Here is a 56,973-nt window from a genome sequence, read left to right as displayed (position 1 = left end):
GCCCGTTCGTCGGCCGTCATGGACGCGAGGCGCGGGACCCAGTCCTCCAGCGAGCGGCGCTTGAGTTCGCGCTGGACGTACAGGCCGTCGGTGGAGCGGGCGGCACCGGCGATGCGGGCGAGCTGCTTGAACGTCTTGGAGGTGGCGACCACGTGGTCCGGGGCGCCGAAGCGGCTGAACTCCCCGACCGTCCGGGCGATCTGGGCCCTCACGTGCCGGCGCAGCGCCCGCACGGCCGCCGGATCCGCCGGGTCGGTGGGCAGCCAGCCCGCGGTCAGCCGGCCGGCACCGAGCGGCAGCGACACCGCCGCGTCCGGCTCCTCGTCCATGCCGTACGCGATCTCCAGGGAGCCGCCGCCGATGTCGAGGCCGAGCAGCTTGCCCGCGGACCAGCCGAACCAGCGGCGGGCCGCCAGGAAGGTGAGCCGCGCCTCCTCGGCGCCGGTGAGGACCTGGAGCTCGACACCGGTCTCGGCCTGCACCCGGGCGAGAACCTCGTCGGCGTTGCCGGCCTCGCGCACGGCCGATGTCGCGAAGGGCAGCAGAGCCTCGACGCCCTTGTCCTCGGCGGCCTCCAGGGCGTCCTGGACCGTCTCGATCAGCTTGTCGACGCCTTCGGGGCCGATCGCCCCGCTCTCGTCGAGCAGTTGGGCAAGCCGCAAATCCGCCTTGTGCGAGTGGGCGGGCAGCGGCCGGGCGCCGGGGTGCGCGTCCACCACCAGCAGATGCACCGTGTTCGATCCCACGTCGAGGACACCGAGTCTCATGTGCGGAACGCTACTGCCCACACGGCGAAACACGAGGGGTGGGGCGTAAGCCCACGTCGAACGGTGATCTCCGGGCGGCCGCCGGGGCGTCCCCGGAGCGGGCGGAAGCGACTTACCCTGGACCCGTGCCAAAGACGAAAAAGGCGAAGTCCGACAAATCGGCCACGGGCTCCGCGCAAGCGAAGGCCACCAAGTCCGGGAAGTCCGTGAAGTCTGTGAAGCCCGTGAAGAAGGGCGACGAGAAGGGGCTCGACTTCGCTCGCGCGTGGGTGGAGTTCCCTGACCCCGCCGATGACGAACAGGTCTTCCGGTGCGATCTGACCTGGCTGACCTCGCGGTGGAACTGCATCTTCGGGAGCGGCTGCCAGGGCATCCAGGCGGGCCGCGCCGACGACGGCTGCTGCACGCTGGGAGCCCACTTCTCCGACGAGGACGACGAGAAGCGGGTGGCCGGGCACGTGGCCCGGCTCACGCCGGACATCTGGCAGAACCATGACGTGGGCACGGAGACGGGCTGGGTGTCCAAGGACGAGGACGGCGACCGCCAGACCCGCCCGTACGAGGGCTCCTGCATCTTCCAGAACCGTCCCGGCTTCGCCGGCGGCGCGGGCTGCTCGCTGCACATCCTGGCCGTCAAGGAGGGGCGCGAGCCGCTGGAGACCAAGCCGGACGTCTGCTGGCAGCTCCCGGTGCGTCGCACGTACGAGTGGATCGACCGGCCCGACGACACCCGGGTGCTCCAGGTGTCCATCGGCGAGTACGACCGCCGCGGCTGGGGGCCGGGCGGCCACGACCTGCACTGGTGGTGCACGTCGGCGACCTCGGCACACGGCGCCGGCGACCCGGTGTACGTCTCGTACCGTCCGGAGCTGATCGAGCTGATGGGCGAGGCGGGGTACGACCGCCTGGTCCAGCTCTGCGAGGAGCGGCTGGCCTCACAGCTTCCGCTGCTGGCACCGCATCCCGCGGATCCGGTGGACTGACCAACCTGCGGATCCGGTGGATTCCGGCCGCTTCGGGCCGCACGACCGGCGGGTCCGGGCCGCACGACCGGCGGGTCCGGGCCGTACGACCGGCGGGTCCGGCGCTACGGCGTGCCCGTTCCCGGGTCGCCGCCGCCCTCCCCCGGCGGCGCCGAAGAGGTTCCCGGGTTTGGGGAGGACGTCTCGGTGGCGGTGGCCGTCGGCGTCGGGTCCGCCGGAGTCGGGGACGGGTCCTGGCTGGGGGTCGCGGCCGGGGTGGAGCCCGGCCCCGAGGGGGCCGGGGTGCTCGCGGTGGGGTCCGGTTTCCCGCCGGGGTGGGAGGACGAGCCCGCCTTCCCGTACCCGGTGATCGTGACCACCGCGCCCGCCGGGGCGATCGCCACTCGCGCGGTCCACTGGCCCGCCGGCTCACGGAGGTGGTCGACGTACACCTTGACCGTCATCGACTCGCCCGGTTCGAGCGTTCCCGAGGACCGGCTGAGGTAGAGCCAGGCCGCGCCGGTGCGCGCGGACCAGCGGACCGGGGAGCTGCCGGACGCGGTCAGCGTGACCAGCGTCGTGTCCCCGCTGGTTCCGGCGGTCACCGCCAGGTGTCCCGGGGTCGTTCCGCGGGCGCTGACGACCTCGACGGAGACGTCCGAGGAGCCGCCCTTGGTGACGCGGGAGCCGGGTCCCGCGCTGGCGTTCCCGGCGTTCTCGTAGCCGCCCGCCTGCCCGCCGTCCGGACCCTCGGGATCCTGGGCCTCGCTCGTGCTGGCCGGACGGCCGTCCACGCCCTCACCGGTCAGGGGCGCGCCCCGGTAGGCGGCCCAGAGGGCGAGAACGGGCGCGGCGACGACGGTGGCGACGATCGTCGTCGTGACGGCCCGCGCGCGGAGGCGGTCTCTTCGGGCGGCGTGGTCCTTGGGGTCCATCGGAAAGCCGCGCCGGTCGAAGCGCGGGGCGCCGCTCCGCGCGCGGGGGGCGTGCGCCATCGCGGTGCGCAGGGCCGCGTGCGGGGCCTGGAGCACGGGAAGCGCCGCGGGCGTGACGCTCGTGCCGGGCCAGGCACCGGGGGCGGCGCGTTCGGCGGTGCGGCGGCAGCGCGGGCAGTCGTCGACGTGCCGGACCAGCTCGCCGCGCAGGGTGGTGCTCAGCACCAGCCGGCTGTCTCCGGTGAGCCGGGCGACGCTCGGGCAGGCGCCGGTCTCCACGACGGCGAGGGCCGCCCGGGTGCGTTCGACCTCGCAGGCGGCGGAGGCGAGCAGTTCGCGCGCCACGACGAGGTCCATGCCGAGGACGGCGGCGACCTCGCGGGCGGCGAGCTGGTGGCGCACCGCGAGTTCGAGCGCCTCGCGCTGTTCGGGGGTGGTTCCGGCGGCCTCCGGCCAGGCCAGCAGGGAGAGTTCGCGACGGCGGTGGTCCTGGACCTCCTCGGACACGGGAACGGCGCTCACCGCCTCGGCCGCGCGCCGGTCGGCGGCGGCCTTGTGCGCCGCGTCGAGGGCGGCCCCTTCACGGGGTCCGCCCGCAGGTCCTTGAAGGCCGCCCCTGCGAGACGCCTGCCGCCCGGAGGCGTGCGCGGCCTGGCGCTTGCGCCGGGCTTCGGTGAGCTTGCGCAGACAGGACCAGCGGGCGAGCGCGTAGAGCCAGGCCCTGCGGTCGTCGGCCGCCTCCGGCCCGCGCGGGCCGCGCCGCTCGGCGAGCGCCAGGGCGTCCCCCAGGGCGGCGGTGGCCGCGTCGTGGTCGCACAGTACGGACAGGCAATAGGTGAACAGGCCGTCCAGGTAGGGCTCGTACCGCGCGGGGGGACGCTGGACCAGGGTGTGGGGGGTCGCGCCACGGGGCACGGCCGCCCGCTTGCGCGCGGCTCCGTGCGCCCGGTGTGCGCCGGTGGTGTGCGTGGAGGTCTCCGGACTGCTGCTCATCACCCGTGCGACCGTAGGTGCCCGGGCCCGGCCCCTTCCTCCCCCTTGAGCACATTTAATCCGTACGGGTGAAACGATCCCTCATAAGGGGACAGGAACCCTCGACCCCTGGCCTGGGCCGTCACCGGTGGCGATGGCAGTCCATGGCAGATGGGACGGCCAGGGCCCGCGCGGGACCCGGTCTCTCGGGGGTGGGAACGGGGCACGGGGGCTCGCGCCGCGCTTTCCGCGAAGGGCCGGGGGCCCCGGTCGCGGAGGCCCGGGGGCGGGGCCCGGATCCGCGGGCCCGGGTGGGGTCGTACCGTCGCGTGCCGCGTTGTCAGTGGCTACGGCTACGGTTCGGTCATGGCTGCCCGTACGAAATCCGCGAAGGACCGGCCGTCCTACCGCTGCACCGAGTGCGGCTGGCAGACGGCCAAATGGCTCGGCCGCTGCGCCGAATGCCAGGCATGGGGGACGGTCGAGGAGTACGGCGCGCCCGGTGTCCGCACGACGGCACCGGGCCGGGTCACCACGTCCGCGGTGCCCATCGGACAGGTCGACGGCCGTCAGGCCACCGCCCGCAGCACGGGCGTGCCCGAGCTGGACCGTGTCCTCGGCGGCGGTCTCGTGCCCGGAGCCGTCGTCCTCGTCGCGGGCGAGCCCGGCGTCGGCAAGTCCACCCTCCTGCTGGACGTGGCGGCCAAGTCGGCGAGTGACGAACACCGCACCTTGTATGTGACGGGCGAGGAGTCGGCCAGCCAGGTGCGGCTGCGCGCGGACCGCATCAAGGCCATCGACGACCACCTCTATCTCGCCGCGGAGACGGATCTGTCCGCGGTCCTCGGTCATCTGGACGCGGTGAAGCCGTCGCTGCTCATCCTGGACTCCGTCCAGACCATCGCCTCCCCGGAGATCGACGGCGCGCCCGGCGGCATGGCCCAGGTCCGGGAGGTGGCGGGCGCGCTCATCCGGGCCTCCAAGGAGCGTGGCATGTCCACCCTGCTCGTGGGCCATGTCACCAAGGACGGCGCGATCGCCGGACCCCGGCTGCTCGAACACCTCGTGGACGTCGTCCTGTCCTTCGAGGGCGACCGGCACGCGCGCCTGAGACTCGTCCGAGGGGTCAAGAACCGCTACGGCACGACGGACGAGGTCGGCTGTTTCGAGCTGCACGACGAGGGCATCACCGGGCTCACCGACCCGTCGGGGCTCTTCCTGACGCGCCGTGCCGAGCCCGTCCCGGGCACCTGTCTGACCGTCACTCTCGAAGGCCGTCGTCCCCTGGTCGCCGAGGTCCAGGCGCTCACCGTGGACTCCCAGATCCCCTCTCCGCGCCGTACGACATCCGGTCTGGAGACCTCCCGCGTCTCGATGATGCTCGCCGTCCTGGAGCAGCGCGGCCGGATCAGCGCTCTCGGAAAGCGGGACATCTACTCGGCGACGGTCGGCGGTGTGAAGCTCACCGAGCCCGCCGCGGACCTCGCCGTCGCGCTCGCCCTGGCGTCCGCCGCCAGTGACGTCCCGCTGCCCAAGAACCTCGTGGCGATCGGCGAGGTGGGGCTCGCGGGCGAGGTCAGACGGGTCACGGGCGTCCAGCGCCGGCTGGCCGAGGCCCACCGCCTGGGCTTCACCCACGCCCTCGTACCGACCGATCCGGGCAAGGTTCCCGCCGGCATGAAGGTCCTGGAAGTGGCCGACATCGGCGCGGCTCTGAGTGTCCTTCCGCGCTCGCGTCGCAGAGAGGCCCCACGGGACGAGGAGCAGCGCCGGTAGACTTTGCCCTGGTCTCGCCCGTCCGTACGAACCGAGCGCGACCGGAAACCCGCGACCGGAGGAGTGCAGTGGCAGCCAACGACCGGGCAGCAGCTCCCGGAAAGTCCGGCGGGAGCTCCGGCGCCGATGGCCTGATGCGCGCCGCACTCAGCGCCGTGGCACCCGGTACGGCCCTGCGCGACGGGCTGGAACGGATCCTCCGCGGCAACACGGGCGGACTCATCGTGCTCGGCTCCGACAAGACCGTCGAAGCCATGTGCACGGGTGGATTCGTCCTGGATGTCGAGTTCACCGCGACCCGTCTGCGTGAACTGTGCAAGCTCGACGGCGGCATCGTGCTCGACAAGGACATCACCAAAATCCTTCGGGCGGGCGTGCAGCTGGTGCCCGACCCGACGATCCCCACGGAGGAGACGGGCACGCGACACCGCACCGCGGACCGGGTGAGCAAGCAGGTCGGCTACCCCATCGTGTCGGTCTCCCAGTCGATGCGTCTGATCGCCCTGTACGTCGGCGGTCAGCGCCGCGTCCTGGAGGACTCCGCCGCGATCCTCTCCCGCGCCAACCAGGCCCTCGCCACCCTGGAGCGCTACAAGCTCCGTCTGGACGAGGTCGCGGGCACGCTGTCGGCGCTGGAGATCGAGGACCTCGTCACGGTCCGGGACGTCTCCGCGGTCGCCCAGCGTCTGGAGATGGTGCGCCGTATCGCCACCGAGATCGCCGAGTACGTGGTGGAACTGGGCACGGACGGGCGGCTGCTGACCCTCCAGCTCGACGAGCTGATCGCCGGCGTCGAGCCCGACCGTGAGCTGGTCGTCCGGGACTACGTGCCCGAGCCGACCGCCAAGCGTTCCCGCACGGTCGACGAGGCGCTGTCCGAGCTGGACGCGCTCAGTCACGCCGAGCTCCTCGAACTGTCCACGGTGGCCAAGGCGTTGGGCTACACCGGCTCCCCCGAGGCGCTCGACTCCGCGGTCTCTCCGCGCGGGTTCCGTCTCCTCGCCAAGGTGCCGCGGCTGCCCGGCGCGATCATCGACCGGCTCGTGGAGCACTTCGGCGGTCTGCAGAAGCTGCTCGCCGCGAGCGTGGACGACCTCCAGACGGTCGACGGCGTGGGCGAGGCCCGGGCCCGCAGCGTCCGCGAGGGCCTGTCCCGTCTCGCGGAGTCGTCGATCCTGGAGCGCTACGTCTAGGGCCTGCCGTTTGGATCACGCGGCGGGACGCGGCGCCCCGTACAACGGGGCGAACTCTGCCTGTCGGGGCACCAGGAGTCCTCGTCGGGGATCCGGGACCCCGGGGCCGCCGGGGTTGCACTCCCGTCCGGACCGAGGGTGCTCAGTCCTTGGACAGGACGAACGATGTCTGCGCCTTCGCCAGTCCCGGTGCCTTCGCCTCGACCAGGTAGGTGCCCGCGGGAGCCGAACCCGAAGGGGGCGTGGCGCACTCGGGGGCGCCGGGCCTGCGGTCCCACTTCACCGTGTGGACGGTCTGGCCGCCGGCCGGCACGCGGAAGAGGATGCCCGCGGCGTCCTTCGGGCAGTCGTCCGAGGCCCAGATGTCCTCGTCGCCGCCCGCCTGAGTGATCGTCAGAACCGCGCTCTTCGGGCCGAGATCGACCTTGCAGTCGCTGCCCGAGGTGTTTTTGGCGATGAGCTCGATCTCGGGCTGCTCTCCGGGCGCATAGGTGTTGCGCACGCTCTTGAGTGTCAACTTGACGTTGGCGGGGGTGCAGTTGGGGACCGTGGAACCGGCCGGGAGCCGGTCGGCCGCCCCGCCGCCGTTCTTGGCCCCGTCGTCGGAGCCGCCGCCGGTGCCGGTGCCGGATCCCGTGGAGCCGTCGCCCGAACCGCCGCCCGAGCCGTCCCCGGAACCGCCGTCCGACGCGCCGCCGTCGCCGCTTCCGCTCCCGCCGCTGTCACCGCCGCCGCTCGACTCGTCGCGGCCGCCCGGGTGTTGGCTGATCGCGGGGCCCGAACCGGAGGGTCCCGGCGTGATCGAGGAAGCGGGATTCTTGCCGTTCGACCCGCCGGCGCCGTTGTGGCCGCCCCCGCCTCCGGTGCCGACCACCCAGACCGTCAGAAGTGCCAACAGCCCTAGTACGGACAGCAGAACGGCCCTCCGACGCCAGTAGATGGTGGAGGGTAGCGGCCCGACCGGATTGCGCAGAGATCCCACGGCGCAAACTCTACGAGAGATCGGCCGTGCCACAGGCCCCACCCGCCGCCCCGGTACCAACTTTTCCGGATCATCATCCCGGCAGGCATCCGTCCCGGCGCCGTGACGGCCACCGGGTGCGGTCTTTCACCACCGCCCGCCCCCGGCGTCGTCCCCGCATCCGCACCGCCGCATGGCAGGATCGACATCGCCATGACTGCATCCACCAAGCCCACCGGGCCCACCCGGAACACCACCGGCGAGGACCTCCACACCCCCGTCATCGCCTGGTTCGACGAGCACGCCCGCGATCTGCCCTGGCGGCATCCCGATGCCGGCCCCTGGGCGGTGATGGTCAGCGAGTTCATGCTCCAGCAGACCCCCGTCAACCGCGTCCTGCCCGTCTACGAGCAGTGGCTGGCCCGCTGGCCGCGCCCCGCCGATCTGGCGAAGGACGCGCCCGGAGAGGCGGTCCGGGCCTGGGGACGGCTCGGCTATCCACGCCGCGCCCTGCGTCTGCACGGCGCCGCGGTGGCCATAGCGGAACGGCACGGCGGCGACGTACCGACCGATCACACGCAGCTGCTGGCGCTGCCCGGCATCGGGGAGTACACGGCGGCGGCGGTCGCGTCGTTCGCGTACGGCCAGCGTCATCCCGTCCTGGACACGAACGTCCGCAGGGTCTTCGCCCGAGCCGTCACCGGCGTGCAGTACCCGCCGAACGCCACCACGGCCGCCGAACGCAAGCTCGCCCGCGCCCTGCTGCCCGAGAGCGAGAGCACGGCGGCGCGCTGGGCCGCCGCCTCCATGGAACTCGGCGCGCTGGTCTGCACGGCGAGGAACGAGACGTGCCACCGCTGCCCGATCGCCGCGCAGTGCGCCTGGCGGCTGGCCGGCAAGCCGGAGCACGACGGACCGCCGCGCAAGGGGCAGACGTACGCGGGCACGGACCGCCAGGTGCGCGGCAAGCTGCTGGCCGTCCTGCGGGAGACGCATGTGCCGGTTCCGGGGACCGCGCTGGACCGGGTGTGGGACGAGCCGGTGCAGCGGGGCCGCGCGCTCGACGGACTCGTCGCCGACGGACTGGTCGAGCCGCTCCCCGGCGGTCTGTATCGGTTGCCCCTCACCTAGAGCAGACGTCATAACCGAATCAACCGGGTCATAGAGCCACGTTCTCCTACCCCGTTTCCATAGCCGTTACACAACCGACGGACAGCCGAGTGCTGGCCGCAGGCTGTCTCGGACAACCCCGTGACAACGGCTCCGTAGCTTCAGTGCCGTACCGCAGCGAGTGCCGCCCGACCGGCGGCACGGGAGCGGTGGTTCGCAGGCAACGGGAGAACCGGCAGCAGGCAGGCCGGAAACGGGGACGGAGGCGGTTGATCATGGCGCAGGGCGAGGTGCTCGAATTCGAGGAGTACGTCCGGACCCGGCAGGACGCGCTGCTGCGCAGTGCGCGCCGTCTGGTCCCCGACCCGGTCGACGCCCAGGACCTGCTCCAGACCGCGCTCGTGCGGACATACGGCCGCTGGGACGGCATCGCGGACAAGCGTCTCGCCGACGCCTATCTGCGCCGCGTGATGATCAATACGCGTACCGAGTGGTGGCGGGCCCGCAAGCTCGAGGAGGTGCCCACCGAGCAACTGCCGGACGCGTGTGTGGAGGACGCCACCGAACAGCACGCGGACCGTGCGCTGCTGATGGACATCATGAAGGTGCTGGCACCCAAGCAGCGCAGTGTCGTGGTGCTGCGACACTGGGAGCAGATGTCCACGGAGGAGACGGCCGCCGCGCTCGGCATGTCGGCCGGAACGGTCAAGAGCACGCTGCACCGGGCGCTGGCCCGGCTCCGCGAGGAGCTGGAGAGCCGCGACCTGGACGCCCGCGCGCTCGAACGTGAGGAGCGGGAGCGTTGCGCGGCCTAGGAGTCCGGGGCAGAACGGCCCTGAAGGCGGGGAGTTCGGCGGCGGCCGGGCTCGCCGCCCTCGGCCTTTTCGTGACCGCGTGCGCCACCGGCGGCACCGGTGCGCGCGACGAGGGTCCGGCGGGCAGCGACGCGGTCGCCAAGGGCAGCATCAAGCCGGTCGTCTCCGGCTCGCCGGCCAAGACCCCCAAGCGCGTGGACGCGGTCAAGCTCGTCAAGGACGATCCCGCGGTCAGCGCGGCGGTCAAGCGCGACCTGAAGCCGTGCGTCGCCGACGAGTACCCGGTCGACGTGTCATACGGGGAACTGACCGGCGGCTCCGCGAACGACATCGTGATCAACGTGATGACCTGCGCCGACGCCGTGGGTGTCGGCAGCTACGTCTATCGCCAGCAGAACGGCCGGTACCAGAATGTCTTCAAGGCCGAGGAGCCTCCGGTCTACGCCGAGATCGACCGGGGCGATCTGGTGGTCACCCAGCAGCTGTACGAGAAGGGCGACCCGGTGTCGTACCCGTCCAGCGAAGAAGTGATCACCTACGGCTGGTCCTCGACACGCTTCGTCGAACAGTCCAGGATCCACAACGACTACAGCAACGCGGTGGGCGGCTCCGTTTCGCCCGCCCCGGACGCGAACTGAGAACGGGCGGAGCAGCCGGATGGCAGAGCAGACCCACGTCCTGTTCGTCGAGGACGACAACGTCATCCGCGAGGCCACACAACTCGCCCTGGAGCGCGTCGGCTTCGCGGTCACGGCCATGCCCGACGGGCTCTCGGGCCTGGAGGCGTTCCGCGCCGACCGTCCCGACATCGCCCTGCTGGACGTGATGGTCCCCGGGCTCGACGGTGTGTCGCTGTGCCGCCGTATCCGCGACGAGTCGACCGTGCCGGTCATCATGCTGTCGGCGCGCGCCGACTCGATCGACGTCGTGCTCGGCCTGGAGGCCGGCGCCGACGACTACGTGACCAAGCCCTTCGACGGCGCCGTGCTGGTCGCCCGTATCCGCGCGGTGCTGCGCCGCTTCGGGCACGCGAGCGGCGGCGCGGGCGCGGGCGAGGGGGCCGCTCCGGTGGAGGGCGGGGTGCTCGTCTTCGGTGAGCTGGAGGTCGACACCGAGGGCATGGAGGTGACCCGGGGCGGTACGCCGGTGGCGCTGACGCCCACCGAGATGCGGCTGCTCCTGGAGTTCTCGTCCGCGCCCGGGACGGTGCTGAGCCGCGACAAGCTGCTGGAACGGGTGTGGGACTACGGCTGGGGCGGGGACACCCGGGTGGTCGACGTCCATGTGCAGCGGCTGCGTACGAAGATCGGCCAGGACCGTATCGAGACGGTCCGCGGCTTCGGCTACAAGTTGAAGGCCTGAGCACACCATGCGGGGGAAATTTCAGCGTTCCGCTGCTGCGGGGAACCCTTCGGCCGCGGGGCGGGGACCGGTTCCGGGCGGCCGTGCGGAACCGGGGGTCGGCATGAGCACGGGGTCGCGCGAGGGGGTCGGTGCCGGGTCGGATGCCGGCCGGGGCGAGGTTCTCGGCGGGGGCGGGGGCAGGAGACCCGGCGCGGTAAAGGGCCGGGGCATCGGCATCGGGATAGACCGGGGCACGGATTCGGGTACGAGCATCCGTACCGGCATCCGCTGGAAGCTCAGCACCGCGATCGCCCTGGTCGGCGCGCTGGTCGCCGTCGCACTGAGCCTGGTCGTGCACAACGCGGCCCGCGTCTCGATGCTGGACAACTCGCGCGACCTCGCCGACGAGCGCATCCAGCTCGCCGAGCGCATGTACGGGCCGGGCCGGCCGCCGTCGTTCGGGGCGAAGATAGACGATCCCTCCATTCCGTCGGACCTGATGGTGAAGGTCTCGCAGGGGCGGCGGGCGACCTACGTCTCCGACAGCTCCAACGGCGTGCCGGACATCTGGGCCGCCGTACCGCTCAGGAACGGCCAGGTGCTGTCCTGGCACGAGCGGTTCACGGACCGCAACGCGGACGTGATGAAGGACCTCGACCAGGCGCTGATCATCGGCTCCATCGCGGTCGTCTTCGGCGGCAGCGCGCTCGGTGTGCTGATCGGCGGCCAGTTGTCGCGCCGGCTGCGCAAGGCGGCGGCCGCGGCGAACCGGGTCGCCAAGGGGGAACCGGACGTCCGGGTGCGGGACGCGATCGGCGGTGTCGTGCTCGACGAGACCGACGACCTGGCACGGGCCGTGGACGCCATGGCCGACGCGCTCCAGCAGCGCATCGAGGCCGAGCGCCGGGTGACCGCCGACATCGCCCATGAACTGCGCACCCCGGTGACCGGGCTGCTCACGGCGGCCGAACTGCTGCCGCCCGGCCGCCCCACCGAGCTCGTACGGGACCGCGCGCAGGCCATGCGCACGCTCGTCGAGGACGTCCTGGAGGTCGCCCGGCTCGACGGGGCCTCCGAGCGGGCCGAGTTGCAGGACCTCATGCTCGGCGAGTTCGTGGCCCGGCGGATCGCCGCCAAGGGTGCGGACGTCGAGGTGCGGGTGGTGCACGAGTCCGAGGTCACGACGGACCCGCGCCGTCTGGAGCGCGTCCTACTCAACCTCCTGGCGAACGCGGCCCGGCACGGCAGGCCGCCGATCGAGGTCACCGTCGAGGGCCGGGTCATCCGCGTCCGCGACCACGGCCCCGGTTTCCCCGAGAAGCTCCTCGCCGAGGGGCCGAGCCGCTTCCGCACCGGCAGCACCGACCGTGCGGGCGACGGCCACGGACTGGGCCTCACCATCGCCGCCGGCCAGGCCCGGGTGCTCGGCGCACGGCTGACCTTCCGCAACGTACGGCCCGCCGGGGCCCCGGAGAGCGTGCCCGCCGAGGGCGCGGTCGCGGTGCTGTGGCTGCCGGAACACGCACCGACGAACACGGGGAGCCATCCGATGCTGCCGGCGTCCGGGAAGTAGACGGCCCCCGGCCGGGCCTGTCCTCGCCGCCTCGGTGCGACCGTCACCGGGCACAGAGGAAGGCCCCCGGGGCGGACAACGCCGGGGGCCTTCGGTGTGAGGAGTTCAGGGGCCGGCAGGGCCGGCCCCGCGATCAGGTCAGACCGGCTCGGCTAGCTGGACCTGGGGTGCCTCGTCCGACGCGCCGCCCTCGCCGGGCTTGGGCGCGCCCGCCCCCTTGAGGGCGACCTCCTTGACGAACACCGACGAGATCATCACGATCACGGCCACCGACGCGCCCAGCAGGAAGGCCGAGTGCGTACCGGCCGACACCGCGTGCTGGTAGGCCTCGCGCGCCGCCGCCGGCAGCTTCGCCAGGCTCGCCGCGTCCAGCTGCGGGGACTGCTCGGTGATCTTCGAGCCCAGCGCGCCGGCCTTCTCGGCCATGACGTCCTTGACGCGGTTGTTGAACAGCGCGCCCATGACGGCGACACCGAACGACGAGCCGAGCGTACGGAACAGGGTGGAGGAGGAGGACGCGACGCCCATGTCCTTCATCTCCACGCTGTTCTGCGCCACCAGCATGGTGACCTGCATCAGGCAGCCCATGCCCAGGCCGAGGACGGCCATGTAGACGCCGGACATGAAACGGGTGGTGTCCGTGTCCATCGTCGACAGCAGGTAGAGGCCGATCACCATCAGCACACCGCCGAGGACGGGGAAGATCTTGTAGCGGCCGGTGGCGGTGGTGACCCGGCCGGCGACCATCGACGTCACGAGCATCGCGCCCAGCATGGGCAGCAGCAGCAGACCGGAGTTGGTCGCGGACGCGCCCTGCACCGCCTGCTGGTACAGCGGCAGGAACAGCGTGGCGCCGAACATGGCGAAGCCGGTGACGAAGCCGATGATCGACATCAGGGTGAAGTTGCGGCTGCGGAAGATGTGCAGCGGCAGGATCGGCTCGGCGGCCTTGGTCTGCCAGAAGACGAACCCGACCAGCGCGGCGACACCGAGGCCGATGAGCTCCATGATCCGCGCGGACGACCAGGCGTACTCCGTGCCGCCCCAGGTGGTGACGAGGACGATGGAGGTGATGCCGATCGTCAGCAGCACGGCGCCGAGGTAGTCGATGCGCGTCTCGGACCGCTTCTTCGGCAGGTGCAGGACGATGCTGATCGCGGCGAGCGCGACCGCGCCGAGCGGCAGGTTGATGTAGAAGGACCAGCGCCAGCCCCAGTTGTCGGTGATGGTGCCGCCGATCAGCGGACCGCCGATCATCGCCAGCGCCATGATGCCGGCCATCATGCCCTGGTACTTGCCGCGCTCACGGGGCGGGATCAGGTCGCCGATGATCGCCATGACGCCGACCATGAGACCGCCGGCGCCGAGACCCTGAATGGCCCGGAATCCGATCAGCTCGCCCATGTTCTGGGCCATGCCGCTCAGCGCGGAGCCGATCAGGAAGATCACGATCGACGACATGAAGGCGCCCTTGCGCCCGTACATGTCGCCGACCTTGCCCCAGATCGGGGTGGAGGCCGCGGTGGCGAGGGTGTACGCCGTCACGACCCAGGAAAGGTGTTCGAGTCCGCCGAGCTCACCCACGATGGTCGGCATGGCCGTGCCGACGATCATGTTGTCGAGCATCGCCAGCATCATCGTGAGCATCAGCGCGAGCAGGACCACGCGTACGCTGCGCTGCCGCTTCTCGCCCTCGGCCGGTTTCCCGGTCTGCTCCACGGCCGGTTCGGCCGCTTTCGTCTTGTCCGCCATCGCTTCCACTCCCCTGAGTACTTCTGCCGCCGTCCGGCTACTTACTTGCCGACCGGCAAGTTGACTACACTCAGGAAAATAGCTTCGCAACTAGCCGGGCGTCAAGTAAGAAACACTAGTTTTACCAGCCGGTCGACAGGTAAGTTTCCAGGGAGCGCGAGGAGTACGAGGATGGGCGGCACCATGGACGGCATCAAGCGGCAGCGCCGGGGCGACACCCGGCAGCGCATCCAGGACGTCGCTCTCGAACTGTTCTCCGAGCACGGTTACGAGAAGACCTCGCTGCGTGAGATCGCCGAGCACCTCGATGTCACCAAAGCCGCGCTCTACTACCACTTCAAGACCAAGGAAGAGATCCTGATCAGCCTCTTCCAGGATCTGACGCGGCCGCTCGACGAGCTGATCGAGTGGGGCAGGCAGCAGCCGCACAGCCTGGAGACCAAGCAGGAGGTGCTGCGCCGCTACAGCGAGGCACTCGGCGGCGCGTCCCCGCTCTTCCGCTTCATGCAGGAGAACCAGGCGACGGTTCGCGAGCTGAGCATCGGCGAGACCTTCAAGGACCGCATGATCAGCATGCTGGAGATCATCAAGGAGCCCGAGTCGCCGCTGACCGACCAGGTCCGCTGCATCAGCGCGCTCTTCACGATGCACGCCGGAATGTTCGTGCTCAAAGACGTCGAAGGCGACCCCGAGGACAAGCGCAAGGCCGTCCTGGAGGTCGCGATCGACCTGGTGACCCAGGCCCACGGGGGCGGAGCCTCCTAGGGTCTGCCGCTCGGATCAGGTGGCCCGCGTCCCGCCGCATGATCCGGACGACAGGCCGCCCGGGCCGGCTCCGGCGAGCAGAGTTTCCTGGCGCCGCCCCCTCGCACGCAAGCGGAGCCCCGCTGCCGTCTCCGGCGGCGGGGCTCCGCTTCTGGTTCCGCTCTCCGGCGCTGCGCGCCGGGTCACCGGCGCGGGCGGGTCAGACCTTGACGCCCATGGTGTGAAGGAACGCCACGGGGTTGATGGCCGAACCGTAGTTGGGGGTCGTACGGATCTCGAAGTGCAGGTGCGGGCCGCTGGAGTTACCGGTGTTGCCGGAAAGGGCTATGTGCTGACCGGTGGAGACGACCTGCCCGACGTTCACATCGATGCGCGACAGGTGGGCGTACTGCGAGTACGTGCCGTTGGCGTGCTTGATGACGACGGCGTTGCCGTACGCCGGACCGTCACCGGCGCCGTTGCCGCCCGCCTTGACGACGGTGCCACCGTGGGCGGCCATGACGTTGGTGCCCGTCGGCACGGCGAAGTCCTGGCCGGAGTGCTTGTGGGCCCACATGCCGCCCGCCTGGTTGAAGCTGGCGGACAGGGAGTACTTCGCGACCGGGTCGATCCAGGAGGCGGCCTTCTTCTTCGCCACGGCCTTCTTGGCGACAGCCGCCTTGGTGGCGGCCGTCTTCTTCGCGACGGCGGCCTTGGCCTGAGCGGCGGCCTGGGTGTGAACGGCGTTGGCCGCGGTCACGGTGGCGCTGGTGCTGACGCCCGTTTCGGCGGCGGTCGCGACCCCTGCGCCCAGCACGACCGAGGCTCCCAGACCGACGGTCAGAACGGCCGCCTTGGTGCGGGCCATGGACGTAAGGGACTTGCGGGACGTGACGCGCTTCGACATGAATACCTCGTGGAGACGGGGACAAGGGACTGAGCAACCACTCCGGCGAACTGCCTGCTGCCGTGTTGGCCATTCATTGGTAACCCGCGCCCCCAGCCGCACTCAAACCCCCCATCTACGGTGCGAAGTAGTACTTCATCCCCAAACTTCCTGAACCTTGACACCTCGGACATTCGGCAAGGGATCTTGCCCCTTTGGCCCGGAAAGCAGGGTTTAACCCCACTTCAGGCCTGCGCATCCCTTGCTGGACCCGCCCTCGGCCCACCCGCCCGGACGACCTGCCGACAGCCCTCCCCACCCCGGGCCAAAGGTCCTTTTTGTCCGTTTTCGCATAACTACTACTCACGCTAGTACCGGACAAAACGCCTGTGCCTCATGTCACCGGGGGGCCGGATCCGGGACCCCCCGAATGTGACGCGGGCTACGCCGCCGGCCCCTGTTTTCAAGGGTCTTGGGGACGTTCGCCGGCCCTTCGCGGGTGCCTCCGGCGCCCCTGTGCCGAACGGCTGTCAGAACATACGGTTGTCCTCCTGGCTCAACGCTCTCCGGGGGATCGTCATGGACCCAGTAACCGTCGGCACGCGCCTGGCCTCCAGCGTGGCCGCGCCGCTGGTCAGGAAGCTCTTCGTGGCCGAGGGCCCGGGAGCGGGCCTCGTGGACAAGCCCGTACGGATCTCGGCGCTCGTCTCCTTCAAGGGCGAGAAACGGGCCGTCGGAGAGAAGGAACTGACCCGTCTGTCGGCCGCCCTGGTCGGGCGGGCGCTGCGTGGCGGGGAGCGCCCCTTCCCCGCCGACGAGGAACAGGCCGTCGTCCACGCCCTCGGCACCACGCTGCACGCCCTGGGCGACCTCACCATGACGGACGTCCAGGCGGTCGAGCTCGGCCACCGGGCGCTCGCCCTGCGGCTGCGCGCGGCCGCCGAGAACCCCGACCGGCACCTGTCCCTCGACGCGACCGTGTTCTACGAGGGGCTGCTCGACACCGCCTGCCTCCACATCCTGCACTTCTTCACCCAGCGCTCGGCGTTTGTCCCCCGCACCCTCGTGGAGCAGAGCCGCAGACAGCGCGAACTGATCGCCAAGGTGGACGAACTGATCGCCCGCACCCCCATGACGGGCGGCACGGACCAGGCCTTCGAGCAGCGCTATCTCGCCCATCTCGCCACCAGGCACAGCCACCTCACCATCTACGGCATCGACCTCGTCAACTCCCCGGAACGCTGGCCGCTGGACGCCGCCTACCTCAGCCTCCAGGCCTTACGCCCGGTGGAGGACGAGGAGACCGCCTCGTCGGACGGTGTGCGCATCGCCCCCGCGGCCGCTTCCCTGCCCGCCGAACAGGCCCTGTCGGAACAGGACCTCGTCCTGCTGCGCGGTGTGGCCGGCTCCGGCAAGACCACGCTGGTGCAGTGGCTGGCGGTGACCGCGGCGCGCGGCGAGCGGGGAGACCGCATCCCCTTCGTCCTCCCGCTGCGCACCCTCGTCCGCCGCCCCGAGGGCCTTCCGGCCCCCGACGCGTTCCTGTCCGCCGTGCGGCTTCCCTTCCACGCGGCCCAGCCGGACGGCTGGACCGACAGGGTGCTCGGCCACGGGCGCGGACTGCTGCTCGTCGACGGCCTCGACGAGATCCCCGAACGTGACCGCGAACACACCCGCCGCTGGCTGCGCGAACTCCTCGACGCCTACCCCGGCAACCAGTGGCTGGTCACGTCCCGCCCCTCGGCCGTACGGGAGGACTGGCTCGCGCCCGACGGGTTCACCGAACTCGTCCTCTCGCCGATGACCGGCGACGACGTGGCCGCCTTCATCCGCCGCTGGCACGCCGCGGCACGCCTCGACGCCTCCGACACGGACCGCCTCGACGGCTACGAACGTTCCCTCCTCGACGCCGTCCGGACCAAGCCGGACCTCGGCCGCCTCGCCACCAACCCTCTGATGTGCGGTCTGATCTGCGCGCTGCACCGGGACCGGCGGGGCTATCTGCCGCACGGCAGACAGGAGTTGTACGACGCCGCGCTCTCCATGCTGCTGTCGCGCCGCGACGAGGAACGCGACATGTTCGTACGGGGCAGCGGTCACGACGGCATCCACCTCACGGAACTTCCGCAGATCCAGCTCCTGCAACGGCTCGCCTACTGGCTGATCCGCAACAACCGGGCGGAGATGGACCGCGCCCGCGCCGAACGCATCGTCGCCGACGTCCTGCCCTCCCTCCCGGCCGCCGCCAGGCAGGGCGACGCCGCGCAGATCCTGCGCCACCTCCTCGTCCGCAGCGGCCTTCTCCGTGAACCCACCCCGGGAACCGTCGAGTTCGTCCACCGCACCTTCCAGGACTACCTGGGCGCCAAGGCCGCCGTGGAGGACGGGGACTTCGGGCTGCTGGTGCGCAACGCCGGGGAGTCCCAGTGGGCGGATGTGATCCGGATGGCCGTCGCCCACGCCCGGCCACGGGAACGGGCCGAGCTGCTGGACTCCATGACCGGCGCGGCGGCACGGCTCGACGAGGCGTCCGCGACGCGTGTACGGCTGCTCGCCCTCGCCTCGCTGGAACACGCCACCCAGCTCGCGCCCGAGGTGCGGGCCGCCGTGGAGGGCGGCGCGGCCGCGCTCATCCCGCCGAGAACGCCGGCGGAGGCCCGCGCCCTGGCCGAGGCGGGCCCCCTCGTCCTGGAGCTGCTGCCCGGACCGGAGGGCCTCACCGAGGACGAGGCCCACGGCGTCGTCGTCACCGCCTCCCTGATCGGCACCGACGCCGCCATCCCCGTACTGGCGCGCTTCCGCTCGCACCCGGCCCGGTCCGTGCGGGCCCAACTCGCCTGGGGATGGCACAGGTTCGACACCGAGCGGTACGCGTCCGAGATCATCGCCCGGCTGGACCCGGCCGGCCTGTACTTCTCCGCGCACTCGACCGCCCAGCTCCATGTGCTGCGCGACCTGGGCGGCCGGCCCCGGCTGCAGATCGTCGGAGACATCGACCCGGCGGAGCTGCGCACCTGCCTGCTCCCGGACCAGGTGACCCGGCTGATGCTGCGGCACAACAACCGCCTGGGGGATCTGGGCTTCCTGACGGCACAGCGGCGGCTGGAGCAGCTCAACCTCGATGGGTGCACGGGGATCGGTGATCTCACGCCGCTCGCGGAGCTGCCGCTGCGGGGGCTGTACCTGATGTCCGACTCGGGACGGCCCCCGGTCCCCGACGGTCTGGCCGGGCTGGCCTCGCTGCGGGAACTGAACGTCGGACACCGGCTCACGGGCCGGTCACTGGGCGAGACCCTCCCCCCGGACGCGCCGCTGGAAGTCATCTGCTTCGGGCTGGACGTGCTCCGCGACACCGGGATGCGGGGGCTGCGCCACTGGCGGTCGCTGCACACCCTGTGGCTGAGCCGGGAGCCCGGCGAACTCACCCCCGACGACTGGTCCGAGGTCACCGCGCTGCCGGCGCTCAGGGAACTGCGGATCCACCGGGCCGCCCTCGGATCCCTCGTGTCGGCGCCGCCGCTGCCGTCCGTCGAACACCTGGAACTGAGAAAACTGGCGGGGACCGAGGACCTTTCCGGACTCCGGGCCCTGCTGCCGAATCTGCGGACGGTCAATTTCGCCCTCACTTCGGGCACCGGAACCGTGCCGGAACAACTCTCGGGTCAATTGCCGGGCGAACACACGACGACCACGACCCACAACGTCCTGTGACTCCCGCCGGCCGAAAGGGCTGCCCCGGGACCTGAAAAAGGGGCTGCCCCGGGACCGAAGTCCCGGGGCAGCCCCTTTTCAGGCGGACCCGGAGGTCACGCCTCCTTGCTCAGGTTGGGACCGGCGCCGCCGGCGGCCTGCTCGATCGGCGGGATGTCGGGAAGCGCCGACTTCTCCTCACCGCGGAAGGTGAAGGCCTTGGCCTCGCCCTCGCCGTCGGTGTCGACGACCACGATGTGGCCGGGACGGAGCTCGCCGAAGAGGATCTTCTCGGAGAGGATGTCCTCGATCTCGCGCTGGATGGTCCGGCGCAGCGGCCGGGCGCCCAGCACGGGGTCGTAGCCCTTCTTCGCGAGGAGGGACTTGGCGCTCGGGCTGAGCTCGATGCCCATGTCCCGGTCCTTCAGACGCTCGTCCACCTTCGCGACCATGAGGTCGACGATCTGGATGATGTCTTCCTCGGTCAGCTGGTGGAAGACCACCGTGTCGTCGACACGGTTCAGGAACTCGGGGCGGAAGTGCTGCTTCAGCTCCTCGTTGACCTTGGCCTTCATCCGGTCGTAGTTGGACTTGACGTCGCCCACGGCCGCGAAGCCGAGGTTGAAGCCCTTGGAGATGTCCCGGGTGCCGAGGTTGGTCGTCATGATGATGACCGTGTTCTTGAAGTCCACGACCCGGCCCTGGGAGTCGGTCAGACGACCGTCCTCCAGGATCTGCAGCAGCGAGTTGAAGATGTCCGGGTGGGCCTTCTCGACCTCGTCGAAGAGGACGACGGAGAACGGCTTGCGGCGGACCTTCTCGGTGAGCTGGCCGCCCTCTTCGTAGCCCACGTATCCGGGGGGCGAACCGAAGAGACGCGAGACCGTGTGCTTCTCGCTGAACTCCGACATGTCGAGGGAGATCAGCGCGTCCTCGTCACCGAAGAGGAACTCCGCGAGGGTCTTCGACAGCTCCGTCTTACCGACACCCGAGGGGCCGGCGAAGATGAAGGAACCACCGGGACGCTTCGGGTCCTTCAGACCCGCTCGCGTACGGCGGATCGCCTGCGAGAGCGCCTTGATGGCGTCCTTCTGGCCGATGACCCGCTTGTGGAGCTCGTCCTCCATGCGCAGCAGACGCGAGGACTCCTCCTCGGTCAGCTTGAAGACCGGGATGCCGGTGGCGGTGGCCAGGACCTCGGCGATGAGCTCGCCGTCGACCTCGGCCACGACATCCATGTCGCCGGCCTTCCACTCCTTCTCGCGCTTGGCCTTCGCCGCCAGCAGCTGCTTCTCCTTGTCGCGGAGAGAGGCCGCCTTCTCGAAGTCCTGGGAGTCGATGGCCGACTCCTTGTCGCGGCGCACGCCCGCGATCTTCTCGTCGAACTCGCGGAGGTCCGGCGGCGCGGTCATCCGGCGGATGCGCATCCGGGAGCCGGCCTCGTCGATCAGGTCGATCGCCTTGTCGGGCAGGAAGCGGTCCGAGATGTACCGGTCGGCGAGCGTCGCCGCCTGCACCAGGGCCTCGTCCGTGATGGACACACGGTGGTGGGCCTCGTACCGGTCGCGCAGACCCTTGAGGATCTCGATCGTGTGGGGGAGGGAAGGCTCCGCCACCTGGATCGGCTGGAAGCGGCGCTCGAGGGCCGCGTCCTTCTCGAGGTGCTTGCGGTACTCGTCCAGGGTCGTCGCACCGATGGTCTGGAGCTCACCGCGGGCCAGCATGGGCTTCAGGATCGAAGCGGCGTCGATGGCGCCCTCGGCGGCACCCGCACCGACCAGCGTGTGCAGCTCGTCGATGAACAGGATGATGTCGCCGCGAGTGCGGATCTCCTTGAGGACCTTCTTCAGGCGCTCCTCGAAGTCACCGCGGTAGCGGGAGCCGGCGACCAGCGCGCCGAGGTCGAGGGTGTAGAGGTGCTTGTCCTTGAGGGTCTCGGGCACCTCGCCCTTGACGATGGCCTGGGCGAGGCCCTCGACGACGGCGGTCTTGCCGACGCCGGGCTCACCGATGAGCACCGGGTTGTTCTTCGTACGGCGGGACAGCACCTGCATGACCCGCTCGATCTCCTTCTCGCGCCCGATGACCGGGTCGAGCTTGGACTCACGAGCGGCCTGGGTGAGGTTCCGGCCGAACTGGTCGAGGACCAGGGACGTGGAGGGGGTGCCCTCGGCAGGACCGCCACTGGCGCCGGCGGTCTCCTTGCCCTGGTAGCCGGAGAGCAGCTGGATCACCTGCTGCCGCACCCGGTTGAGGTCTGCGCCCAGCTTGACCAGGACCTGGGCGGCGACGCCCTCGCCCTCACGGATCAGGCCGAGCAGGATGTGCTCCGTGCCGATGTAGTTGTGGCCCAGCTGAAGGGCCTCGCGGAGCGACAGCTCCAGGACCTTCTTGGCACGGGGGGTGAAGGGGATGTGACCGGAGGGGGCCTGCTGGCCCTGCCCGATGATCTCCTCCACCTGCTGGCGGACCGCCTCGAGCGAAATCCCGAGGCTCTCCAGGGCCTTAGCGGCGACACCCTCACCCTCGTGGATCAGGCCCAGGAGGATGTGCTCGGTGCCGATGTAGTTGTGGTTGAGCATCCGGGCTTCTTCCTGAGCCAGGACGACAACCCGCCGCGCGCGGTCGGTGAACCTCTCGAACATCGTTAATCGCTCCTCAGAGCGGTCAGGCAGTAAGGGGACGCTCCCCTCCCTGTCCTTCCGCAGCTTAGTCCCGCAAGCGGGGACCGCTCATTCCAACTGCCGACACCGTCCTTGGCCTCCTGACCCCGAACGCCGACATCTGCTCCAACCTGATGGTGCGAGACGATGTTCCCGCAGGCCAGGCAGATACCCTCTCCCGCTGTACGCCGATGGCGAACGTGAGATGCCCGAGCCCTGCGTGTCGTCCCTCCCACTAGGCATGTCTTACCCGTGCTCACTGACAGTCCATGCCGCGCGCACCGGTTCCCTCCGCTACGGGCGAACATCCATGCCCGGCGAAACGCTCCCGCACGCCCCCTTTCCCGGCACCCTGTGCGCTCACCGAAACACCCAGCGTAACTCCGGGGGTCTTTTGGCGGTTGCTCCTTGCATGGTTCCCACCGTCCTTGTCCCCCGTCGGCCGTCCGATCCGGGTGATCCGGTCGATCCGGTACGTCAGTGGTACGAGAACGAACTGGGCTGGGCGACAGTGCCCGGGTTGCCGGTACGGCTGGTCACGGGGCTGCGCTTCGACGTCCTGGAGGTGCCGGCGGAGGCGGGATTCCCGGCCCTGCGGCATCTGGGACCGGCTTCTCCGGTGGCCCTGCACGGGGAGCGGATGCGGCTGCTGGTGGCCGCGGGGAGCGCGGAGGAGCTGCCGGGGCTGCTCGACTGGCTGGAGTGGGGAAATCTCGCGCTGGATCTCACGGCGATCGGCGCGGGCGGAAGCATCGAGGCTCCCCCGCCGCCGGATCCCGGCGTCGCGGCGGCGCCGGATACCGGGGCTCCGGCGTCACCGGGTCCCCTCGCTCAGCCCGCCGGGTTCGGGGCCCGGCCCGAAGGCCGGCCCGAAGACGGCCCGCGAGCCCGTCCCGGCGACCGGCGCCCGGCCGGTCCGGAGACGCGGAGAGGCCCACGAGGGGCCGCCCGCTGGCTGCGGCCCCCGATGCCCGGCCGCGCGGTGGAGCCGGCGTTGCCGACGCTGTCGGCGCTGGGCGGCGGGACCGTCGGCGGGGGCGTTGGGGGCGCCCCCGATCTCGTACGACTGGTGCAGACGATGGCGACACACTGCCACCGCGTGAGGCTGCGGCAAGCGCCCGCTCAGCCGTTGGCCTTCTCGTAGGCCTCGCGAATGGACGCGGGAACACGGCCGCGGTCGTTGACCTCCAGGCCGTTCTCCTTCGCCCAGGCACGGACCTGCGCGGTGTCCTGGCTGCCACCGGAAGCGACGCGGGCCTTTCCGCGTCCGCCCGAAGCACGGCCTCCGGTACGACGGCCACCCTTCACGTACGCGTCGAGAAGGCCACGGAGCTTGTCCGCATTGGCGGTCGTGAGATCGATTTCGTACGTCTTGCCGTCCAACGCGAACGTCACGGTCTCGTCCGCCTCGCCGCCGTCGAGGTCGTCGACAAGAAGGACCTGAACCTTCTGTGCCACCGGATTTCCTTTCATCGATAACTTCAGGGCAAGGAGGGTCCCGCGGCGTCCGCCGTTTCGCCGTCCCTTGTTATATGCAGTACTGCAGTACGTCGGAAAGCAAACCGCTTTTGCTGGAAAAACACAAACCCCTGGCAGAGACTCACTGGACTCCGCCCGCCCGGAAACGTGCGCGTTTCGGACATAGGGAACGTGGGCAGCGCACTCCGCCGGAATAGCCGGTCGCGATCACAGATGCAGAAGCATCCGGCTGTTGCCCAAGGTGTTCGGTTTCACTCGTTCGAGACCGAGGAACTCCGCGACGCCCTCGTCATAGGAACGCAGGAGCTCGGCGTACACATCGGTGTCGACGGGTGTCTCACCGATCTCCACGAAGCCGTGCTTCGCGAAGAAGCCGACTTCGAAGGTCAGACAGAAAACCCGTCGAACACCGAGCCAGCGGGCGGTCTGGAGCAACTTCTCCAGCAACTGATGACCGACGCCCAGGCCCTTGACCGTGGGGTTCACCGCGAGAGTGCGGACTTCCGCGAGGTCTTCCCACATCACGTGCAGGGCGCCGCAGCCGACCACCTCGGCGTTGTCGTCGCGTTCCGCGACCCAGAACTCCTGGATGTCCTCGTAAAGGGTGACGGTGGCTTTGTCGAGCAGGATACGGCGGCGCACGTTCGCGTCGAGGAGTCCTCGTACGGCCGCGACATCGCTCGTCCTGGCCCGCCGGACGGTGACGGCTTTTGCGGTGACTTCGGGATGCTCCGCCGGAAGCCCTGCCGGAACCTCCGCGGGATGCTCTGCTGACATGAGCGGACGCTATCGCCCGGAGGCGTCCCCGTCAGCGGCGGGGTTCTCCCCGGAGGGCCCGGGCGCCGGTGGCCTTTCGGACGCTTCGGGGGCTTGCGGTTCCGGCCCTTGCACCATGTGCACGGCATCCCTGAGGGCCACCCGCTGTTCCTCGCTCATCATCCCGAAGAAGGCGACGAGAGCGGCCGCGGGGTTGTCGCTCTGCGACCAGGCGTCGTTCATCAGCGCCGCCGAGTACGCGGCCCGTGTGGAGACCGCCTCATATCGATAGGCCCGGCCTTCCGCCTCCCGGCGGACCCAGCCCTTCTGATGGAGATTGTCCAAAACGGTCATCACCGTGGTGTAGGCGATGGACCGTTCCTGTTGAAGGTCTTCCAGGACTTCCCGAACGGTCACCGGGCGGTTCCACTTCCACACCCGCGTCATGACCGCGTCTTCGAGTTCTCCCAATGGGCGAGGCACAGTTCAGAACAATAGTGGGAGATGGCCAACAAAAAGGGCGTACGACTCGAAGGACGCAGGAAACGTCCGAGTCGTACGCCGTCGACGGCGCGGCCGGGCACGGGGCGGGCGGGCGCCGGAGAGGGCTCGCCCGGAGCCGCGCGGGGCCGCCGGGGGCTCAGGCCCCGGCGTCCTTGCGGGCCGAGGCCTGCTGAGCGGCCTCCACGCGCGCGAGGGCGGCGTCGACGACCCCGTCCTCCTTGGCCTTGTTGGCTCCGCCCTGACTCTTCACGATCGTCACGATGAGCCCGATGAAGAACACGGCCATCACTACCGGGGGCACGAGCGCGGAGACATAGTCCATGCCCCCAGAGTAGCTAGCCCGCCGCGAGCTGCTGCGGCGGGTCGGCCGGGGGCGGGCCGGGCTTGCGCCGCGGCGGGAAGACCTCGCCCGGGGTGGGGATGGGCCGGTCCGGGCGGGGCGACCCGGCGGGCGGCCGGGGCCCCGGTTCCGGCTCGGGCCTCCTGTCGGGTTCCTCGGCGGCGCGGCCGCCGGGCAGGGCCAGCAGACGGGTGCGGGACGGGGGGACCGTGGCGAGCGCGCGGCCCGAGAGCCGGGTCCGCACGTCCTGCTCGGCGAGTACCCGGCAGCGCTCCAGGAGAGCCGCGGCGGCGGGGTTGCCGCGCAGCGCGCGGAGTGCGGCGAGGTCGTCGGGGTTCGGCCGGTATCCGGAGGCGAGGGCCTCCTCCAGGAGGGGGAGGTAGCCGGTGACGGTGCCCGGCAGGGCGGCCCGGTAGCGGGCGAGGTCGGCCAGCAGGAAGGCCCGGAGCCTGGTCCCCTCGTGGGCCGCCTCGTCGAGGGACTCGGCGAGGCGGAGGCAGTCCTGGACGTCCTCGGCCGAGACGGGGCTGGGGTGCAGGGCGAGGGCGAGGGCACGACGGAGCACACGCAGCTCCTCCGCGCCGAACGCCATGCCGCCGTGGGATCCGTAGGGCGTGGGCATGGGCCGACGATACGTGCTAATCAGACAAAATCCGCATAGCGGAAGAAATGTGGCGCGTCCTGTCCCGGCGAGAGCGGAATCGCGTTCCGGCTTCCGGAAGAGCGCCCGGCCGCCGCCCTTCCGGAAGCCGGCCGCCGCCCCTCCGGAAGGGAAGCCGGCCGCCACTCCGCCCCGGAAGGGAAGCCGAAGGGGCCCCGCGAAACGCGGGGCCCCTTCGGTACCGGCTGCCCGCGTCACGCGGGCGGAGTTCACATGCGCGAGACGTTCCGCTCGTACACCAGACGCAGCCCGATCAGCGTGAGCCACGGCTCGTGCTCGTCGATCACCGAGGACTCGCCGAGGACCATCGGAGCCAGTCCGCCGGTGGCGATGACGGTGACGTCCTCGGGGTCGTCGGCGAGCTCGCGCGCCATCCGGTTCACGACGCCGTCGACCTGGCCGGCGAACCCGTAGATGATGCCGGACTGCATCGCCTCGACGGTGTTCTTGCCGATCACCGCGCGCGGCCGGGCCACCTCGATCTTCCGCAGCTGCGCGCCCTTGACGCCGAGCGCCTCGACGGAGATCTCGATGCCGGGAGCGATGACACCGCCGACGTACTCGCCCCGCGCGCTGACCGCGTCGAAGGTGGTCGCGGTGCCGAAGTCGACGACGATCGCCGGTCCCCCGTACAGCTCGACGGCCGCCACGGCGTTGATGATCCGGTCGGCGCCGACCTCCTTGGGGTTGTCCGTGAGGATCGGCACGCCCGTCTTGACTCCGGGTTCGACGAGGACGGCGGGGACATCGCCGTAGTAGCGCCGCGTCACCTCGCGCAGCTCGTGCAGCACGGACGGCACGGTCGCGCAGATCGCGATGCCGTCGATGCCGTCGCCGAGCTCCTCGCCGAGCAGCGGGTGCATGCCCATGAGGCCCTGGAGCAGCACGGCGAGTTCGTCGGCGGTGCGGCGCGAGTCGGTGGAGATGCGCCAGTGCTCGACGATCTCCTCCCCGTCGAAGAGGCCGAGGACCGTGTGGGTGTTGCCTACGTCGATGGTCAGCAGCATGGCCGGGGTTACTCCGCCGCTCGCAGGTCGAGGCCGATGTCGAGGATCGGGGAGGAGTGCGTGAGCGCGCCCACCGCGAGGAAGTCGACGCCCGTCTTCGCGTAGGCCCCGGCGTTGGCGAGGGTGAGCCGGCCGGACGCCTCCAGCAGGGCACGGCCCGCGACGAGGGCGACCGCCTCCTCGCACTCGACGGGCGTGAAGTTGTCCAGCAGGATCAGGTCGGCGCCCGCGTCGACGACGTCGCGGAGCTGGTGCAGGGTGTCGACCTCGACCTCGACGGGGACCTCCGGGAACATCTCCCGTACGGCCTTGAATGCCTCGGCCACGCCGCCGGCGGCGACCACGTGGTTGTCCTTGACCAGTGCCGCGTCGGACAGCGACATGCGGTGGTTGACGCCTCCGCCGCAGCGCACCGCGAACTTCTCCAGGGAGCGCAGGCCCGGCGTGGTCTTGCGGGTGTCCCGCACCCTCGCCCCGGTGCCCTCCAGGGCGTCCGCCCACGCGCGCGTGGCGGTCGCGATGCCGGACAGGCGGCACAGGAGGTTGAGGGCGCTGCGTTCGGCCGTCAGCAGGTCGCGGGTGCGCGTGGTGACGCTCAGCAGCTTCTGGCCGGCCTCGACGCTGTCGCCGTCCTCGACGTGCCGCTCGACCTCGAACTCGTCCGTGCAGACCACGGACAGGACGGCCTCGGCGACGCGCAGGCCCGCGACGACGCCCGCGTCCCGGGCGGTGAAGTCCGCGGTGGAGACGGCGTCCTCGGGGATGGTCGCGACCGTCGTCACGTCCACGCCGTGGTCGAGGTCCTCCTGGATCGCCACGTTCGCGATGTCCTCGACCTCCAGGGGGTCGAGGCCGGCGTCGGCGAGGAGCTGGGCCAGAGCGGGATCGAGGCCGCACTCCATGTACGCCTCGTCCATGTCTGCGCCGCAGCCGCAGCCGTCGCCGCAGCCTCCGCTCTCGGCGAGGGGAAGGTCGTGGGTGCTCACTTCGGTCACTGCTCCTGGGGACGGGACGGGGGCGCCGGGTGGGGCTGCCGGGATGTCGGGGGGAAGTCTGCGGTATCGGTGGTGCCGACGGCGAGCGTCCGGTCGGGATTCAGCCGTACGACGATGTGGCGGCGCCACTGTTCGTCGTCGCGGTCGGCGTGGTCCTCCCGCCAGTGGCAGCCCCGGGTCTCCTCGCGCAGCAGGGCGGCGGCGACCAGGACGCGGGCCACGCACAGCAGGTTGGTGGCCTCCCAGGTGTCGACGCCGGGCTCGGAGGTCTTGCCGTTCTCGTCGAGGGCGTCCCGCGCGTCGGTGTGCAGGCGCTGGAGCTGCTCGGCCGCGGTCGCGAGGGACCCGGCGGAGCGCAGCACTCCGGCGCCGCCCGTCATGATCCGCTGGATCGCGAAGCGGGTCTCGGGGGCGAGCAGCGGGTGCGCGGGCGTCTCGGGGTGCGGGACCGGCTGGGGCACACGCGCGTGCAGACCGTCCTCGGCGTGGCTGGCCGCGATGTCGGCGGCGATCCGCTCCGCGTAGACGAGGCCTTCCAGCAGGGAGTTGGAGGCGAGCCGGTTGGCGCCGTGGACGCCCGTGCAGGCGACCTCGCCGCACGCGTACAGACCGGGGACCGTGGTGCGGCCCCGGGCGTCGGTGCGTACGCCGCCGGAGGCGTAGTGGGCGGCCGGGGCGACCGGGACGGGCTCGGTCACCGGGTCGATGCCGTTGGCGCGGCAGGCGGCGAGGATCGTGGGGAAGCGGTGCTCCCACATGGCGGCGCCGAAGTGCCGGGCGTCGAGGAACATGTGCTCGGCGTCCTGCTCCAGCATGCGGCGCGTGATGCCCTTGGCGACGATGTCCCGGGGGGCCAGTTCGGCCAGCTCGTGCTGGCCGACCATGAAGCGCACGCCGTCCGCGTCGACCAGGTGGGCGCCCTCGCCCCGTACCGCCTCGGAGACCAGCGGCTGCTGGCCCTCCGCGTCGGCTCCGAGGAAGAGCACGGTCGGGTGGAACTGGACGAATTCGAGGTCGGAGACCTCGGCGCCCGCGCGCAGGGCGAGGGCCACGCCGTCGCCCGTGGAGACGGACGGGTTGGTGGTCGCGGAGTAGACCTGGCCCATGCCGCCGGTCGCGAGGACCACGGCGGGGGCGTGGACGGCGCCGACACCGTCGTGCTGGCCCTCTCCCATGACGTGCAGGGTCACGCCCGCGGTGCGGCCCTCGGCGTCCGTGAGGAGGTCCAGGACGAGGGCGTTCTCGACCGTGCGCAGGCCGCGCGCGCGGACCGCCTCGACGAGGGCCCGGGAGATCTCGGCGCCTGTCGCGTCGCCGCCCGCGTGCGCGATGCGGCGGCGGTGGTGGCCGCCCTCACGGGTGAGTTCGAGGCGGCCCTCGGAGGACTCGTCGAAGTGGGCGCCGGTCGCGATGAGCCGGCGCACCGCGTCGGGTCCCTCGGTGACGAGGATGCGGACGGCTTCCTCGTCGCACAGGCCCGCGCCCGCGACGAGGGTGTCGTCGAGGTGCTGTTCGGGGGTGTCGCCGTCGCCGAGGGCCGCGGCTATGCCGCCCTGCGCCCAGCGCGTGGAGCCGTCGTCCAGGCGGGCCTTGGTGACCACGACGGTCCGCAGCCCCGCGGCCTCGCAGCGCAGGGCCGCGGTGAGCCCGGCCACGCCGGAGCCGACGACGACGACGTCCGCGGTCAGGGCCCAGCCCGGGGCGGGCGCGTGCAGGCGTATACCGGTGCCAGTGGCGGTGTCTGAACCTGTGCCTTTGCCGGTCACGAGGCGGCTCCGAAGGTGAGGGGAAGGTTGTCGATCAGCCGGGTCGTGCCGACCCGGGCGGCGACGGCGAGGACCGCCTCGCCGGTGAAGTCGTCCGGGATCTCCGTGAAGTCGTCGGGGTCGACGAGTGCGAGATAGTCCAGGGCCAGCGGCGGCCGCAGGCGGGCCGCCTCGTCGAGGACCAGCCGGGCGGCCGAGCGGACCCCGCCGGGCCAGCCGGGGACGGCCTTGGCGACGGCGTGCGCGTCGGCCGCGGCCCGGGACTCGCCCAGGGCGCTGAGGGCCTCGGCACGCTCGCGCGTGGCGGGCACCTCCAGGGCCCGCGCGCGCAGCGCCTCCTGGGCGGCGTGCCGGTCACGGCCCGCGAACAGGGCCTGGGAGAGGGCGAGCGCGGTGCGCCGCTCCTCGGCCGAGAGGTAGCGGTTGCGGCTGGAGAGGGCGAGTCCGTCCTCCTCGCGCACGGTGGGGACACCGGTGATCTCCACGCCGAAGTTCAGGTCGCGTGCCATGCGCCGGATCAGGGCGAGCTGCTGGGCGTCCTTCTGGCCGAACAGGGCCACGTCGGGCCGGGTCAGGTGCAGCAGCTTGGCGACGACGGTGAGCATGCCGTCGAAGTGACCGGGCCGCACGGAGCCTTCCAGGCGCTCGCCCATCGGTCCCGCGGAGATCCGGACCTGGGGCTCGCCACCGGGGTAGACCTCGTCGGCGGAAGGGGCGAACACGACGTCCGCGCCGGCCTCTTCGGCGATCTTCAGGTCGGCGTCGAGGGTGCGCGGGTAGCGGTCGAGGTCCTCGCCCTGGCCGAACTGGAGAGGGTTCACGAAAACGGTGACGACCACCTCGCCCCCGTCGCCCGCGATCTCGCGGGCGGTGCGGATCAAAGTGGCGTGGCCCTCGTGGAGGGCGCCCATGGTCATCACGACGGCTCTGCGGCCGGTCCGGGCCCGCGCGGACAGTTCGTCGGCGGTGCGCAGCAGGGCGGTGGTCATCGGGTGTCTCCCTCGGTCCCCTGGGTCGCGTCCGTCCCGGCGGCGAGTACCCCCAGGAGGTCCTCGGCGAGTTCCGGCTTGAGCAGTCCGTGGGCGAGCGCGCGGTCGGCGGTCGCGCGGGCCATCGCCAGATAGCCGGCGACGGTCCCCGGGGCGTGCCGGCGCAGTTCGGCGACGTGCGCGGCGACCGTGCCCGCGTCCCCGCGCGCGACGGGCCCGGTCAGGGCCGCGTCGCCGGACCTGAGCGCGTTGTCCAGAGCGGCGCCGAGGAGCGGGCCGAGCATGCGGTCGGGGGCCTCGACACCGGCGGTGCGCAGCAGCTCCATCGACTCGGCGACCAGGGTCACCAGGTGGTTGGCGCCGAGCGCGAGGGCCGCGTGGTAGAGCGGCCGGGACTCCTCGGCGATCCACTCGGGCTCGCCGCCCATCTCGATCACGAGGGCCTCGGCGGCCAGCCGGAGCTGCTCGGGGGCGGTGACCCCGAAGGAGCATCCGGCGAGCCGCTGGACGTCCACGGCGGTGCCCGTGAACGTCATCGCGGGGTGCAGGGCGAGCGGCAGCGCGCCCGCCCTGAGGGCCGGGTCGAGCACGCGCGCGCCGTACCGTCCGGAGGTGTGCACCAGGAGCTGTCCGGGCCGGACGGCGCCCGTCTCGGCGAGTCCTTCGACGAGCCCGGGGAGCGCGTCGTCGGGGACCGTCAGCAGCACGAGGTCGGCGCGCTCCAGGACCTCGGCCGGGGACACCAGCGGAACGTCGGGCAGGAGCTGCGCGGCACGCCGCCTGGAGGCGTCGGAGACGCCGGAGACGGCCACCGGGCGGTGTCCGGCGAGCTGGAGCGCGGCGGCGAGCGCGGGTCCGACACGGCCGGCGCCGACGACGCCGACGGTCAGCCGCGCGGGGCGGTCCTTGGGCTCTGGCTGGGGATACGTACTCACGCGACGGCGGCCTTCCGTTCCAGTCCGCTCGGGGTACCGGACGATTTCTCGTCATGTTAACGCGATTGGTCCGACGGGAGTCCGGCCGTCCACAGGCTGTGGGTTTCCGCGCGCCGGAACGCGATGAGTGCCCTGGCCGGGTGAACGAGATATCCACAGGTCACCGGCGTGTGGATATCGAGGTGCCCGGCCGGGCCCGCCCGGGACATGATCCTGGGATGAGCGATACGTCGGCACGAGGCGGTACGGACCCCGCGGAGCGGGGCGGGGCGGACCCTGCGGGACAGGGCGGGGAGGGGACGGCGGGGCTGTCTCACGAGGAGCGGTTCGAGCGGCGCGTGGTCGCCTGGAAGGCGGCCGGGCGGGTGCTGTGGCGGCCCGGCTACCAGTTGTCGCTCCGCGAGCGTCTGGCCTGGCTGAACGAGGGCGCCGGTGACGTGTGCGACCTGGACGAGCGGGTCGACATGTACGGCGGCGGCCTCGTCGAGACCCTGGAGGAGCGGGTCGCCGAGCTGCTGGGCGCGGAGGCGGCGGTCTTCTTCCCGACCGGGACCATGGCCCAGCAGGTCGTCCTGCGCTGCTGGGCGGGCCGGACCGGGAACCCGACCGTGGCCCTGCACGGGCTCAGCCATCCGGAAGTCCATGAACGGCAGGCGTTCAGCCAGGTCAGCGGCCTGCGCCCGGTCCGTGTGACGAACGAGCCCCGGCTGCCGACCGCCGAGGAGGTACGGGACTTCCCCGAGCCGTTCGGCGCGCTGCTGCTGGAACTGCCGCTCCGGGACGCCGGGTTCGTCCTGCCCACCTGGGAAGAACTCACCGAGGTCGTGGAGGCGGCCCGGGAGCGTGACGCGGTGGTCCACATCGACGGGGCCCGGCTGTGGGAGTGCACCCCGCACTTCGGCCGCCCCCTGGAGGAGATCGCCGGCCTCGCGGACAGCGTGTACGTCTCGTTCTACAAGTCGCTCGGCGGGTTCGGCGGTGCCGCCGTCGCGGGGCCGAAGACGCTCGTGGACGAGGCGAAGACCTGGCGGCACCGGTACGGCGGCATGATCATCCAGCAGTTCCCGACCGTCCTGTCGGCGCTGATCGGCCTGGAGCGGGAGCTGCCCCGGCTGCCGGAGTACGTCGCCCACGCGCGCGTGGTGGCCGGCGCGCTGCGCGAGGGCTTCACCGAGGCCGGGGTCCCCTGGGCCCGGGTCCACCCGGAGGAGCCGCACACCCACCAGTTCCAGGTCTGGCTGCCGTACGAACCGGACGTCCTCGGGGACGCGGCGCTGCGGCAGGTCGAGGAGACGAGGACGGGCCTGTTCGCCCAGGGCTGGAACCGGGGCGGCCCGGGACTCGCGTACACCGAGGTCACGGTGGCCGGACCGGGTCTGGAGTGGACGGCGGACGACGTGAAGGCGGCGGTCCGCGCGTTCGTCGAACGGCTGCCGGACCGGATCACCTCGTAGGACGCGGGCCCGCACGGCACGGGGTCCGGGAAGGCCGGGCGGCGCGGCTATCGGCGGGCCGGCCACCGGTGCCGGCCGTGCAGCCACCGGCTCAGGGCCCCGCGCAGCCGGCCGTGGGCCGGATGTCCGGCCACGACGGCCCGGAACCGCCGGTAGTCGCGCAGCTCCCGCGCGACCTCCCGGTCGTGGCTGCCGGGTGCCGGTGGAGCGGCCTCCCCGTGCTGCGAGGCCCGGTAGCTGTCCAGGAGGTACTGCTGGGTGATGCTCATGACCGATCGCCTCTCGGGAACGAGGGATGGGATCCGAAGGCCCCGCGCGAACTGCCCCGGTCGTCCCAGGCTGCGCCTGATCACAGCGGCTGTCGCCTCGATTGACGGCCGCCGTCAATCGGCGGCGGCCGCTGTCGGTGGCGAGGTGCACCATGGGGACATGAGCGTGCACATCGACATCCGCGGCCTGCGGCCGGAGCGGGTCGCCGTCGTGCCCTCGCCGCTGGCCGAGCTGGGGATGGCGCTGCACGCGCTGGCGGAGCCGGGGCACCACCCCGGGCTCCAGGGCTGGGCGACGGGGGTGACCGCCGGGCTCGATCCCCATCTCGCGGACCGGATGTGCGAGGCGGACTTCCTGTGGCGCACGACGTTCTCGGACCTGTTCCTGCCGTGCGCGGGCATCCCGGGCGGGGCCTCGGTGCCGGGCGCGACGCTCGCCGAGGACCTGGACCTGCTGGACAAGCTCACCGACGAGCAGTTCGTGGACGCGGCCCTGGAGTTCACCTGCGCGCTCGCGTACAGCTCCGAGGGGCCGCACGCCCTCTCCGATCCCGAGGTGCAGCGGCGTGCCGTCGATCTGGCCGCCTCGCGCGGGCCGCAGCAGACGCGGTTCACCGAGCGGCTGCTGGTGGACCCGCCGGGCGTGCGGGCCTGGCTGCGGCAGTTCCTGGAGGACTGCGACGAGGCATTCTTCGCCGAGACCTGGTCCCGGCTGCGCCACCCGCTGGCCGCGGAGGCCCGTCACAAGACGGATCTGCTCCGGCACAAGGGCCTGCCCGAGGCGCTGGCCTCCGTCTCCTCCGCCCTGTCCCTGGACGAGACGGCGCGGATCATCACCATCGACAAGCTGACCGAGGGGAGCACGGTGGTCACGGCGGACGGCGGTCTGCTGCTGGTCCCCACCAGCCTCGGCCGGCCGCACCTGATGGTGCTGCACCGCTATCGGTGGCAGCCGGTGCTGCACTACCCCGTCAGTTCCCCCGAGCTCTCCGCCCCGCCCTCCGTCGAGCAGCTCACCCTGCGGATGACCGCCCTGTCCCACCCGGTCCGGATGCGCATCTGCCGCCATCTGGCACGCAGCGCGTACACCACGGGCGAGCTCGCCCAGGTGCACGGGATGACCGCGCCGGAGATATCCCGGCATCTGAGCGTGCTCAAGAGGGCGGGCCTGATCACCACGCGGCGCCGCGGCCGCTATGTGCTGCACCAGCTCGACGTCGGCGTGGTGGCCCGGCTGGGCAGCGACTTCCTGGAGGGGATCCTGCGCTGAGGGTGTGCAGCCGGCCCGGGCGAGAGCCCGTGAGCGGCTCGGACGGGGGGTGGGTCGGGGCCGCGCCGGTACATCCGCCCGTCGCCGTTGGACAAGATGTGACCGTCGGTGGCGACGGGCATGTATGTACCGGCACGGCCCCTCGCGCCGGATCCCGACTGCGGGCGCGTCGTGGTGGCGAAAGCCCGGGGCGGGATCAGTCGAGGCGGATGTGGCGCACGCCCGTCCGGGCCCGCCGCAGGCGTCCGCGCAGGGCCCCGTCCCGGTTCGGACCGATCGTCAGCCCCGCGAGGACCGCTATCCGGTCGGCGGTCCTGGCGACGGTCGTCCCGTCGGTCCACAGATGCTCGGCGAACTCCGGCTCGCGCAGCCGCTCCAGACAGTGGTCGAGCTGCCCCACGGCCCAGCTCTCGCGCCGCAGCGGGGTGTTCTTCCCGGCGACGTGGCCGACAAAGTGCCCGAAGCCGCGTTCGCGCAGCCGCCGAAGGACGGTCTCGCGCTCGGCCAGCAGCGTGAAGTGCCGTACGTCGTGGCCCAGTTCACGCAGCCGCCCGACCGTCTCCGCGAAGTGCACGGGGTTCGTGACCGTCATGGGGGCGATGACCGCGCCGTCCCGTTCGCGGAGCGCGAGGTCGAGCACCTCGACCACCCCCTGCCGCCAGGACACCAAGTCCTGGAAATCGCCGCGGAGTTCGGGCGGAAGCATGCGGCGCAGGCCGAAACCGGCGTGTTCCGGATCGCAGATGACGCTGCCCGGCAGCCTGCGCTGGATCTCGTGTGCGGTCTGTGTCTTGCCGCCCCCGAAGGGCCCGTTGATCCACAGGAGCATGCGCCGACCCTAGTGCGCGCCGGTCACGTCCCGGTCACGCGCAGGCCGGTGCCACCGGGAAACCGCGCCCGGCCCCGGCGGCCGCTCGTACGGCACCGGCCGCGGGGTACGCCTTCGGGCGTCAGCCGAGCCCGCCCGCCCGGACGAGCCCCGTCTCGTAGGCGAGGACGACCACCTGGACCCGGTCGCGCAGGCCGAGCTTGGTGAGGATGCGCCCGACGTGGGTCTTCACGGTGGCCTCCGAGAGGACGAGGCGGGCCGCGATCTCCCCGTTGGACAGGCCCTGCGCGACCAGGATCATGACCTCGCGCTCGCGCTCGGTGAGCCGCTCCAGACCCTTGTGCCGGGGCTCCTTGCCGGCGTTGGGCAGCAGCGGCGCGAACCGGTCGAGCAGCCGCCGGGTGGTGGACGGCGCGACCACGGCGTCGCCGCTGTGCACGGAACGGATGGCGGCGAGCAGCTCTCCCGGGGGCACGTCCTTGAGCATGAAGCCGGAGGCGCCCGCCTTCAGACCGGAGAACGCGTACTCGTCGAGGTCGAAGGTGGTGAGGATCAGCACCTTCGGCGGGTTCGGGTCCGAGCAGATGCGGCGGGTGGTCTCCACACCGTCGAGCTTCGGCATGCGTACGTCCATCAGGACCACGTCGACCTCGCTGGCGCCCAGTACCTGCAGGGCCTCGACGCCGTCGCCCGCCTCGGCCACGACCTCCATGTCCGGCTGGGCATCGAGCACCATCCGGAAGCCGGTGCGCAGCAGCACCTGGTCGTCGACGAGCATCACGCGGATCGCCATCGGGGGCCTTTCACTTCGTCGGGACCGGTCGTCGGGACCGGTGTGTACAGGTGTCAGTGGGCCGCTTTGAGGGGCAGCAGGGCGCTGATGCGGAACCCCCCGCCGGGCCGCGGCCCCGCGTCCAGGGTGCCGCCGACCATGCCGACACGCTCCCGCATGCCGATCAGGCCGTGACCCTGCCCGTCGGCGCCGCCCTCCTCGTACAGCTCGTGGGGGGCGCCCTTGCCGTCGTCCTCGACGAGGAGGCCGAGGCCGTCGTCGAAGTACACCAGACGGACGCTGGCGCCCGCGTTCGGGCCTCCGTGCTTGCGGGTGTTGGTCAGCGCCTCCTGGACGATGCGGTACGCCGTGAGCTCCACACCGCTGGGCAGCGGGCGCGGGGTGCCCTCCACCTTGAAGTCGACGGGCAGGCCCGAGGTGCGGCACTGCTCGATGAGGTCGTCGAGCTGCTCGACGTCGGGCTGCGGCACGTACTCGCCGCCCTCCTGGTGCTCGCCGGTGCGCAGCACTCCGAGCAGCCGGCGCATCTCGGCGAGGGCCTGCCTGCCGGTCCCCGAAATGGTCTCCAGCGCCTTCCTGGCCTGGTCGGGGGCCGTGTCCATGACGTACGCGGCGCCGTCGGCCTGAACCACCATCACCGAGACGTTGTGCGCGACGACGTCGTGCAGCTCGCGCGCGATCCGGGCGCGCTCGGCGGCGACCGCGACCTTGGCCTGCGCCTCGCGCTCCTTCTCCAGACGGGCGGCCCGCTCCTCCAGCTGCGCGAGGTAGGCGCGGCGGGTGCGGATCGAGTCGCCGAGCACCCAGGCGAGCGCGAACGGAACGGTCTGGAAGATCGCCATGAAGACACCGCCCGGCCCGCTGGCCTCGGTGGGCCAGCGGAGCTGCGAAAGGGTGCCCGCGCACAGGCCGCCGATCAGCGCGAGCCGGGAGGCCCAGCGGGCCCCGTCCGCGGCGACCGTGTAGATGATCACCAGCATCGCGAAGTCCTCGGGCGCCGACGGGACGTCCAGGACCAGTTGCGCGAGGCCCGCCGCCACGGCCAGGACCAGCATCTTCTCCGGCATGCGGCGGCGCAGCGCGACGACCGCGCTCAGCACGACGGCGATCGGGAGCGCCGTGGCGGTCGACGACGGACCCGTCGCGGCGCCGTTGAGATTGCTGATGCTCACCCAGGAGATCCCGAGGAGGGCGACGGCCCAGAAGCTGTCGACCCATGTCGGGTACCTGCGGAGAAGGTCATAGAGGCGCTGCACGTAACCCAGAGTAGGGAGGCGCGCGGTGTGCCCGGGTCAACCGGAGGACCGATCCGGGGCCGCCCCTCGTACTCCCCAAGGTGGATGTCCCTCCCTCCGGGACGCTCAAAAGGTGCCTTCCGCACCGGACCGGACCGCCCGGCCGGACCAGCGGAACGGCACCGCTTAGCCTGACCCCGTGGAACGTGCGGCGGCGGGTGAGTGGCGTGGGTGGCGCGAGGCGACGGAAACGGCGCTGTACGGCCCGGGGGGCTTCTACCGCCGGCCCGAGGGACCAGCCGGGCATTTCCGGACCTCGGTGCACGCCTCCCCGCTGTTCGCGGGGGCCGTGGCGCGCCTGCTGTGCCGCCTCGACGCGGCCCTCGGCCACCCGGATCCGCTGGCCTTCGTCGACATGGCCGCCGGCCGCGGCGAGCTGGTGACCGGGGTCCTCGCAGCTCTCCCCGCCGACGTGGCCGGCCGTGTGCGCGGGTACGCCGTCGAGCGGGCGGAGCGGCCGGCCGGTCTCGACCGGCGGATCTCCTGGCTCACCGAGCCGCCGCGCGGGATCACCGGGCTGCTCTTCGCCAACGAGTGGCTGGACAACGTGCCCGTGGACGTCGCCGAGGCCGGCCCGGACCGGGTGCCGCGCCGGGTCCTCGTCCGCGGCGACGGAACCGAACGCCTCGGGGAGCCCGTCACCGGGGAGGACGCCCGGTGGCTGCGGAACTGGTGGTGGCCGCCGGCCGGCGACCGGCCCGCACCAGGAGCGCGGCCGGACCCCGGACCCGCACAGGAAGCACCCCGAACACCGGGGGCGGACGGCTCTCCCGAAGCGCCCCTCGCGCCCGCCGAGGGCGCCCGTGCCGAGATCGGGCTCCCCCGGGACCTCGCCTGGGCCTCCGCCGTGGCCACGCTCGACCGGGGCCTCGCCGTCGCCGTCGACTACGCGCACGTCGCGGGCGGGCGGCCGCCCTTCGGGACGCTCACCGGCTTCCGGGAGGGACGCGAGACGGCGCCGGTACCGGACGGCTCGTGCGACATCACCGCGCATGTGGCGCTCGACGCGTGCGCGCTGCCCGGGGGCCGCGTGGTGACCCAGCGCGCGGCACTGCGCGCGCTGGGCGTGAGCGGCGCCCGCCCCCCGCTCACCCTCGCGACGACGGACCCTGCGGCCTATGTGCGCGCCCTCGCGGGTGCCGGGCAGGCGGCGGAACTCACCGCGCCGGGCGGGCTGGGCGACTTCGGCTGGCTGCTCCAGCCCGTCGGCTTCCCCGACCCGTTCCCCGACTCCCCCGACGCCGTCCTGCGCGACGCCCTACTTGTCGATGTCCCCGACCACGAAGAACAGTGACCCCAGGATCGCCACCATGTCGGCGACCAGCGTCCCGGGCAGCAGTTCGGCGAGCGCCTGGATGTTGTTGAAGGAGGCGGAGCGCAGCTTCAGCCGGTACGGGGTCTTCTCGCCCTTGCTGACGAGGTAGTAGCCGTTGATGCCGAGGGGGTTCTCGGTCCAGGCGTACGTGTGTCCCTCGGGCGCCTTCAGGACCTTCGGCAGACGCTGGTTGACCGGGCCGGGCGGCAGCTCGGCCAGCCGGTCGAGACAGGCGTCCGCGAGGTCCAGGGAGTTGTGCGTCTGCTCCAGGAGACACTCGAAGCGGGCCAGGCAGTCGCCCTCCTCGCGCGTGACGACCTTCAGGGTGTCCTGGAGCTCCCCGTACGCGAGGTAGGGCTCGTCGCGGCGCAGGTCGAAGTCGACACCGGAGGCCCGCGCGATGGGACCGCTCACGCCGTACGCGTGCACGGCCTCCGGCGAGAGGACGCCCACATCGCGCGTACGCCCCCGGAAGATCTCGTTGCCGAGCACCAGGTCGTCGTACACGCCCATCCGCGCGCGCAGCGCGGCGACGCAGGCACGCGCGCGGGTGGCCCATCCGGCCGGAAGGTCCTCCTTGAGACCGCCGACGCGGTTGAACATGTAGTGCATGCGCCCGCCGGAGATCTCCTCCATGACGTGCTGGAGCTCCTCGCGCTCCGTGAAGGCGTAGAAGATCGGGGTGATCCCGCCCAGCTCCAGGGGATAGGAGCCGAGGAACATCAGGTGGTTGAGGACCCGGTTGAGTTCCGCGAGCAGCGTGCGTGTCCACACCGCGCGCGGGGGGACCTCCATGCCGAGCATCCGCTCCACGGCGAGGACGACGCCCAGCTCGTTCGAGAAGGCCGACAGCCAGTCGTGGCGGTTGGCGAGCATGATGATCTGGCGGTAGTCGCGTGCCTCGAAGAGCTTCTCGGCGCCGCGGTGCATATAGCCGATGACCGGCTCCGCGTGCTGGATCCGCTCACCGTCGAGTACGAGCCGCAGGCGCAGCACGCCATGGGTCGAGGGGTGCTGGGGGCCGATGTTGAGCACCATGTCGGTGCTCTCGGCAGCGCCGCCGATGCCGACCATGGTCTCCGTCGTAGGAGTCATGGCCACAGTCTCTCGTACGTACGCTTGCCCCATGAATACGGGGAGCGCGCGGACCGACGAGAGCGCGATGCCGGAGCCGGTCTGGACCGGACTGCCTCCGGGGCTGCTGCGCATGCGACGACTGTTGCTGGTGGTGTGGCTGGGACTCCTGACGATCACCGTCGGCCTGCTCCTCGCTCTGTTCGCCGGTCCGGGCTGGGCGGCCTTCGCCCTGCTGCCGCTCGCCCTCGCCGCCTGGGGCTGGCACATGCTGGGGCGCAACTGGCGCTCCTGGCGATACGCGGAACGCGCGGACGACCTGCTGATCAGCCGGGGGGTGCTGTGGCGTGAGGAGACCGTGGTGCCGTACGGGCGCATGCAGCTCGTCGAGGTGACCTCCGGGCCCCTGGAACGCCACTTCGGGCTCGCCGGCGTGCAGCTGCACACGGCCGCCGCGGCCACCGACGCGCGCATCCCGGGTCTCGACCCGGCCGAGGCCGAGCGGCTGCGCGACCGGCTGACCGAACTGGGCGAGGCCCGATCGGCGGGCCTGTGAGCACGGCCTCCCCGGACTCCTCGGGGCACCCGTCCGCCGTGCCCGCGCCCGGCGTCCTCCCCGGCGCGACGGCCGTGCCGGACGACGAGGGTCCCGTACCGGAGGCCGTACCGGGGGAGAAGCCGCTGAAGCCGCTGTCCGAGCGGCGGCTGCATCCCGTGACCCCGTTCCGGCGAGCCTGGGCGCCGGTGGCCGTCCTCGCGGGCTGGGCCGTCCACGATCCGGGCCAGGCGCAGGAACAGCTCGCCCGGCTCACGACGACCGTGCTGCTCCTGGGGCTCGCAGTGATCGTCCCGGGCGCCGCCCTCTACGGCTTCATGAGCTGGTGGTTCACGCATTTCGCGGTGACCGACACCGAACTGCGCATCCGAACCGGCCTGTTGTTCCGCCGCACCGCGCACATCCGGCTCGAACGGCTCCAGGCCGTCGACATCACCCAGCCGCTGCTGGCCCGCGTCGCGGGCGTCGCCAAACTGAAGCTCGATGTCGTCGGGACCGACAAGAAGGACGAGCTGGCCTATCTGGGCGAGGGCGAGGCCCGCAAGCTGCGTGCCGAACTCCTCGCCCGGGCGGCCGGGTTCGCGCCCGAGTCCGTCCACGAGGTCGGCGAGGCACCGGTCCGGCAGCTCCTGCACGTCCCGCCCGGCGTCCTGGCCGCCTCCCTGCTGCTCACCGGTGCCACCTGGGCCTCCCTGGTCGCCGCGCTCGTCGTGCCCACGCTGCTGTGGTTCGCCACGCACAGCGCCTGGACGGTCCTCGCGACCGGACTGCCCCTGCTCGGAGCGGCGGGCGCCAGCAGCGTCGGGCGGTTCGTCGGTGAGTACGACTGGACGGTGGGCGAGTCGCCCGACGGCCTGCGCATCGATCACGGGCTCCTGGACCGGACGCACGAGACGGTGCCGCCCGGACGCGTGCAGACCGTACGGATTATCGAACCCCTGCTGTGGCGCGGCAGATGGGTGCGGGTCGAGCTGGACGTGGCCGGGTCCTCGAACTCGGTCCTCGTGCCCGTCGCTCCGCGCGAGGTCGCCGAGGCCGTGATCGCCGCCGTGCTGCCCGGTGTGACCGTTCCCGCGTCACTGGACCGGCCGCCGCGGCGGGCCGGCTGGTGCGTGCCGTTCTGGTGGCGCGGGTACGGACTCGCCGTCACCGGCACCGTGTTCGCCGCGCGCCGCGGGCTGATGCGGCGCCGCCTCTTCCTCGTCCCGCACGCCAAGGCGCAGAGCGTCCGGCTGACCCAGGGGCCCTGGGAGCGCTTCAGGGGGCTCGCCGACGTCCACATCGACGCCGGTGCCGGCAGGACGGTGACCGCGCGGCTGCGGGATGCCGCCGAGGCGGCGGAGCTCCTCCAGGCACAGGCGGACCGGTCCCGCACGGGCCGGCGGGAAGCCCGGCCGGACCGGTGGATGGCCTGAGGACCGCCGGGGCGGGGTCGGTACAGGTGCCGCGGACGCCCGGTGGGGACCGGCCGGGTGACGCGGGTCTCCGCCGGGGAGCGGGAACGGGAGCGGGAACGGGTGAGGGCAGTGGCGTCACGCCACTGCCCTCCCTTCGTCACGCCTGCCCGGCGGGAGCGTACGGCTCAGGAAGCCGCGCTCCGCAGCCCGCTCATGTCGATGTGCTCGGTCTCGTCGTGCTCGGTCAGGTCGATGACCTGGCGGTCGGCACCGTCCGTGGCCTCGCCCGCGGGCTTGAACCCGGACTCGGACCCGGACTCGGCCTTGTGCACGGCGAGCGCCTCCTGGCCGACCACGTCGGCGAGGTCCTCGTTCTGCACGGCCTCCATCGCGGCGGCGTCCGACTCCTCCGCCTGCGTACCGAAGAAGTCGAACCCTCCCTCGACCGAGGGGCGCCGCACGGGCGCGGTGTGCGGGACGACGGCCACCGCGGTCGGCACGGTGAAGTGCCCCGAGCGCTGGGCCGTCTTGGCGGGCGGAAGCGCCGCGCGCACCGGCGGTGCCGTCACGGCCCGGCGGGATGTCTCGGATGTGGCGGCGGTCGGAGACTCAGTCTCGGCGGCCGCGCGCTGGTGCTCGCGGGCCGCCTCGGGCTTCCCCTGCGCCCCACCCGCCTCCGCGACGGAATCCGCGGACGGACCCGTCTCGGTGGCCGGAGCTCCGTGCGGGGCGGCCTCGCCGTGCGTGACCGCGTTCCGCTCGGCCGCCGGGTCCCTGGTCGCGACCAGTTCCTTCGTGGCTGCCGCGCCCTTCCGCATCGCCGCGCGCTGCTTGGCCGCCGCGTCCCTCCTGACGGCCGCGTCCAGCGCGGACCCGCCCGGCGCGGGCACGTCGTTCAGGGACCTGGCCGTCGACGAACGGGCGTCGGGGGCCTGGACCGAGTCGGTGCCGGGGTCCGCGTCCGGCAGCGCGAGGGCCACGGACGTCGAGGCCGTCCGGGCCTCGGCGCCCTCCGCCTCCCGGCTGTCGCCCGCGACCCGGCTCGACGCCGCTCCGGCCCGCAGGAAGAGCGACGACCCGGCCGGGGAGAAGACCTCGGGGGACTCGTCGGTCCCGTTCCCGGCCTCCGCCCTCGCGTCCTCGTCGTCCTCCGTGTCCGGGTCGACCGTGTCCTCGTCCGGCGCCATGAAGGCCTCGATGGCATCCGACCCGCTTACGGACGCGGACACCCCGCCCCCGGAACCCTCGGACTGTGCGGTCTCTCCGGACGCCTCGGACTTCGCCGGTCCCTCGGACGCGTCCGGTCCTCCGGACGTCTCGCCCGACTCGGGCGCGTCCGGCGCTCCGGAGGAGTCCGTGGAGTCCGTGTCGTGGGCCTCCGGCGTGCCGGAGAGGTCCTCGGTCTCGACCTCGTCCGGAGCCGTCCGCGCGGCCGGCAGGGCCCGGGCCGGTACCGAAGCCTCTATGGCGAGCTGCCGGCGCCCCTCCAGGGCGGTGGCCCGCTCCGTCTCGGCCGTGGCGTACCGCCGCAGCAGCGCCGCGTGCTCGTTGCGCAGGCCGGCCAGCTCGGTGCGCTTGGCGCGCAGCTTCTGCTCCAGCTTGGCGCGCAGTTCGCGCGACTCCTCGAGATCCGTCTCCAGCTCGGCGACGCGTTCCTCATAACGCCACTCGTCGCTCGCACGCGCGCGCGTGAGGTCCGCGACGCGTTTGCCCGCCGCGGTGTCCCATTGGCGCAGGACGACCGCGCTGACGACCGCCGTCGCCGCGGCACCCGCGGCCAGGACACGGAGCGCGAACGCATCCGTGAACAGCCAGGGTCCTATGGCGCAGACGAGCGACACGCCGGCGATCGCCGAAGAAGGCAGCACCCTGTGCAAGGGCGGGGAATGGCGGTGGCGTCCACGTGGCATGGCCAGAAACTTACCGCGCGTAGGCGAATCTTGGTGGCCCGCACGGTAAAAACACAGTCTCCCCGGAGGCTTTGTCCCGTACCAGGCGCCTACAAGGCACACCGCTTGTCCCACAAAGCCCGTCACGCCCCCCGACCGCACCGGCTTCCCGGTCAATTCCGCCGCCTCAGAACGGTTCCCGAATCGTCATCTTCGGGCGCGGCATTCCCCCGGGGAGCGCCTTTCTCCGTACCGGGCAGTCCAATTCGTCCGCGGGGCGGACACGGCCCGGCGGGGCACGCCACGGACCGCGCGGGACCGCGCGGCGTCCGGGCCGCTCGACCCCCGGCGCGGCACGCGTCAGCGGTCGCTCAGGCGTCCGCTGAGCCACTGGAGGGCACCCGGAATCTCCCGCCGCCAGGTGTTGAAGTTGTGGCCACCGCTGTCGAGGATGATCGACGAGATCCTGGTGGGCTTCTTCGATTTCACCAGGTCTATGAAGTCGAGCGTGGCCCTGTAGTTGGATTCGCCCACCTTGCTGCTGGTGACGAGGAGCGAGGTGTCCGGGGCGGGCTTGTTCCTCAGGTACCAGCGCAGATCGGCGCTGTCGCGCAAGGCCTTGTCGCCCCGGAAGAGGTCGCCCGTCGTGCGGTCGATCGGCGCCTTGTAGTACGGCGACAGGCCTGCGCCTGCCGCGTACGTCCCGGGGTGGTGGACGGCGAGTTTGAGCGCGCAGTACCCGCCCGTCGAGTCGCCGATGATGCCCCAGCTCCGGGGCTTTGCGCCCACCCGGTAATGGGCCGACACGGCGTCGGGGAGGTCCTTGGCGAAGAAGGACTCCGTCTGCGGGCCGCCGGGGATGTCCACGCACTCGGTGTCCCGCGGCGGAGCGACGGTCGGCCGCAGCATCACCAGGATCATCGGCTGGCTCCTGCCGCTCCTGACCAAACGATTCTCCGTCTGCGGGAAATGCAGGGCCTTGATGAGTGCCCGGGCCGTGCCGGGATAGCCCGTCAGCACGGTCACCGCCGGGAACGTACGGGTCCGGTACCGCGGCTGGAAGTACTCCGGCGGCAGATACACGTACGCCGGTGTGGCGATCCGGGTCGTACGGCCGACGATGTCGATCTTCTGGATCTGGCCGCCGCTCCGCGGCCGGGCACCGCCCGAGACGGCCACCTGCTCGGTGTCCACGACCTGGAGGGGGCCGCCGCCCGGACCGCTCGCGCCGTTGTGGTCGACGACCACACCCTCGCCTCTCTCCCGGCCGAGAAGATCCGCCCAGCTGGCGTAGAACCCGAACGCCTGGTTGGCCGACAGCCCGATCGACGCGAACAGCATCACCTGGGTCGCCAGCAGCAGCCCGACACGTCCGCTGACGGACCGCCAGGTACGCCTGGCGAGCCGCGGCCACCACCACACCGTGCCGACGAAGAGCAGCACGGCGAGCAGGATCACCAGTACCAGCACCTTGTTGCTCGTGAGACCCATGAGCTGTTCCGCCTGCGCTTTCCGTCCCGGCCGTCCCGCCCATTGGCGAGCACTTGCCCTGGACTTTCCTTGCCTTTTGAACCGGCTTTCCTGAAGGGAGTGAACCTGTCTCCCCAAGACACCGTCCTAGAGGGCGCAATGTCGCCGGATGCCGGAATGGCGCCGGATTCACGGTCTCTCGCGGAACCACGGGATGCGATGTCTGTCAGGATAGATGGGGAATTGTCAGGTGGGGTTCCAGGCCGCACAGGCCGGACGCGGCGCGTACTGCGCGGTCCGAGCCCGGAGGCCGTCCCCGCCCTGATCGCCAGGGCCTGCACACTCGTAGGGCTCCTGGACATCGCCGCGGGCGTCTTCCCGCGCTTCCGTCACAGCCGTATGCACGCCCTGGCCGAGGTGCTGCCCGGCTCGTTCGGGCCCTTCGCCGCGGCGCTGTCGCTCAGCGCCGGCGTGCTCCTGCTGCTGCTCGCCCACGGGCTGCGGCGCCGCAAGCGCCGGGCATGGCGCGCCGCGGTCCTGCTGCTGCCCGCGGGTGCCGCCGCGCAGTTCGCGTACCGCCACTCGGTGATCGGCGTCGTCATCTCGGCCGCGCTGCTCGCCCCGCTGCTGCGCCACCGCGACGAGTTCGCCGCGCTGCCCGATCCACGCAGCCGCTGGCGCGCGCTCGCCAACTTCGTTCTCATGGGCGCCGGTTCCCTCGTCCTCGGACTCGTCATCGTCAGCGTCCACGAGGACCGCATGATCGGCGACCCGAGCCTGGCCGACCGCATCAGTCACGTCCTGTACGGCCTGGTCGGCTTCGAAGGCCCCGTCGACTACGCGGGACCCACGTCCTGGACCGTCGCCTTCTCCCTCGGCGCGCTCGGCTGGCTCACCGCCGTCACCACCGTCTACTTCGCCTTCCGGCCCGAACACCCCGCCGCCCGCCTCACGGAGGACGACGAGACCCGGCTGCGCGGCCTCCTGGACCGGCACGGCGGCCGCGACTCCCTCGGCCACTTCGCGCTCCGCCGCGACAAGGCGGTCGTCTTCTCGCCCAGCGGCAAGGCGGCGGTCACCTACCGGGTCGTCTCCGGGGTGATGCTCGCCAGCGGCGACCCCATCGGCGACGTGGAGGCCTGGCCCGGCGCGATCGAGCGCTTCATGGACGAGGCCAGGGCACACTCCTGGACACCCGCCGTCATGGGCTGCTCCGAGACCGGCGGCGAGGTGTGGACCCGCGAAACCGGCCTCGACGCCCTCGAACTCGGCGACGAGGCGGTGGTGGACGTCGCGGATTTCTCCCTGTCCGGGCGCGCGATGCGAAACGTGCGCCAGATGGTCAAGCGCATCGAGCGCGCCGGTTACGAGACCCGGGTACGGCGCATCCGTGACCTCGGCGAAGGCGAACTGGAGCGGATACGGCGCGCCGCGGAGGACTGGCGCGGCACCGACACCGAGCGAGGTTTCTCCATGGCGCTCGGCCGGATCGGTGACCCGTCCGACGGCGACTGTCTGATCGCCACGGCGCACAAGGCCGACGATCCGCCCGGCCCGTACGGCGATCTGAAGGCCGTCCTGCACTTCGTCCCGTGGGGCACGGACGGCGTGTCGCTCGACCTCATGCGCCGCGACCGCGCCGCCGACCCCGGTATGAACGAACTCCTCATCGTGGCGGCCCTCCAGGCGTCACCCCGCCTCGGCATCGAGAGGATCTCGCTCAACTTCGCGATGTTCCGCTCGGCGCTCGCGCGCGGCGAGAAGATCGGCGCGGGACCGGTGCTGCGCGCCTGGCGCGGACTGCTCGTGTTCCTGTCCCGCTGGTTCCAGATCGAGTCGCTGTACAAGTTCAACGCCAAGTTCCGCCCGCGCTGGGAGCCCCGCTTCGTGGTCTACGCCGCCTCCCGCGACCTCCCCCGCATCGGCCTCGCCGCCATGCAGGCCGAGGGCTTCGTGAACCTCGCCCTGCCCCGGATCCTGCGCCGCCGGGCACCGGCCCTCCGTCCCTGCGCCCACGCGCCCACGGAACGGGGGATCAGGGCGGCGTAGCCAGGTGGGCTCCGCCGGTCCCCGCCCCCTGGACCGGCGGAGCCCACGGGGCCCGTCAAGGGGCGATGAGGCCTCCCGTAAGGGGCCTAGGCTGGACGTATGAGTATTGAGCGCGGGCGCGGCCGAGTCGCGGGACTGCCGACGTGGGACCGCTGCGCGGTCATGGGGGTCGTGAACGTCACCCCCGATTCCTTCTCCGACGGCGGCCGCTGGTTCGACACGACGGCCGCGGTCAAGCACGGCCTCGGCCTGGTCGCCGAGGGCGCCGACCTCGTGGACGTGGGCGGCGAGTCCACCCGCCCCGGAGCCACCCGTGTCGACGAGGCCGAGGAGCTCAAGCGCGTCATCCCCGTCGTCCGCGGCCTCGCCTCCGAGGGCGTCACCGTCTCCGTGGACACGATGCGCGCCTCCGTCGCCGAGCGGTCGCTCGCCGCGGGCGCCGCCCTCGTCAACGACGTCAGCGGCGGCCTCGCCGACCCCGCGATGATCCCGGCCGTGGCGGCCGCGGGCGCCCCCTTCGTGGTCATGCACTGGCGCGGCCTCCTGGCGGGCGGCAACATCCAGGGGACGTACGAGGACGTCGTCTCCGAGGTCCTCGACGAACTCCACGCGCGCGTGGAGGCCGTCCTGGAGGGTGGCATCGCCCCCGACCGCGTCGTCGTCGACCCCGGGCTCGGCTTCTCCAAGGACCCCGAGCACGACCTGGCCCTCCTGGCCCACCTCGACCGTCTGAGCGGCCTCGGGCACCCCCTGCTGGTCGCCGCCTCCCGCAAGCGTTTCCTCGGCCGCGTCCTGGCCGGCCCCGAAGGCGCCCCGCCTCCCGCGCGCGAGCGCGACGCCGCCACCGCCGCCGTCTCGGCGATCGCCGCCCAGCAGGGCGCCTGGGCGGTCCGCGTGCACGAGGTACGGGCCACCGCCGACGCCGTACGGGTCGCCCGCGCCGTCGAGGGAGCCCGCTCTGGCGGGGCCCCCGACGCCGCCGGCGGTCCGGCCGTCGAGGGTGCCCGGTGAGCACACCCCGAACCGACATCGAGCAGGTCGAACTCGCCAACACGGCGTACTACGAGGCGATGGAACGGGGTGACTTCGAGGAGCTGACCTCGCTGTGGCTGGCCCCGCTGGACACCTCCGACGACGACTTCGAGGGCGAGGGCGCGGTCGTGTCCTGCGTCCACCCCGGCTGGCCCGTCCTCAACGGCCGCGGCGAGGTGCTCCGCTCGTACGCGCTGATCATGGCGAACACGGAGTACATCCAGTTCTTCCTCACCGACGTGCGCGTCTCCGTGTCCGGCGACACGGCCCTGGTGACCTGCACCGAGAACATCCTCAGCGGCGGTCCCGCGCCCGACGAGGGCGAAGAGCTCGGCCCGCTCGTCGGCCAGCTGGTCGTCGCCACGAACGTGTTCCGCCGTACCCCCGAGGGCTGGAAACTCTGGTCCCACCACGCCTCCCCCGTGCTGGCCGAGTCCGGTGAGGAAGAAGACGAGGACACCGCCGGTTGAGTGGGTATGCGGCCCGGGGAGAGCAATGGGTGATTGGAATCTCCGGTCCGGGGTAGGGGCGGCTACCAGCCCGTGAGCCGCAGCGTTCCCCGGGGGAAACGCCCGGTGAAGGCTTGTGGCCTTCGCCGGGGCGCAGTCCTCGCGGGCGAGCGTTGTCAGTGCCCGCAGGTAGATTCGTTCGAGGCCGGTGTGCCGACCGCATTCGGCGTACGAAGGCCTTCCCCGACAATTGCAGGAGTGATTCGCGTGGATCGTGTCGCGCTGCGCGGCCTCAAGGCCCGCGGGCACCACGGCGTCTTCCAGAAGGAGCGCGAGGAGGGCCAGACCTTCATCGTGGACCTCACGCTGGGCCTGGACACCCGCCCGGCCGCGGCCGACGACGACCTGGCGAAGACCGTGCACTACGGCATCGTGGCGGAAGAGGTCGTCGCCGTGGTCGAGGGCGAGCCGGTCGATCTCATCGAGACGCTCGCCGAGCGCATCGCCCAGACGTGTCTCAAGCACGACGGGGTACAGGAGGTCGAGGTCTGCGTCCACAAACCGGACGCGCCCATCACGGTCCCCTTCGACGACGTGACCGTCACGATCATCCGGAGCCGAGTATGACCACGTCCTTCACCGAGGGTCAGAGCGACCCGACCGTCCAGCCGGTGCCCGCCTCCGTGGTCGAGCAGGTCGACGCCGCCGACACGACCCTGAGCAACCCCAAACGCGCGGTGATCTCGCTCGGCTCGAACCTGGGCAACCGCCTGGAGAACCTCCAGGGAGCCGTCGACGCCCTGGAGGACACCCCGGGCGTCCGGGTCAAAGCGGTCTCCCCCGTCTACGAGACCGAGCCGTGGGGGGTCGAACCGGGCAGCCAGCCCTCGTACTTGAACGCGGTCGTGGTGCTCAGGACCACCCTCCCGCCGTCCTCGCTCCTGGAGCGGGCCCACGCGGTCGAGGAGGCCTTCCACCGCGTACGGGACGAGCGCTGGGGCCCGCGCACGATCGACGTCGACATCGTGGCGTACGCCGATGTCGTCTCCGACGACCCGGTGCTGACCCTCCCTCACCCCCGCGCCCACGAGAGGGCCTTCGTCCTCGCCCCCTGGCACGACGTGGATCCCGAGGCACAGCTCGCCGGCCACGGCGCCGTCGCCCGGCTCCTGGACACCATCACCAGGGACGATGTCACGGCCCGCGCCGACCTGGAACTCCGGCTGCCCGAGTAGTCGTTAAGGTCAAGACGACCACTGGCCGGCCCCGACACGGGCACGGCCGCACGCGGGCTACCGAAGGGGCAACGTGAAACAGCTGCGGATCAGGACACTGGCTGCCGTGTTCGTGGTGGCCGGAGTGCTGTCCTGGGCGGGCGCCCGCCTGTGGAACGCGGTGGGCACACTTCCCCGGGTCCCGCTGGCCGCCCCCATCGTCCTCGCCCTGATCGCGATCGTCCTCCTCGCCACAGCCCTGTCGCTGCGCGCCCGCCTCAAGGCCCAGCGCGAGCGCCGCCCCGGCGCCAAGGGCGTCGATCCGCTGATGGCCGCCCGCGCGGTCGTCTTCGGTCAGGCGAGCGCCCTGGTGGCCGCCCTGGTGGCGGGCATGTACGGCGGCACCGGCGTCTTCCTCCTGGGATGGCTGGAGGACCCCGCCCGCCGCGACCAGGCCATCTACGCCGGCCTCTCCGTCCTCGCCGGAATCGGCGTGATAGCGGCCGCCTTCTTCCTGGAACGCGTCTGCAGACTCCCGGAGGACGACGACCAGCACCGCGACGGGACGGCCCCGGTGGCGTAGTCCGGCACCGGGCGCCAAGTCCCCGCGGGTGTCGTCCGGATCGGTTCGGTGGATCGCCCGGAGCGGGCCGCGGTCTAGCGGGGTCTATCGGGCCATGATCAGGCTCATCGCCTCGTTGCGGGTCGCGGCGTCCCGCAGCTGTCCGCGCACCGCCGACGTGATGGTCTTCGCACCGGGCTTGCGGATGCCGCGCATGGACATGCACATGTGCTCGCACTCGATGACCACGATCACGCCGCGCGGCTCCAGGATCTCCATCAGGGAGTCGGCGATCTGCGTCGTCAGCCGCTCCTGGACCTGGGGACGACGGGCGTAGACGTCGACGAGACGGGCCAGCTTGGACAGGCCGGTGATCTTGCCGCTGGTGGACGGGATGTAGCCGACGTGCGCGACACCCCGGAACGGGACCAGGTGGTGCTCACAGGTGCTGAACACCTCGATGTCCTTCACCAGGACCATCTCGTCGTGGCCCAGGTCGAACGTCGTCGTCAGCACGTCCTCCGGCCGCTGCAGCAGGCCCGCGAATATCTCCTTGTACGCCCGCGCCACCCGCGCCGGCGTCTCCCGCAGGCCCTCGCGGTCCGGGTCCTCGCCGACCGCGATCAGGAGCTCCCGTACGGCGTTCTCGGCACGCTTCTCGTCGAACTCGCCGATCACGCCCTCGCCGTCCAGCGTCACGGGGTCGGTCATCTGGTCCTCGTTCCTGTGGATCCTGCACGTGTCTCGACGCGTCCGAAAGGTGCGGGCACACGAAAATGCCGCGCCCCCCAGGCTAGAACCTGGGGGGCGCGGCATCCATTCCGGGCCTGGTGAGGCCGCCCGGAGCCGAGCGGACTCAGCTGTCGGTGCGGTCCTCCGGGGCCGTCTCCGTGACCGGGACGGACTCCGTCGCGGTGGCGATGGCCGCCGTCGATCCGTTCGCCCCGTTCGTCAGCGACAGCTCCTTGGGGGAGAGCACCGGCGGGCGGGTGGACGGGGTACGACGGGAGGAGCCGGTCCACGCGGGGCGGGCCGGGCGCTTCACGATGGGAGCGAAGACCTCGGCGATCTGCTCCTTGCTCAGCGTCTCCTTCTCCAGCAGCTGGAGCACCAGCGCGTCGAGGACGTCGCGGTTCTCGACCAGGATCTCCCAGGCCTCGTTGTGCGCGTTCTCGATGAGCTTCTTGACCTCTTCGTCGACGAGCGCGGCGACCTCTTCCGAGTAGTCGCGCGGGTGCGACATCTCCCGGCCCAGGAAGGGCTCGGTGTTGTCGCCGCCGAACTTGATCGCGCCGAGACGCTCGGTCATGCCGTACTGCGTGACCATCGAACGAGCGGTGGCCGTGGCCTTCTCGATGTCGTTCGCGGCACCGGTGGTCGGGTCGTGGAAGACGAGCTCCTCGGCCGCGCGGCCGCCCAGCATGTACGCGAGCTGGTCCAGCATCTCGTTGCGCGTCGTGGAGTACCTGTCCTCGTCCGGCAGGACCATCGTGTAGCCGAGGGCACGGCCGCGCGACAGGATCGTGATCTTGTGGACCGGGTCGGAGTTCGGGGAAGCCGCCGCGACCAGGGCGTGTCCGCCCTCGTGGTACGCGGTGATCTTCTTCTCCTTGTCCGACATGATCCGGGTCCGCTTCTGCGGGCCCGCGACCACGCGGTCGATCGCCTCGTCCAGCATGGAGTTGTCGACCAGCTTCTGGTTGCTGCGCGCGGTGAGCAGCGCCGCTTCGTTCAGCACGTTCGCCAGGTCGGCACCGGTGAAGCCGGGGGTCCGGCGAGCCACCGCGGAAAGGTCGACGTCCGGAGCGACCGGCTTGCCCTTCTGGTGAACCTTGAGGATCTCCAGACGGCCCTGCATGTCCGGACGGTCGACCGCGATCTGACGGTCGAAGCGGCCGGGGCGCAGGAGGGCCGGGTCGAGGATGTCGGGCCGGTTCGTGGCGGCGATCAGGATGACGCCGCCCTTCACGTCGAAGCCGTCCATCTCGACGAGCAGTTGGTTGAGGGTCTGCTCGCGCTCGTCGTGACCACCGCCGAGGCCGGCGCCGCGATGGCGGCCGACCGCGTCGATCTCGTCGACGAAGACGATCGCCGGAGCGTTCGCCTTGGCCTGCTCGAACAGGTCACGGACTCGGGAGGCACCGACGCCGACGAACATCTCGACGAAGTCGGAACCCGAGATCGAGTAGAAGGGAACGCCGGCTTCGCCCGCGACGGCGCGTGCGAGGAGCGTCTTGCCCGTACCAGGAGGCCCGTAGAGCAGGACGCCCTTGGGGATCTTCGCGCCGACGGCCTGGAACTTCGCCGGCTCCTGGAGGAACTCCTTGATCTCCTGGAGCTCCTCGACGGCCTCGTCCGAGCCCGCCACGTCCGAGAACGTCGTCTTCGGGGTGTCCTTGGTGATGAGCTTCGCCTTGGACTTCCCGAAGTTCATGACCCGGGAGCCGCCACCCTGCATCTGGTTCATCAGGAACAGGAAGACGACGACGATGAGGACGAAGGGAAGCAGGGACAGCAGGATGCCCACGAAGGGGTTCTGCTTGGACGGCGAGACGGTGTAGCCGTCCGGGATCTGCTTGTTCTGGTACTTGTCCTGCAGTGTGTTGGCCAGGGCCACGCCCTGGTCGCCGATGTAACTCGCCTGGATCTTCGAGCTGCCGTCAACCTTCTCGCCGTCCTTCAGCGAGACCTTGATGACCTGCTCGTCACCGGTGGTGATCTTGGCCGACTCGACCTGGTTGTCATTGATCGCCTTGACGACCTGGCCGGTGTCCACCGTCTTGTAGCCGCCGGACGAACCGACGACCTGCATCAACACGACCACGGCAAGGACGGCCAGCACGATCCACATGACCGGCCCACGGAAGTATCGCTTCACGTCCATCCATACGGAGCGGAGCCGCCCCGTCCCTCCTGCCATAGTGAGTTTGATAAAGACTGTTCTTCGGACGGTACCCCAGCATTGTCACCCGAAGCCGCAGGGGACTGCTGGCAATCCCGTCCACGAATGCTCCAACGGCGCGAAACCCGCTGGGGTTCCCGATCCGTCCCACGAGGACTGAGCCGACTGAGCCGCCCTCAGGAAGAGTGCGGCTCAGCCGCCGTAGACGTGAGGCGCGAGCGTACCGACGAACGGGAGGTTGCGGTACTTCTCGGCGTAGTCGAGGCCGTAGCCGATGACGAACTCGTTCGGGATGTCGAAGCCGACCCACTCGACGTCGATCGCGACCTTGGCCGCGTCCGGCTTGCGCAGCAGCGTGCACACCTTGAGCGAGGCGGGCTCGCGGGAGCCGAGGTTGGAGATCAGCCAGGACAGGGTCAGCCCGGAGTCGATGATGTCCTCGACGATCAGGACGTGCTTGCCCTTGATGTCGGTGTCCAGGTCCTTGAGGATCCGCACCACGCCGGAGGACTGGGTGCCCGCGCCGTACGACGACACGGCCATCCAGTCCATCGTGACGGGGGTGGACAGCGCACGCGCGAGGTCCGCCATGACCATCACGGCACCCTTGAGCACCCCGACGATCAGCAGGTCCTTGCCCGCGTACTCCGCGTCGATCTTCGCGGCCAGCTCGACCAGCTTCGCGTCGATCTCTTCCTTGGTGATGAGCACCGACTTGAGGTCGGTACCCATGTCTTTCGCGTCCACCCGCATCACTTTCGGTCGTCCGTCCCACTTTTTTGGGCTCGTCACCTACAGGGCGCCATGTAACCGGCGACGGTCCCCTTCGGCTCTCCCGCGCGGCCGTTCGGACCACCCGCGACCCGAGTGAAGGGGTCCCGGGGAGCCGCGTGAGCGGCCCCGGTGCAGGGTCCGGTTTCAGCCTTGCCGAATCACCAGTCTGCCACCCTGGCGCTGGGCGACGACTTTGCCCGGGAGATTGATGGCCCCCTGACCGCGCCATCCGGTGATCAGCCGGTCGATCTCCTCGATGTGCCGGGCGAACAGCGAACCGGCCGGAGCACCCGCCTCGATGGCCGCGCGGCGCAGGATCCGGCGGCGCACTGCGGGCGGCAGGGCGTAGAGCTTGGCGCACTCCAGAAGGCCGGCCGCGTCGCGTACGGACGCCTCGGCCTGGCTGGCCCACGCGTCGAGGGCGTCGGCATCGTCCCGGGAGAGCTGGGCCGTACGGGCGAGAGCCTCGACGACTCCTTTGCCCAGGGCCTTCTCTAGGGCGGGCAGACCCTCGTGGCGGAGCCGGGAGCGGGTGTAGGCCGGATCGGCGTTGTGCGGGTCGTCCCAGACGGGCAGCGACTGGACCATGCAGGCCTTGCGGGCGGTCTGCCGGTCCAGGTGCAGGAAGGGACGGCGGTAGCGGCCGTCGGCCCCCGAGACCGCGGCCATTCCGGACAGGGAGCGGATGCCGGAGCCGCGGGCGAGGCCGAGCAGGACCGTCTCGGCCTGGTCGTCACGTGTGTGGCCGAGGAGGATCGCGGTGGCGCCGTGGCGTTCGGCGGCGGAGTCCAGGGCGGCGTACCGGGCGTCGCGCGCGGCGGCCTCGGGGCCTCCGTCGCGGCCGACGGTGACGGCGATCGACTCGGCCGGGGCGAGCCCCAGCTCGGTGAGGCGCAGCACGACTTCGTCGGCGCGCAGCTCGGAGCCCGCCTGCAGACCGTGGTCGACGGTGACGCCACCGGCGCGGATGCCGAGTTTGGGGGCTTCGAAGGCGAGGGCGGAGGCGAGCGCCATGGAGTCGGCGCCGCCGGAGCAGGCGACGAGCACGAGCGGCGCCGGGGCGGCGTCCTCGCCGGGACGGGGCCGGGCGCTCGTGCGGTTCTGGTCGTGCGGGGCGCGCGCGGGAGCGGCGACGCTGCGCCGCGTTCCGGGGGCGGGGACGCGTTCCGCGTCGGGCGCGCAGGGGCGCGCGGCACCGCGTGCGGGCGTGCGCCGGGTGTCGTGGGCGGGCGGTTGCTCGGTCAGGATGTCGTGGAGTACGCGGCGGACCGCCAGGCGTATCGCCGCGACCGCAGGATGGGGACCCATGTCCGGTTCCCTTCATGAAGTTTTCGGGGGGTTAGCCCGGGGATCTGTCACTCAGAGTGTGTAGATGGTGACAGAGCCGGGGCGTTCCCCGAGCATTGCACGCCTACCCGTGCTCCACGGTCCCTCGGATGGGTGATAGCGGGAGCGTTTGCCTGCCATCGGCCGGATTCGTTTCACCACCCTCCGGGAGGCTTCACGACTCCGTCCTGCGGTGCACCCGCGCGACCCAATCCGCCGGTTTGGCGATCTCCGCCTTGGTCGGGAGCGTGTTCGGAGAGGTCCACACACGGTTGAAGCCGTCCATGCCGACCTCGTCGACGACCGCCCGTACGAACCGCTCGCCGTCCTTGTACTGCCTGAGCTTGGCGTCCAGGCCGAGCAGTTTGCGCAGGGCCAGGTCGAGGCGGGAGGCGCCCTTGGCGCGGCGCTGCTGGAACTTCTCGCGGATCTCGGCGACGGAGGGGACCACGGCGGGCCCGACGCCGTCCATCACGAAGTCGGCGTGTCCCTCCAGGAGGGACATCACGGCGGTGAGCCGGCCGAGGATCTCGCGCTGGGCGGGCGTCTGCACGATTTCCACGAGGGAACGTCCGCCGTCGTCCTCCTCGGTGTCGGGGCGGGAGCCGGAGAGCGACTGCGCGGCCTCCCTGATGCGCTCCAGGACGGTCATGGGGTCGACCTCGGTCTCCCCCAAGAACGACTGGATTTCGCCCTCCAGGTGGTCGCGCAGCCAGGGCACGGCCGTGAACTGGGTGCGGTGCGTCTCCTCGTGGAGGCACACCCACAGGCGGAAGTCGTGGGGCTGGACGTCGAGTTCACGCTCGACGTGCACGATGTTCGGGGCGACCAGCAGGAGCCTGCCGCCGCCGCTGCCGGAGGCGGTGGGCGCCCCCGCGGGCAGGTCCCGGGTCGCGGGCGCGAACGTCTCGTACTGCCCGAGGACCCGCGAGGACAGGAACGACAGCAGCATGCCCAGTTCGACGCCGGTGACCTTGCCACCGACGGCTCCGAGGACGGCTCCGCCGGTGCCGCTCCCGCGTCGTTCCTGCATCTTGTCCAGAAGGGGCTTGAGGATCTCCCGGAACCCGGCGACGTTGGCCCGGACCCAGCCGGGGCGGTCGACGACGAGTACGGGGGTGTCGTGGACGACGTCCGCACCCAAACGGGTGAAGCCCCGGACGTGTTCCTCCGAGGCCTTCGCGTGCCGGCGCAGCTCGGCGACGATCGCCCGGGCCTCGTCGCGGCTCACCTCCGGGCCCGGCCGTACGAGCCGGGTCGCGGTCGCCACCGCGAGATTCCAGTCGACCATCCCAGTAGATGCAGCACCACCGATGCTCGTCATGCGTCAACCGTACGTGAGCGGGTCCGGCTGCGGTGAGGGTCCGACACCGTATGCGTCCGGGTCGAGGGGCTGGTGGTGCTCCTGATTCCCACGGGCCGGAAGGGGCCGGGTTCCCGGTCCGGGCGCGCTACCGGCAGCCGCACGCCACGAGTGCC

At 71.6% G+C, this 56,973-nt stretch carries 51 protein-coding genes (2 of these 51 only partly in view); 22 read left to right on the top strand and 29 right to left on the bottom strand.

Annotated features, from left to right (window positions below):
• On the bottom strand, positions 1-767 hold the 5' portion of the coding sequence (locus OG485_RS24410; protein WP_328670700.1) for a Ppx/GppA phosphatase family protein. The gene continues 166 nt to the left of window position 1, outside the view; the window shows 767 of its 933 coding nt (coding positions 1-767); it begins with the start codon at positions 765-767; its stop codon lies off the left edge, out of view.
• Positions 768-892: 125 nt separating this feature from the next.
• Between OG485_RS24410 and OG485_RS24405 the strand changes: the two genes are divergently transcribed.
• The gene (locus OG485_RS24405) at positions 893-1,750 is read left to right on the top strand and encodes a hypothetical protein (protein WP_328670699.1); all 858 of its coding nucleotides are present in this window, start codon (positions 893-895) and stop codon (positions 1,748-1,750) included.
• Between the two features lie 104 nt (positions 1,751-1,854).
• Here the strand turns inward: OG485_RS24405 and OG485_RS24400 are convergent, their stop codons facing one another.
• Positions 1,855-3,660 carry a BACON domain-containing protein gene (locus tag OG485_RS24400; RefSeq protein WP_443048753.1) on the bottom strand — a complete coding sequence of 602 codons (1,806 nt, stop codon included), beginning with the start codon at positions 3,658-3,660 and terminating at the stop codon, positions 1,855-1,857.
• Positions 3,661-4,002: 342 nt separating this feature from the next.
• On the opposite strand from OG485_RS24400, the gene radA reads away from it, so the two are divergent.
• Both radA and disA read left to right on the top strand, forming a co-directional pair.
• Positions 4,003-5,412 carry a DNA repair protein RadA gene (gene radA, locus OG485_RS24395; RefSeq protein ID WP_328670697.1) on the top strand — a complete coding sequence of 470 codons (1,410 nt, stop codon included), beginning with the start codon at positions 4,003-4,005 and terminating at the stop codon, positions 5,410-5,412.
• Between the two features lie 68 nt (positions 5,413-5,480).
• Positions 5,481-6,605, top strand: a complete 1,125-nt coding sequence (disA, locus tag OG485_RS24390; RefSeq protein WP_328670696.1) for a DNA integrity scanning diadenylate cyclase DisA — start codon at positions 5,481-5,483, stop codon at positions 6,603-6,605.
• 142 nt (positions 6,606-6,747) lie between these two features.
• On the opposite strand, the gene OG485_RS24385 is transcribed toward disA, so the two are convergent.
• Entirely contained in the window at positions 6,748-7,587 is an 840-nt protein-coding gene (locus OG485_RS24385) for a hypothetical protein (RefSeq protein ID WP_328670695.1), read from the bottom strand.
• Between the two features lie 192 nt (positions 7,588-7,779).
• Here OG485_RS24385 and OG485_RS24380 point away from each other — a divergent pair, with 192 nt between their 5' ends.
• From OG485_RS24380 to cseC, 5 genes are all read left to right on the top strand, one after another.
• On the top strand, positions 7,780-8,697 hold the full coding sequence (locus OG485_RS24380; protein WP_328670694.1) for an A/G-specific adenine glycosylase: 918 nt from the start codon (positions 7,780-7,782) through the stop codon (positions 8,695-8,697).
• A 254-nt stretch (positions 8,698-8,951) separates the two neighbouring features.
• Entirely contained in the window at positions 8,952-9,491 is a 540-nt protein-coding gene (locus OG485_RS24375) for a SigE family RNA polymerase sigma factor (RefSeq protein ID WP_328449706.1), read from the top strand.
• Positions 9,479-10,129 (top strand): hypothetical protein, encoded by a 651-nt coding sequence (locus OG485_RS24370; RefSeq protein WP_328670693.1) that lies wholly within the window; start codon positions 9,479-9,481, stop codon positions 10,127-10,129. The genes OG485_RS24375 and OG485_RS24370 overlap by 13 nt, the downstream gene beginning before the upstream one ends.
• 19 nt (positions 10,130-10,148) lie before the next feature.
• On the top strand, positions 10,149-10,853 hold the full coding sequence (gene cseB, locus OG485_RS24365) for a two-component system response regulator CseB (protein ID WP_328670692.1): 705 nt from the start codon (positions 10,149-10,151) through the stop codon (positions 10,851-10,853).
• A 7-nt stretch (positions 10,854-10,860) separates the two neighbouring features.
• Positions 10,861-12,408 carry a two-component system sensor histidine kinase CseC gene (cseC, locus tag OG485_RS24360; protein WP_443048752.1) on the top strand — a complete coding sequence of 516 codons (1,548 nt, stop codon included), beginning with the start codon at positions 10,861-10,863 and terminating at the stop codon, positions 12,406-12,408.
• A gap of 138 nt (positions 12,409-12,546) precedes the next feature.
• Here cseC and OG485_RS24355 read toward each other — a convergent pair whose 3' ends face one another.
• Positions 12,547-14,160, bottom strand: a complete 1,614-nt coding sequence (locus OG485_RS24355) for an MDR family MFS transporter (protein ID WP_328670690.1) — start codon at positions 14,158-14,160, stop codon at positions 12,547-12,549.
• A 171-nt stretch (positions 14,161-14,331) separates the two neighbouring features.
• Here OG485_RS24355 and OG485_RS24350 point away from each other — a divergent pair, with 171 nt between their 5' ends.
• On the top strand, positions 14,332-14,925 hold the full coding sequence (locus OG485_RS24350; protein ID WP_328670689.1) for a TetR/AcrR family transcriptional regulator: 594 nt from the start codon (positions 14,332-14,334) through the stop codon (positions 14,923-14,925).
• A gap of 199 nt (positions 14,926-15,124) precedes the next feature.
• On the opposite strand, the gene OG485_RS24345 is transcribed toward OG485_RS24350, so the two are convergent.
• Positions 15,125-15,811 carry a M23 family metallopeptidase gene (locus OG485_RS24345; protein WP_328670688.1) on the bottom strand — a complete coding sequence of 229 codons (687 nt, stop codon included), beginning with the start codon at positions 15,809-15,811 and terminating at the stop codon, positions 15,125-15,127.
• 558 nt (positions 15,812-16,369) lie between these two features.
• Here OG485_RS24345 and OG485_RS24340 point away from each other — a divergent pair.
• A complete protein-coding gene (locus OG485_RS24340; protein WP_328670687.1) occupies positions 16,370-19,501 on the top strand; it encodes an NACHT domain-containing protein in 3,132 nt (1,043 codons plus the stop codon).
• A 95-nt stretch (positions 19,502-19,596) separates the two neighbouring features.
• Here OG485_RS24340 and OG485_RS24335 read toward each other — a convergent pair whose 3' ends face one another.
• Positions 19,597-22,125 (bottom strand): ATP-dependent Clp protease ATP-binding subunit, encoded by a 2,529-nt coding sequence (locus tag OG485_RS24335; RefSeq protein ID WP_328670686.1) that lies wholly within the window; start codon positions 22,123-22,125, stop codon positions 19,597-19,599.
• A 430-nt stretch (positions 22,126-22,555) separates the two neighbouring features.
• Between OG485_RS24335 and OG485_RS24330 the strand changes: the two genes are divergently transcribed.
• Positions 22,556-23,287: an SCO3374 family protein gene (locus tag OG485_RS24330; protein ID WP_328670685.1), complete on the top strand. Its 732-nt coding sequence runs from the start codon at positions 22,556-22,558 to the stop codon at positions 23,285-23,287.
• Here OG485_RS24330 and OG485_RS24325 read toward each other — a convergent pair.
• The 10 genes from OG485_RS24325 to OG485_RS24280 all read right to left on the bottom strand — a co-directional run bounded on the left by OG485_RS24325 (position 23,266) and on the right by OG485_RS24280 (position 31,575).
• Positions 23,266-23,601: a histone-like nucleoid-structuring protein Lsr2 gene (locus OG485_RS24325; RefSeq protein ID WP_326786311.1), complete on the bottom strand. Its 336-nt coding sequence runs from the start codon at positions 23,599-23,601 to the stop codon at positions 23,266-23,268. The two genes, OG485_RS24330 and OG485_RS24325, sit on opposite strands and share 22 nt — an antisense overlap.
• 228 nt (positions 23,602-23,829) lie before the next feature.
• Entirely contained in the window at positions 23,830-24,399 is a 570-nt protein-coding gene (locus OG485_RS24320) for an amino-acid N-acetyltransferase (RefSeq protein ID WP_328449725.1), read from the bottom strand.
• Between the two features lie 9 nt (positions 24,400-24,408).
• Entirely contained in the window at positions 24,409-24,861 is a 453-nt protein-coding gene (locus OG485_RS24315; RefSeq protein ID WP_328670684.1) for a BlaI/MecI/CopY family transcriptional regulator, read from the bottom strand.
• Between the two features lie 157 nt (positions 24,862-25,018).
• Positions 25,019-25,204 carry a hypothetical protein gene (locus OG485_RS24310; RefSeq protein WP_326786314.1) on the bottom strand — a complete coding sequence of 62 codons (186 nt, stop codon included), beginning with the start codon at positions 25,202-25,204 and terminating at the stop codon, positions 25,019-25,021.
• Positions 25,205-25,217: 13 nt separating this feature from the next.
• Positions 25,218-25,844, bottom strand: a complete 627-nt coding sequence (locus OG485_RS24305) for a hypothetical protein (protein ID WP_328670683.1) — start codon at positions 25,842-25,844, stop codon at positions 25,218-25,220.
• 248 nt (positions 25,845-26,092) lie between these two features.
• Entirely contained in the window at positions 26,093-26,890 is a 798-nt protein-coding gene (locus tag OG485_RS24300) for a type III pantothenate kinase (RefSeq protein WP_326786315.1), read from the bottom strand.
• Between the two features lie 8 nt (positions 26,891-26,898).
• Positions 26,899-27,876: a carboxylating nicotinate-nucleotide diphosphorylase gene (nadC, locus tag OG485_RS24295; protein ID WP_328670682.1), complete on the bottom strand. Its 978-nt coding sequence runs from the start codon at positions 27,874-27,876 to the stop codon at positions 26,899-26,901.
• A 5-nt stretch (positions 27,877-27,881) separates the two neighbouring features.
• Positions 27,882-29,651 carry an L-aspartate oxidase gene (locus OG485_RS24290; RefSeq protein WP_328670681.1) on the bottom strand — a complete coding sequence of 590 codons (1,770 nt, stop codon included), beginning with the start codon at positions 29,649-29,651 and terminating at the stop codon, positions 27,882-27,884.
• Entirely contained in the window at positions 29,648-30,640 is a 993-nt protein-coding gene (gene panC / locus OG485_RS24285; RefSeq protein WP_328670680.1) for a pantoate--beta-alanine ligase, read from the bottom strand. Before panC ends, OG485_RS24290 begins: the two co-directional genes overlap by 4 nt.
• Positions 30,637-31,575, bottom strand: a complete 939-nt coding sequence (locus OG485_RS24280; protein ID WP_328670679.1) for a Rossmann-like and DUF2520 domain-containing protein — start codon at positions 31,573-31,575, stop codon at positions 30,637-30,639. The genes panC and OG485_RS24280 overlap by 4 nt, the downstream gene beginning before the upstream one ends.
• 218 nt (positions 31,576-31,793) lie before the next feature.
• On the opposite strand from OG485_RS24280, the gene OG485_RS24275 reads away from it, so the two are divergent.
• Positions 31,794-33,029 carry a threonine aldolase family protein gene (locus tag OG485_RS24275; RefSeq protein ID WP_328670678.1) on the top strand — a complete coding sequence of 412 codons (1,236 nt, stop codon included), beginning with the start codon at positions 31,794-31,796 and terminating at the stop codon, positions 33,027-33,029.
• A 47-nt stretch (positions 33,030-33,076) separates the two neighbouring features.
• Here the strand turns inward: OG485_RS24275 and OG485_RS24270 are convergent, their stop codons facing one another.
• Entirely contained in the window at positions 33,077-33,298 is a 222-nt protein-coding gene (locus OG485_RS24270; RefSeq protein ID WP_328449744.1) for a hypothetical protein, read from the bottom strand.
• Positions 33,299-33,458: 160 nt separating this feature from the next.
• On the opposite strand from OG485_RS24270, the gene OG485_RS24265 reads away from it, so the two are divergent.
• A complete protein-coding gene (locus tag OG485_RS24265) occupies positions 33,459-34,568 on the top strand; it encodes a DUF5937 family protein (protein ID WP_328670677.1) in 1,110 nt (369 codons plus the stop codon).
• A gap of 196 nt (positions 34,569-34,764) precedes the next feature.
• On the opposite strand, the gene OG485_RS24260 is transcribed toward OG485_RS24265, so the two are convergent.
• The 3 genes from OG485_RS24260 to OG485_RS24250 form a co-directional block, all read right to left on the bottom strand.
• A complete protein-coding gene (locus OG485_RS24260) occupies positions 34,765-35,397 on the bottom strand; it encodes an AAA family ATPase (RefSeq protein ID WP_328670676.1) in 633 nt (210 codons plus the stop codon).
• A 121-nt stretch (positions 35,398-35,518) separates the two neighbouring features.
• Positions 35,519-36,190 carry a response regulator transcription factor gene (locus tag OG485_RS24255; protein ID WP_328670675.1) on the bottom strand — a complete coding sequence of 224 codons (672 nt, stop codon included), beginning with the start codon at positions 36,188-36,190 and terminating at the stop codon, positions 35,519-35,521.
• Between the two features lie 53 nt (positions 36,191-36,243).
• Positions 36,244-37,446, bottom strand: coding sequence for a sensor histidine kinase (locus OG485_RS24250; protein WP_328670674.1), 1,203 nt, complete (start codon positions 37,444-37,446; stop codon positions 36,244-36,246).
• A 178-nt stretch (positions 37,447-37,624) separates the two neighbouring features.
• Here OG485_RS24250 and OG485_RS24245 point away from each other — a divergent pair, with 178 nt between their 5' ends.
• Entirely contained in the window at positions 37,625-38,779 is a 1,155-nt protein-coding gene (locus OG485_RS24245) for an SAM-dependent methyltransferase (protein ID WP_328670673.1), read from the top strand.
• Here the strand turns inward: OG485_RS24245 and OG485_RS24240 are convergent.
• The gene (locus OG485_RS24240) at positions 38,744-39,895 is read right to left on the bottom strand and encodes an NADH-quinone oxidoreductase subunit D (RefSeq protein WP_328670672.1); all 1,152 of its coding nucleotides are present in this window, start codon (positions 39,893-39,895) and stop codon (positions 38,744-38,746) included. The genes OG485_RS24245 and OG485_RS24240 overlap by 36 nt on opposite strands.
• Before the next feature lie 31 nt (positions 39,896-39,926).
• On the opposite strand from OG485_RS24240, the gene OG485_RS24235 reads away from it, so the two are divergent.
• Together OG485_RS24235 and OG485_RS24230 are read left to right on the top strand one after the other, a co-directional pair.
• Positions 39,927-40,430, top strand: a complete 504-nt coding sequence (locus OG485_RS24235) for a PH domain-containing protein (protein WP_328670671.1) — start codon at positions 39,927-39,929, stop codon at positions 40,428-40,430.
• A 125-nt stretch (positions 40,431-40,555) separates the two neighbouring features.
• Entirely contained in the window at positions 40,556-41,845 is a 1,290-nt protein-coding gene (locus OG485_RS24230) for a PH domain-containing protein (protein WP_443048938.1), read from the top strand.
• Between the two features lie 167 nt (positions 41,846-42,012).
• Here OG485_RS24230 and OG485_RS24225 read toward each other — a convergent pair whose 3' ends face one another.
• Positions 42,013-43,737 (bottom strand): hypothetical protein, encoded by a 1,725-nt coding sequence (locus tag OG485_RS24225; RefSeq protein ID WP_328670670.1) that lies wholly within the window; start codon positions 43,735-43,737, stop codon positions 42,013-42,015.
• Between the two features lie 339 nt (positions 43,738-44,076).
• Positions 44,077-45,207, bottom strand: coding sequence for an alpha/beta hydrolase (locus OG485_RS24220; RefSeq protein WP_328670669.1), 1,131 nt, complete (start codon positions 45,205-45,207; stop codon positions 44,077-44,079).
• Positions 45,208-45,405: 198 nt separating this feature from the next.
• Between OG485_RS24220 and OG485_RS24215 the strand changes: the two genes are divergently transcribed.
• The 6 genes from OG485_RS24215 to OG485_RS24190 all read left to right on the top strand — a co-directional run bounded on the left by OG485_RS24215 (position 45,406) and on the right by OG485_RS24190 (position 50,513).
• Positions 45,406-47,235: a phosphatidylglycerol lysyltransferase domain-containing protein gene (locus OG485_RS24215; RefSeq protein ID WP_443048750.1), complete on the top strand. Its 1,830-nt coding sequence runs from the start codon at positions 45,406-45,408 to the stop codon at positions 47,233-47,235.
• Positions 47,236-47,334: 99 nt separating this feature from the next.
• On the top strand, positions 47,335-48,246 hold the full coding sequence (folP, locus tag OG485_RS24210) for a dihydropteroate synthase (RefSeq protein WP_328670667.1): 912 nt from the start codon (positions 47,335-47,337) through the stop codon (positions 48,244-48,246).
• Positions 48,243-48,737 (top strand): nuclear transport factor 2 family protein, encoded by a 495-nt coding sequence (locus OG485_RS24205; protein WP_328670666.1) that lies wholly within the window; start codon positions 48,243-48,245, stop codon positions 48,735-48,737. Before folP ends, OG485_RS24205 begins: the two co-directional genes overlap by 4 nt.
• Positions 48,738-48,983: 246 nt before the next feature.
• A complete protein-coding gene (gene folB / locus OG485_RS24200; RefSeq protein WP_037625942.1) occupies positions 48,984-49,343 on the top strand; it encodes a dihydroneopterin aldolase in 360 nt (119 codons plus the stop codon).
• Positions 49,340-49,951: a 2-amino-4-hydroxy-6-hydroxymethyldihydropteridine diphosphokinase gene (folK, locus tag OG485_RS24195; protein ID WP_328670665.1), complete on the top strand. Its 612-nt coding sequence runs from the start codon at positions 49,340-49,342 to the stop codon at positions 49,949-49,951. The genes folB and folK overlap by 4 nt, the downstream gene beginning before the upstream one ends.
• A 73-nt stretch (positions 49,952-50,024) precedes the next feature.
• Positions 50,025-50,513: a DUF3180 domain-containing protein gene (locus tag OG485_RS24190; protein WP_326786335.1), complete on the top strand. Its 489-nt coding sequence runs from the start codon at positions 50,025-50,027 to the stop codon at positions 50,511-50,513.
• A gap of 84 nt (positions 50,514-50,597) precedes the next feature.
• On the opposite strand, the gene folE is transcribed toward OG485_RS24190, so the two are convergent.
• From folE to dacB, 6 genes are all read right to left on the bottom strand, one after another.
• Complete coding sequence (folE, locus tag OG485_RS24185; RefSeq protein ID WP_328670664.1) at positions 50,598-51,203, bottom strand: GTP cyclohydrolase I FolE; 606 nt, start codon at positions 51,201-51,203, stop codon at positions 50,598-50,600.
• Positions 51,204-51,348: 145 nt separating this feature from the next.
• Positions 51,349-53,376, bottom strand: a complete 2,028-nt coding sequence (gene ftsH / locus OG485_RS24180; protein ID WP_328670663.1) for an ATP-dependent zinc metalloprotease FtsH — start codon at positions 53,374-53,376, stop codon at positions 51,349-51,351.
• Between the two features lie 210 nt (positions 53,377-53,586).
• A complete protein-coding gene (gene hpt, locus OG485_RS24175; RefSeq protein WP_261704688.1) occupies positions 53,587-54,147 on the bottom strand; it encodes a hypoxanthine phosphoribosyltransferase in 561 nt (186 codons plus the stop codon).
• Between the two features lie 165 nt (positions 54,148-54,312).
• Positions 54,313-55,476 carry a tRNA lysidine(34) synthetase TilS gene (gene tilS, locus OG485_RS24170; RefSeq protein WP_328670662.1) on the bottom strand — a complete coding sequence of 388 codons (1,164 nt, stop codon included), beginning with the start codon at positions 55,474-55,476 and terminating at the stop codon, positions 54,313-54,315.
• A gap of 193 nt (positions 55,477-55,669) precedes the next feature.
• Complete coding sequence (locus OG485_RS24165) at positions 55,670-56,818, bottom strand: zinc-dependent metalloprotease (RefSeq protein ID WP_328670661.1); 1,149 nt, start codon at positions 56,816-56,818, stop codon at positions 55,670-55,672.
• 127 nt (positions 56,819-56,945) lie between these two features.
• Positions 56,946-56,973 carry the 3' end of a D-alanyl-D-alanine carboxypeptidase/D-alanyl-D-alanine endopeptidase gene (dacB, locus tag OG485_RS24160; RefSeq protein ID WP_328670660.1) on the bottom strand. 1,529 nt of this gene lie beyond the right edge of the window, so 28 of the gene's 1,557 nt are visible here — the last part of the coding sequence; the start codon falls outside the window, past its right edge; its stop codon occupies positions 56,946-56,948.

The organism is Streptomyces sp. NBC_00328 (genome assembly GCF_036139655.1).
In the GTDB taxonomy this organism is placed as follows: Bacteria; Actinomycetota; Actinomycetes; order Streptomycetales; family Streptomycetaceae; genus Streptomyces.
This window is presented reverse-complemented; position numbering and strand designations above follow the sequence as displayed.

Excerpts from the sequence above, each read along its gene's own strand:
- radA (WP_328670697.1), top strand. The coding sequence starts at position 4,003 with ATGGCTGCCCGTACGAAATCCGCGAAGGACCGGCCGTCCTACCGCTGC.
- OG485_RS24380 (WP_328670694.1), top strand. The coding sequence starts at position 7,780 with ATGACTGCATCCACCAAGCCCACCGGGCCCACCCGGAACACCACCGGC.
- OG485_RS24375 (WP_328449706.1), top strand. The coding sequence starts at position 8,952 with ATGGCGCAGGGCGAGGTGCTCGAATTCGAGGAGTACGTCCGGACCCGG.
- cseB (WP_328670692.1), top strand. The coding sequence starts at position 10,149 with ATGGCAGAGCAGACCCACGTCCTGTTCGTCGAGGACGACAACGTCATC.
- cseC (WP_443048752.1), top strand. The coding sequence starts at position 10,861 with ATGCGGGGGAAATTTCAGCGTTCCGCTGCTGCGGGGAACCCTTCGGCC.
- OG485_RS24355 (WP_328670690.1), bottom strand. The coding sequence starts at position 14,160 with ATGGCGGACAAGACGAAAGCGGCCGAACCGGCCGTGGAGCAGACCGGG.
- OG485_RS24350 (WP_328670689.1), top strand. The coding sequence starts at position 14,332 with ATGGGCGGCACCATGGACGGCATCAAGCGGCAGCGCCGGGGCGACACC.
- OG485_RS24345 (WP_328670688.1), bottom strand. The coding sequence starts at position 15,811 with ATGTCGAAGCGCGTCACGTCCCGCAAGTCCCTTACGTCCATGGCCCGC.
- OG485_RS24340 (WP_328670687.1), top strand. The coding sequence starts at position 16,370 with ATGGACCCAGTAACCGTCGGCACGCGCCTGGCCTCCAGCGTGGCCGCG.
- OG485_RS24335 (WP_328670686.1), bottom strand. The coding sequence starts at position 22,125 with ATGTTCGAGAGGTTCACCGACCGCGCGCGGCGGGTTGTCGTCCTGGCT.
- OG485_RS24330 (WP_328670685.1), top strand. The coding sequence starts at position 22,556 with ATGGTTCCCACCGTCCTTGTCCCCCGTCGGCCGTCCGATCCGGGTGAT.
- OG485_RS24320 (WP_328449725.1), bottom strand. The coding sequence starts at position 24,399 with ATGTCAGCAGAGCATCCCGCGGAGGTTCCGGCAGGGCTTCCGGCGGAG.
- OG485_RS24310 (WP_326786314.1), bottom strand. The coding sequence starts at position 25,204 with ATGGACTATGTCTCCGCGCTCGTGCCCCCGGTAGTGATGGCCGTGTTC.
- OG485_RS24305 (WP_328670683.1), bottom strand. The coding sequence starts at position 25,844 with ATGCCCACGCCCTACGGATCCCACGGCGGCATGGCGTTCGGCGCGGAG.
- OG485_RS24300 (WP_326786315.1), bottom strand. The coding sequence starts at position 26,890 with ATGCTGCTGACCATCGACGTAGGCAACACCCACACGGTCCTCGGCCTC.
- panC (WP_328670680.1), bottom strand. The coding sequence starts at position 30,640 with ATGACCACCGCCCTGCTGCGCACCGCCGACGAACTGTCCGCGCGGGCC.
- OG485_RS24275 (WP_328670678.1), top strand. The coding sequence starts at position 31,794 with ATGAGCGATACGTCGGCACGAGGCGGTACGGACCCCGCGGAGCGGGGC.
- OG485_RS24270 (WP_328449744.1), bottom strand. The coding sequence starts at position 33,298 with ATGAGCATCACCCAGCAGTACCTCCTGGACAGCTACCGGGCCTCGCAG.
- OG485_RS24265 (WP_328670677.1), top strand. The coding sequence starts at position 33,459 with ATGAGCGTGCACATCGACATCCGCGGCCTGCGGCCGGAGCGGGTCGCC.
- OG485_RS24260 (WP_328670676.1), bottom strand. The coding sequence starts at position 35,397 with ATGCTCCTGTGGATCAACGGGCCCTTCGGGGGCGGCAAGACACAGACC.
- OG485_RS24255 (WP_328670675.1), bottom strand. The coding sequence starts at position 36,190 with ATGGCGATCCGCGTGATGCTCGTCGACGACCAGGTGCTGCTGCGCACC.
- OG485_RS24240 (WP_328670672.1), bottom strand. The coding sequence starts at position 39,895 with ATGACTCCTACGACGGAGACCATGGTCGGCATCGGCGGCGCTGCCGAG.
- OG485_RS24235 (WP_328670671.1), top strand. The coding sequence starts at position 39,927 with ATGAATACGGGGAGCGCGCGGACCGACGAGAGCGCGATGCCGGAGCCG.
- OG485_RS24225 (WP_328670670.1), bottom strand. The coding sequence starts at position 43,737 with ATGCCACGTGGACGCCACCGCCATTCCCCGCCCTTGCACAGGGTGCTG.
- OG485_RS24220 (WP_328670669.1), bottom strand. The coding sequence starts at position 45,207 with ATGGGTCTCACGAGCAACAAGGTGCTGGTACTGGTGATCCTGCTCGCC.
- OG485_RS24215 (WP_443048750.1), top strand. The coding sequence starts at position 45,406 with ATGTCTGTCAGGATAGATGGGGAATTGTCAGGTGGGGTTCCAGGCCGC.
- folP (WP_328670667.1), top strand. The coding sequence starts at position 47,335 with ATGAGTATTGAGCGCGGGCGCGGCCGAGTCGCGGGACTGCCGACGTGG.
- folK (WP_328670665.1), top strand. The coding sequence starts at position 49,340 with ATGACCACGTCCTTCACCGAGGGTCAGAGCGACCCGACCGTCCAGCCG.
- folE (WP_328670664.1), bottom strand. The coding sequence starts at position 51,203 with ATGACCGACCCCGTGACGCTGGACGGCGAGGGCGTGATCGGCGAGTTC.
- ftsH (WP_328670663.1), bottom strand. The coding sequence starts at position 53,376 with ATGGACGTGAAGCGATACTTCCGTGGGCCGGTCATGTGGATCGTGCTG.
- hpt (WP_261704688.1), bottom strand. The coding sequence starts at position 54,147 with ATGCGGGTGGACGCGAAAGACATGGGTACCGACCTCAAGTCGGTGCTC.
- tilS (WP_328670662.1), bottom strand. The coding sequence starts at position 55,476 with ATGGGTCCCCATCCTGCGGTCGCGGCGATACGCCTGGCGGTCCGCCGC.
- OG485_RS24165 (WP_328670661.1), bottom strand. The coding sequence starts at position 56,818 with ATGACGAGCATCGGTGGTGCTGCATCTACTGGGATGGTCGACTGGAAT.